This is a genomic window from Dysgonomonas sp. PF1-14, assembly GCF_029892965.1.
In the GTDB taxonomy this organism is placed as follows: Bacteria; Bacteroidota; Bacteroidia; order Bacteroidales; family Dysgonomonadaceae; genus Dysgonomonas.
The window spans coordinates 1-57,671 of the sequence record NZ_JARXWN010000015.1 but is presented as its reverse complement, the minus strand read 5'-3'; the positions used below and the strand labels follow the sequence as shown (position 1 = coordinate 57,671).

52 protein-coding genes and 2 tRNA genes (1 of these 54 running past the window's edge) are annotated in these 57,671 nt (G+C 39.5%); 37 read left to right on the top strand and 17 right to left on the bottom strand.

The genetic code is table 11. The annotated features are described in order from the left end of the window. From M2448_RS16085 to M2448_RS16050, 8 genes are all read right to left on the bottom strand, one after another. On the bottom strand, positions 1-903 hold the 5' portion of the coding sequence (locus M2448_RS16085; protein ID WP_280647238.1) for a glycosyltransferase N-terminal domain-containing protein. Its footprint begins 339 nt before the window's first position; 903 of the gene's 1,242 nt are visible here — the first part of the coding sequence; its start codon is at positions 901-903; its stop codon lies beyond the left edge, outside the window. A 2-nt stretch (positions 904-905) separates the two neighbouring features. Next, positions 906-2,423 carry a glutamate--tRNA ligase gene (gene gltX, locus M2448_RS16080; protein ID WP_280647239.1) on the bottom strand — a complete coding sequence of 506 codons (1,518 nt, stop codon included), beginning with the start codon at positions 2,421-2,423 and terminating at the stop codon, positions 906-908. A 234-nt stretch (positions 2,424-2,657) separates the two neighbouring features. Next, positions 2,658-2,879, bottom strand: a complete 222-nt coding sequence (locus M2448_RS16075; protein ID WP_280647240.1) for a DUF2795 domain-containing protein — start codon at positions 2,877-2,879, stop codon at positions 2,658-2,660. Between the two features lie 66 nt (positions 2,880-2,945). Beyond that, positions 2,946-3,506 (bottom strand): cob(I)yrinic acid a,c-diamide adenosyltransferase, encoded by a 561-nt coding sequence (locus tag M2448_RS16070; RefSeq protein ID WP_280647241.1) that lies wholly within the window; start codon positions 3,504-3,506, stop codon positions 2,946-2,948. Positions 3,507-3,519: 13 nt separating this feature from the next. Continuing rightward, positions 3,520-4,203, bottom strand: a complete 684-nt coding sequence (locus M2448_RS16065; RefSeq protein WP_280647242.1) for a class I SAM-dependent methyltransferase — start codon at positions 4,201-4,203, stop codon at positions 3,520-3,522. 1 nt (position 4,204) lies between these two features. Continuing rightward, entirely contained in the window at positions 4,205-4,915 is a 711-nt protein-coding gene (locus tag M2448_RS16060; protein ID WP_280647243.1) for a porin family protein, read from the bottom strand. Next, the gene (locus M2448_RS16055; protein WP_280647244.1) at positions 4,916-6,676 is read right to left on the bottom strand and encodes a LysM peptidoglycan-binding domain-containing protein; all 1,761 of its coding nucleotides are present in this window, start codon (positions 6,674-6,676) and stop codon (positions 4,916-4,918) included. It abuts the gene before it with no gap. A gap of 83 nt (positions 6,677-6,759) precedes the next feature. Further along, positions 6,760-7,491 carry a lysophospholipid acyltransferase family protein gene (locus tag M2448_RS16050; RefSeq protein WP_280647245.1) on the bottom strand — a complete coding sequence of 244 codons (732 nt, stop codon included), beginning with the start codon at positions 7,489-7,491 and terminating at the stop codon, positions 6,760-6,762. A gap of 563 nt (positions 7,492-8,054) precedes the next feature. Between M2448_RS16050 and M2448_RS16045 the strand changes: the two genes are divergently transcribed. Both M2448_RS16045 and uvrB read left to right on the top strand, forming a co-directional pair. Next, the gene (locus tag M2448_RS16045) at positions 8,055-8,240 is read left to right on the top strand and encodes a hypothetical protein (protein ID WP_280647246.1); all 186 of its coding nucleotides are present in this window, start codon (positions 8,055-8,057) and stop codon (positions 8,238-8,240) included. A gap of 386 nt (positions 8,241-8,626) precedes the next feature. After that, positions 8,627-10,645: an excinuclease ABC subunit UvrB gene (gene uvrB / locus M2448_RS16040; protein ID WP_280647247.1), complete on the top strand. Its 2,019-nt coding sequence runs from the start codon at positions 8,627-8,629 to the stop codon at positions 10,643-10,645. A 17-nt stretch (positions 10,646-10,662) separates the two neighbouring features. Here the strand turns inward: uvrB and M2448_RS16035 are convergent, their stop codons facing one another. The 3 genes from M2448_RS16035 to M2448_RS16025 form a co-directional block, all read right to left on the bottom strand. After that, entirely contained in the window at positions 10,663-11,466 is an 804-nt protein-coding gene (locus M2448_RS16035) for a DUF4249 domain-containing protein (RefSeq protein ID WP_280647248.1), read from the bottom strand. 21 nt (positions 11,467-11,487) lie between these two features. Then, positions 11,488-13,836, bottom strand: coding sequence for a TonB-dependent receptor (locus M2448_RS16030; RefSeq protein ID WP_280647249.1), 2,349 nt, complete (start codon positions 13,834-13,836; stop codon positions 11,488-11,490). Positions 13,837-14,504: 668 nt separating this feature from the next. Continuing rightward, positions 14,505-15,077, bottom strand: a complete 573-nt coding sequence (locus M2448_RS16025) for a phBC6A51 family helix-turn-helix protein (protein ID WP_280647250.1) — start codon at positions 15,075-15,077, stop codon at positions 14,505-14,507. Positions 15,078-15,431: 354 nt separating this feature from the next. On the opposite strand from M2448_RS16025, the gene M2448_RS16020 reads away from it, so the two are divergent. Together M2448_RS16020 and M2448_RS16015 are read left to right on the top strand one after the other, a co-directional pair. Further along, the gene (locus M2448_RS16020; RefSeq protein ID WP_280647251.1) at positions 15,432-17,519 is read left to right on the top strand and encodes an HDIG domain-containing metalloprotein; all 2,088 of its coding nucleotides are present in this window, start codon (positions 15,432-15,434) and stop codon (positions 17,517-17,519) included. A 32-nt stretch (positions 17,520-17,551) separates the two neighbouring features. Continuing rightward, entirely contained in the window at positions 17,552-18,730 is a 1,179-nt protein-coding gene (locus tag M2448_RS16015) for a C1 family peptidase (RefSeq protein WP_280647252.1), read from the top strand. Between the two features lie 317 nt (positions 18,731-19,047). Here the strand turns inward: M2448_RS16015 and M2448_RS16010 are convergent, their stop codons facing one another. Beyond that, on the bottom strand, positions 19,048-19,233 hold the full coding sequence (locus M2448_RS16010; protein WP_280647253.1) for a hypothetical protein: 186 nt from the start codon (positions 19,231-19,233) through the stop codon (positions 19,048-19,050). A gap of 340 nt (positions 19,234-19,573) precedes the next feature. Here M2448_RS16010 and M2448_RS16005 point away from each other — a divergent pair, with 340 nt between their 5' ends. Continuing rightward, the gene (locus tag M2448_RS16005; protein WP_280647254.1) at positions 19,574-20,623 is read left to right on the top strand and encodes a linear amide C-N hydrolase; all 1,050 of its coding nucleotides are present in this window, start codon (positions 19,574-19,576) and stop codon (positions 20,621-20,623) included. Positions 20,624-20,691: 68 nt separating this feature from the next. On the opposite strand, the gene M2448_RS16000 is transcribed toward M2448_RS16005, so the two are convergent. The 4 genes from M2448_RS16000 to M2448_RS15985 all read right to left on the bottom strand — a co-directional run bounded on the left by M2448_RS16000 (position 20,692) and on the right by M2448_RS15985 (position 24,662). Further along, positions 20,692-23,019, bottom strand: a complete 2,328-nt coding sequence (locus M2448_RS16000; protein WP_280647255.1) for a BamA/TamA family outer membrane protein — start codon at positions 23,017-23,019, stop codon at positions 20,692-20,694. A gap of 64 nt (positions 23,020-23,083) precedes the next feature. Then, positions 23,084-23,437, bottom strand: coding sequence for a VOC family protein (locus M2448_RS15995; RefSeq protein ID WP_280647256.1), 354 nt, complete (start codon positions 23,435-23,437; stop codon positions 23,084-23,086). Between the two features lies 1 nt (position 23,438). Beyond that, the gene (locus M2448_RS15990) at positions 23,439-23,837 is read right to left on the bottom strand and encodes a VOC family protein (RefSeq protein ID WP_280647257.1); all 399 of its coding nucleotides are present in this window, start codon (positions 23,835-23,837) and stop codon (positions 23,439-23,441) included. 78 nt (positions 23,838-23,915) lie between these two features. Next, the gene (locus M2448_RS15985) at positions 23,916-24,662 is read right to left on the bottom strand and encodes a helix-turn-helix domain-containing protein (protein WP_280647258.1); all 747 of its coding nucleotides are present in this window, start codon (positions 24,660-24,662) and stop codon (positions 23,916-23,918) included. A gap of 123 nt (positions 24,663-24,785) precedes the next feature. Between M2448_RS15985 and M2448_RS15980 the strand changes: the two genes are divergently transcribed. The 14 genes from M2448_RS15980 (at position 24,786) to M2448_RS15915 (ending at position 37,000) form a co-directional block, all read left to right on the top strand. Next, complete coding sequence (locus tag M2448_RS15980; RefSeq protein ID WP_280647259.1) at positions 24,786-26,609, top strand: YgiQ family radical SAM protein; 1,824 nt, start codon at positions 24,786-24,788, stop codon at positions 26,607-26,609. A gap of 67 nt (positions 26,610-26,676) precedes the next feature. Next, the gene (locus tag M2448_RS15975) at positions 26,677-27,189 is read left to right on the top strand and encodes a TlpA disulfide reductase family protein (protein ID WP_280647260.1); all 513 of its coding nucleotides are present in this window, start codon (positions 26,677-26,679) and stop codon (positions 27,187-27,189) included. Between the two features lie 5 nt (positions 27,190-27,194). Next, positions 27,195-27,932 (top strand): copper homeostasis protein CutC, encoded by a 738-nt coding sequence (locus M2448_RS15970; RefSeq protein WP_280647261.1) that lies wholly within the window; start codon positions 27,195-27,197, stop codon positions 27,930-27,932. A gap of 126 nt (positions 27,933-28,058) precedes the next feature. Next, complete coding sequence (gene mnmG / locus M2448_RS15965; protein ID WP_280647262.1) at positions 28,059-29,933, top strand: tRNA uridine-5-carboxymethylaminomethyl(34) synthesis enzyme MnmG; 1,875 nt, start codon at positions 28,059-28,061, stop codon at positions 29,931-29,933. Positions 29,934-30,021: 88 nt separating this feature from the next. Continuing rightward, positions 30,022-30,573, top strand: a complete 552-nt coding sequence (locus M2448_RS15960; protein WP_280647263.1) for an adenine phosphoribosyltransferase — start codon at positions 30,022-30,024, stop codon at positions 30,571-30,573. 43 nt (positions 30,574-30,616) lie between these two features. Continuing rightward, on the top strand, positions 30,617-32,419 hold the full coding sequence (uvrC, locus tag M2448_RS15955) for an excinuclease ABC subunit UvrC (protein ID WP_280647264.1): 1,803 nt from the start codon (positions 30,617-30,619) through the stop codon (positions 32,417-32,419). 149 nt (positions 32,420-32,568) lie between these two features. Beyond that, complete coding sequence (locus M2448_RS15950; protein ID WP_280647265.1) at positions 32,569-33,639, top strand: acyltransferase family protein; 1,071 nt, start codon at positions 32,569-32,571, stop codon at positions 33,637-33,639. A gap of 50 nt (positions 33,640-33,689) precedes the next feature. Next, entirely contained in the window at positions 33,690-34,277 is a 588-nt protein-coding gene (locus M2448_RS15945) for a DUF308 domain-containing protein (protein ID WP_280647266.1), read from the top strand. Between the two features lie 338 nt (positions 34,278-34,615). Continuing rightward, positions 34,616-35,068, top strand: a complete 453-nt coding sequence (gene dtd, locus M2448_RS15940) for a D-aminoacyl-tRNA deacylase (protein WP_280647267.1) — start codon at positions 34,616-34,618, stop codon at positions 35,066-35,068. A 2-nt stretch (positions 35,069-35,070) separates the two neighbouring features. Further along, a complete protein-coding gene (locus M2448_RS15935; RefSeq protein WP_280647268.1) occupies positions 35,071-35,397 on the top strand; it encodes a nucleotide pyrophosphohydrolase in 327 nt (108 codons plus the stop codon). Positions 35,398-35,399: 2 nt separating this feature from the next. Then, positions 35,400-36,266, top strand: a complete 867-nt coding sequence (gene deoC / locus M2448_RS15930; RefSeq protein ID WP_280647269.1) for a deoxyribose-phosphate aldolase — start codon at positions 35,400-35,402, stop codon at positions 36,264-36,266. Positions 36,267-36,302: 36 nt separating this feature from the next. Then, entirely contained in the window at positions 36,303-36,800 is a 498-nt protein-coding gene (gene ribH, locus M2448_RS15925; protein WP_280647270.1) for a 6,7-dimethyl-8-ribityllumazine synthase, read from the top strand. 35 nt (positions 36,801-36,835) lie between these two features. Continuing rightward, positions 36,836-36,921: transfer RNA gene (locus tag M2448_RS15920), tRNA-Tyr, on the top strand. 6 nt (positions 36,922-36,927) lie between these two features. Next, positions 36,928-37,000: transfer RNA gene (locus tag M2448_RS15915), tRNA-Gly, on the top strand. 120 nt (positions 37,001-37,120) lie between these two features. Here M2448_RS15915 and M2448_RS15910 read toward each other — a convergent pair. Then, positions 37,121-37,501 (bottom strand): tautomerase family protein, encoded by a 381-nt coding sequence (locus M2448_RS15910; RefSeq protein ID WP_280647271.1) that lies wholly within the window; start codon positions 37,499-37,501, stop codon positions 37,121-37,123. A 206-nt stretch (positions 37,502-37,707) separates the two neighbouring features. Here M2448_RS15910 and M2448_RS15905 point away from each other — a divergent pair, with 206 nt between their 5' ends. From M2448_RS15905 to M2448_RS15820, 18 genes are all read left to right on the top strand, one after another. Next, positions 37,708-38,280 (top strand): hypothetical protein, encoded by a 573-nt coding sequence (locus tag M2448_RS15905; protein ID WP_280647272.1) that lies wholly within the window; start codon positions 37,708-37,710, stop codon positions 38,278-38,280. 62 nt (positions 38,281-38,342) lie between these two features. After that, a complete protein-coding gene (locus M2448_RS15900) occupies positions 38,343-39,179 on the top strand; it encodes a hypothetical protein (RefSeq protein ID WP_280647273.1) in 837 nt (278 codons plus the stop codon). A gap of 378 nt (positions 39,180-39,557) precedes the next feature. Further along, positions 39,558-40,370, top strand: a complete 813-nt coding sequence (locus tag M2448_RS15895) for a DUF3108 domain-containing protein (RefSeq protein ID WP_185153874.1) — start codon at positions 39,558-39,560, stop codon at positions 40,368-40,370. An 87-nt stretch (positions 40,371-40,457) separates the two neighbouring features. Beyond that, on the top strand, positions 40,458-40,946 hold the full coding sequence (locus M2448_RS15890; RefSeq protein WP_163320208.1) for a sigma-70 family RNA polymerase sigma factor: 489 nt from the start codon (positions 40,458-40,460) through the stop codon (positions 40,944-40,946). Between the two features lie 12 nt (positions 40,947-40,958). Continuing rightward, entirely contained in the window at positions 40,959-41,741 is a 783-nt protein-coding gene (locus M2448_RS15885; protein ID WP_163320209.1) for a FecR family protein, read from the top strand. Then, complete coding sequence (locus M2448_RS15880) at positions 41,742-44,180, top strand: carboxypeptidase-like regulatory domain-containing protein (RefSeq protein ID WP_163320210.1); 2,439 nt, start codon at positions 41,742-41,744, stop codon at positions 44,178-44,180. A gap of 117 nt (positions 44,181-44,297) precedes the next feature. After that, positions 44,298-44,615, top strand: coding sequence for a hypothetical protein (locus tag M2448_RS15875; protein WP_280647274.1), 318 nt, complete (start codon positions 44,298-44,300; stop codon positions 44,613-44,615). A 120-nt stretch (positions 44,616-44,735) separates the two neighbouring features. Beyond that, the gene (locus M2448_RS15870; RefSeq protein WP_163320212.1) at positions 44,736-45,167 is read left to right on the top strand and encodes a DUF6769 family protein; all 432 of its coding nucleotides are present in this window, start codon (positions 44,736-44,738) and stop codon (positions 45,165-45,167) included. Between the two features lie 103 nt (positions 45,168-45,270). Continuing rightward, on the top strand, positions 45,271-46,077 hold the full coding sequence (locus M2448_RS15865) for a phosphatase PAP2 family protein (RefSeq protein ID WP_255491160.1): 807 nt from the start codon (positions 45,271-45,273) through the stop codon (positions 46,075-46,077). A gap of 64 nt (positions 46,078-46,141) precedes the next feature. Further along, positions 46,142-46,564: a transcriptional repressor gene (locus tag M2448_RS15860; RefSeq protein ID WP_163320213.1), complete on the top strand. Its 423-nt coding sequence runs from the start codon at positions 46,142-46,144 to the stop codon at positions 46,562-46,564. Between the two features lie 442 nt (positions 46,565-47,006). Next, positions 47,007-50,117 (top strand): CusA/CzcA family heavy metal efflux RND transporter, encoded by a 3,111-nt coding sequence (locus M2448_RS15855; RefSeq protein ID WP_185153875.1) that lies wholly within the window; start codon positions 47,007-47,009, stop codon positions 50,115-50,117. An 8-nt stretch (positions 50,118-50,125) separates the two neighbouring features. Next, the gene (locus tag M2448_RS15850; RefSeq protein ID WP_185153876.1) at positions 50,126-51,379 is read left to right on the top strand and encodes a TolC family protein; all 1,254 of its coding nucleotides are present in this window, start codon (positions 50,126-50,128) and stop codon (positions 51,377-51,379) included. Positions 51,380-51,383: 4 nt separating this feature from the next. Beyond that, entirely contained in the window at positions 51,384-52,583 is a 1,200-nt protein-coding gene (locus M2448_RS15845) for an efflux RND transporter periplasmic adaptor subunit (RefSeq protein WP_163320214.1), read from the top strand. A 173-nt stretch (positions 52,584-52,756) separates the two neighbouring features. Continuing rightward, the gene (locus tag M2448_RS15840; RefSeq protein ID WP_255491162.1) at positions 52,757-54,577 is read left to right on the top strand and encodes a heavy metal translocating P-type ATPase; all 1,821 of its coding nucleotides are present in this window, start codon (positions 52,757-52,759) and stop codon (positions 54,575-54,577) included. A 369-nt stretch (positions 54,578-54,946) separates the two neighbouring features. Then, positions 54,947-55,789: an RteC domain-containing protein gene (locus M2448_RS15835; protein WP_163320217.1), complete on the top strand. Its 843-nt coding sequence runs from the start codon at positions 54,947-54,949 to the stop codon at positions 55,787-55,789. 265 nt (positions 55,790-56,054) lie between these two features. Beyond that, positions 56,055-56,591, top strand: coding sequence for a dihydrofolate reductase family protein (locus M2448_RS15830; protein WP_163320218.1), 537 nt, complete (start codon positions 56,055-56,057; stop codon positions 56,589-56,591). Positions 56,592-56,868: 277 nt separating this feature from the next. Next, complete coding sequence (locus tag M2448_RS15825; RefSeq protein WP_163320219.1) at positions 56,869-57,231, top strand: helix-turn-helix domain-containing protein; 363 nt, start codon at positions 56,869-56,871, stop codon at positions 57,229-57,231. A gap of 8 nt (positions 57,232-57,239) precedes the next feature. Continuing rightward, on the top strand, positions 57,240-57,581 hold the full coding sequence (locus M2448_RS15820) for a helix-turn-helix domain-containing protein (protein ID WP_280647275.1): 342 nt from the start codon (positions 57,240-57,242) through the stop codon (positions 57,579-57,581). Positions 57,582-57,671 lie beyond the last annotated feature (90 nt).

The window sequence follows — 57,671 nt, the reverse complement described above, 5'->3', positions numbered from 1 at the left end:
AAGGCAGTCATAATCTGCCATCATTTCGGGTATAGCCTGCGAGTAACGTATATAAGGGCGTTGAAGATTACTTTCTATGTATTTAAGATGTGCTTCGCCTATCTCGTGTGGTGCTATTATCAGTTTCAGATCGGTAGTAATATTGAAATACGGGATAATAACGTCTTCATCCTTAGGCCATGAACTTCCGGCTATAAATATCTTTTCGCCTTCGGCTTCTGCTTTCTTTACCAGCGATTCTACTATAGGTAATTGCTTAGCCTGCTTCTGTATGTCCAGTACCCTGTCGAAGCGGGTATCGCCACAGACTTTGACATTTGTTATGTTTATTGCTTTTAGCAGTGACTCCGAGTTTTCATCCTGTACACAGATACACTTATAGTATTTCAACAGGTTGCGCATAACTCCGCCATACCATTTGAAAAAGACCTGTGACGGACGGAATATAGCCGATACCATATAGATAGGAATATCCCGCTTGTGAAGCTGATTTACAAAGTTGTACCAGAATTCGTATTTGATGAAGATTGCCATCTGTGGCTGTACCAATTTGAGGAACTTCTTTACATTGCGTTTCTTATCGAATGGCAGGTAACATACAATATCCGCTTCAGCATAGTCTTTACGCACCTCGTATCCCGACGGGGAAAAGAATGTAAGCAATATTTTGTATTCGGGATGTTTCTTCTTTATTTCTTCTATTATAGGACGCCCTTGTTCGAATTCACCGAGAGAAGCGGCATGGAACCAGATATATCTGGCGTGCGGGTCAACCTTCTCTCTGAGTATCTTATAGGTTTGCTTATGCCCGACAATCATCTTTCTGGCTTTCTTGTGGAAAGGAGAAATTATGCGTACGATAAAGCCGTACAAGAATATAGCCAGATTATAGAAAAATATCATTACTATAGTTTAATCTCTTTTATTGCTCTTTCGAGACGTGCGATGGTTTCATCTTTACCTATTGCAGCAGTAATATCGAACATATGCGGCCCTTTGGACTCTCCTACTATGGCCAGACGAAAAGCATTCATAATGTTTCCGAGATGATAGCCTTTATTCTCTATCCATCCTTTTACTACTTCTTCCTGATTGTGAGAGGAGAAATCGCCAATACCTTTGATTACATCTATCAACTCGGCTATTTGTGCAGGCGACTCTTCTTTCCAGCGTTTTTTCACCACTTTTTCGTCATAAGAAACAGGAGCGATGAAAAAGAATGAAGACTGATCCCAAAGCTCTTTTACAAAGCTTACACGCTCTTTTACCAATCCTACAACAGTCTCTACATAGCTGAGAGGCATATCGACACCCTTTTCTTCAAGTATAGGATAGAAGATGTTAGCGATCTCGGCATTTGGTCGTAGTTGAATATATTGGTGGTTGAACCACTTTCCTTTTTCGTAGTCGAATTTAGCACCGCTCTTGCTGCATTTCTCCAATGAAAACAGTTCGATAAGTTCGTCCATCGACATTATTTCCTGATCGTTGCCCGGATTCCAGCCTAACAGAGCAAGGAAGTTAATGACAGCTTCGGGCAGATAACCACTTTCGCGATAGCCGGAAGAAATGTCTCCTGTAATAGGGTCTTTCCATTCCAATGGGAAAACAGGAAATCCGAGACGGTCTCCGTCACGCTTGCTTAGTTTACCATTTCCTTCTGGTTTTAGCAGTAGCGGAAGGTGTGCAAATTGCGGCATAGTATCTTCCCATCCGAATGCTCGGTAAAGTAATACATGCAAAGGCGCTGATGGCAGCCATTCTTCGCCACGTATAACATGGGTGATCTCCATCAGGTGATCGTCCACAATGTTGGCAAGGTGGTATGTAGGAAGGCTGTCTACCGATTTGTACAGGACTTTATCGTCGAGTACGGAAGAGTTGTATTTTACTTCGCCACGAATAATATCGTTTACTATAACTTCCTTATCGGCATCTATCTTGAAACGGACAACATACTGCTGTCCTGCGTCTATCAACGAGGTTACTTCTTCGCTGCTCAGCGTAAGTGAATTGCGCATACTGTCGCGGGTAGAAGCATCATACTGAAAGTTGGATACGGCGGCGCGTTTGGCTTCGAGTTCCTGAGGGGTATCGAATGCTATGTATGCCTTTCCGGCATCGAGCAGCTGATCTACATATTTTTTGTATATCTCTTTACGATCCGACTGGCGATAGGGCCCGTAGCTGCCTCCTACATGCGTGCCCTCATCGAACTGAAGTCCGAGCCATGTAAGCGCTTCTATTATGTATTCTTCTGCTCCTGGCACGAAGCGTTGCGAATCGGTATCTTCGATACGAAGGATGAAGTCTCCTTTATGTTTTCTGGCAAACAGATAGTTGTACAATGCTGTACGCACACCTCCTATATGTAATGGCCCTGTGGGACTGGGTGCAAAACGCACCCTTACTTTTCGTGACATAGTTTTCTAACGAATTAAGAGAAACTGCAAAAGTATATAAAATATCGGAAGAAGGAAAGCCATGTAAATATTATTCGGGGTTAAGGTCTGAATTTTAGAGGCTGTTGTATCTTTATCTATATTCAGTTGACAGAAAAAGTAGTCTTTGAATAGACAAAAAAGACCGGAACAACTTTCCATTGTCCCGATCTTTCTAGATATTTTCTGATTGTTAGCCTTTACAACAATTGAGTGTCAATACTCGTCTTCGTTAAAGAAGAAGTCCTCTTTACTCGGATAATCGGGCCATATATCTTCGATGGTATCAAAGATTTCCTCTTCATCCTCTATCTCCTGTAAATTCTCGATTACTTCTAAAGGAGCTCCCGAACGTTGAGCATAGTCTATTAACTCTTCCTTTGTTGCAGGCCATGGTGCATCTTCTAATTTCGATGCAAGTTCTAAAGTCCAATACATAGTATATAAGTTTAATTTATTTGCTTAAGTCTGGTTATATTTTCCGCAAAAATATAACATTATTTCTTATATCAAAGTCTGATTCCAAAATATTTCTTTCCCGTTCTTATTACTCTCTTTCCTAGCCAGTAAGAAAAAGTAGTCTGAGAGCCGATTTACGAACGTTAGCACATGATCGTCGACAGGAAATTCTTCCTTCACCCTGTATATGCAACGCTCAGCTCTGCGGCAAACCGTACGGCAGAGATGTGCCCTTGATGCCGATTCACTTCCTCCGGGCAGTACAAATTGGCGCAAAGGAGGTAGTTCACTATCCATCTTGTCCATTTCATTTTCAAGTAATGCTATATCCTTATCGGTAATAATGCTGGCGGCTTTGGGAGGGATGGCCTCTGTTTCGGTAGCCAGATAGGAGCCGACGGTAAATAGCTTATGCTGAATGTAAGACAAAGTTTCCAGATCGTGTTCATCACTGACCTGTTCTTTCAAAAAGCCGACAAAAGAATTCAGCTCGTCTGTCGTACCATATGCTTCCAGCCTTACGTGAGCTTTGGCTACACGGGTACCACCTACCAACGAAGTAGTTCCTTTATCGCCCGTCTTTGTATATATCAAACTTTTCTTCATTCATTTATACTTTTTAGAAACTGATCTTGTAACTCCACCTATACAACTTAGTATCAAAAAATAAGACACCTATATTGAACAGGTCGAGAGCTGCTGTGCGCCCCTCTATATCCATGATACTTCTCCATAACGCTTGATGGCGTTTATTTGTTCTTATACCCTTCACTATTATGAAGGTTTTCTCATAAGACAAGTTTAAGAGGTATTGGTTTAAATCGACATGAGAAAAATTATAATTATTCATGTCGATAAATATGCAATCCTGCTTCTGTTCCGGTACAGGCAGGTCTTTCCCGGTATGAAGGTTTATGTCTCTGTCCCACCGCTTGTACAATTCTTGAGCTTTCGTATATTTAGAACTGTTCGTTTCTACAGATATACAACTTATGTTGGCCGATGATGCTGTCAGACAAAGCGTATTGACACCGTACCCTGAACCTATTTCGAGTATATTCTTTGCACCGAAATAGTTTACCATCCTGAATAGAAAACGATTGATTTTGTTGAGTCTATAATGCCTGTGTGTACCTTCCAGTGCAAACTTTATATCTTCGTAGGCATGATAGGGCGTCTTCTCTTCTATTACCTTCGTTACCAGATTGTAGACAAAGGGAGAATGGATACCATGTCCTCTGTGATAGCGTACTTTGTATAAAAATTTAAGTCCTGTGCGCGAAAGTTTATATATGCGTGGCATATCAGAATAGCTTAACGTAGTATGTCAATTTTGCAGAAATAACCCTGTTTGCCGAGCGTGAAAAATAGTCGGCCTTACCGTTTCTATATATATCACCCAATCCGAAGGTATAGCGCCCCTCGAGCATAAAACTGCCTATACCCGTTCTGAACTCAAGCCCCATACCGGCCATCAGTCCGTAATCTATCTTTCGTTCTGCCATGCGGTAATACTGATCGGTAACAAGCCTTGCAGGTAAATCGCCACTGGAAAGTCTATCAAGTAATTCCTGGCTCATTTCTTCGCTGTCGCTCAACAGGAAGCCGATTTTGGGTCCCAGATTGAAAACGAAGCGGACTTTTCGTCCGAAATAAATGTGTGTAAGTACCGGTAATTCCAGATAATTCAACTTATGCTTATGCGTAAAACCTGCATATTCAGGGTTGTCTTTCACCCTGAAATCCTGCTCCCATCCTTGCTGACTATAGTTGAGCTCAACTATCAGCCCGAGATTTTTTTCTGAAAGGTATCTGAGTGCAAGTCCTCCGAAAAACTGCTGCGTGGATTTCGTCCGCAGCCTTTCGGGCGATTTGGACACTTCAAAATCGACAGACGAAAATGTAGGACCGAATCCTACTCCTACATTCCATTCGGACTTGAACTTATTATCCTGACCGCTTACAACAAGTGTAAAAAGGATAGAGACCAGAAGCAGAATACTTTTCTTTGCCATTTACTTTGTAATATCAGTTTTTTCGATGCTCGAATTTGTTTTATAATTAACGAAGTAGACTCCTTTATTCACAAAGCCCCCGCCATCATTGATCCGCTGGAAATGAACAGCAGACTGAAGTGTAGCAGATTTTACTTCTGAAATATTATTTTCGATACGGCTACCATATTTATTCATCTCTGTAAGGAAGAAAATTCCTGCATCATAACCCAGATAGCCAAATTTCGGGTACGAATTTATCAGATCTTTATTATACCATTTCTTATACTCTTGCTGAAAATGCTGGACACCCCATTGCTTGTCGTTGAGAAAGAAAATGCTATATATAGAGGCATCATACTTATGCAATTCTGCTGCGCGTTGTGTATATGTCTGCCACTCGGGATAACCGAACAGCGTAACCGATTCGGGAGACAGGGAGCCTATACTTGCCAACACTTTCCGTAGAGTGACGTCGGACGATGAAGTAGGGACAAGTACATTCTTTTTTGAGGCATCCGACTCTTTCTTGATATCGGCGGGCAAATTACTCGAACCCGATATATTCTTAAACTGAACACCCGATTTTGTCAATACCTTTTTCAGTTCACTAACAAAGTCCGACTTATCATTATCAGATCCACTTTCCGACACAAAAATGATATTATATCCATTATACTTTTTCCTGAAAGCATCAGCTATTTCGTAGTACAGCTCGGAATGTGACATTGTCATCTGGAATAAAGTAGGTGTATTCTCTATCTCTTTGGTCGACCCGAAAGGAATGGCATAACGAATCCCTGTTTTTTTAGAAAACTTTGCCAACATATCTATCTGCTGTTTTGATACACCTCCTATAATCAGGTTCATATTATTCATTTCATTCGTACCCAACAGGCTTTCGAGTCTCTTCGTATTCTTCTCTTCACCTGTGTCGAAAGTATATATCTCTGCATTCAGTCCTTTGCCTTTCAGTTCCCTTACTGCAATAAGGAAGCCTTCGTAGTATTCTGCCAGTTTTTCTTTCTGTACACTTCCTTTATCGTCGGTAAAAGGAAACAATATACCTACACGCACGATGTCTTCTGCCGGAGTAAACGATGTCTCGGTTATTCGCACAGGCTCTTGTCTGTTTATTACGCGAACCACCTCATCCTGCTTCGATGGTATCGTTATCGACATCCCTTCTTTCAGTCCACCCCCTCTCAGTGACGGATTTGCACTTAACAAGGCTTCTACCGATGTATCGTTGGCTTTGCCTATGCTATATAGAGTTTCACCTTTCTGAACACGATGTTCTTTTCGGGCAACAGATTGCGTATTTGTACTACTTGCCTGACCATCGAAACGGGGTATCATTATAGTCTTACCTATGCTGAAAGAAGATTCGTCAAGTCCGGGATTCGATCTTTTAAGATCGTCAACCGAAATATGGTACATCCGGGCTACGGAGAACATTGTTTCTTTTGCTTCTATTTGGTGATTGCTGTATCCTGTGGCAACCCTTACTTTTAGTATCTGTAGCTTGTCCCCAGTTCTTATTCCGTTCTCTGCTTTCGGGTTCAGCCTGTATATTTCCGAAACGGTTGTATTATAAGCAGCAGCAATAGAATATACTGTTTCACCTTTTGCCACTGTATGTGTGATTATGCCATCATTTATAGATTCAATCACAGCAGCTTCGGACATATCTTTCATTTCGCTACCCCACACAGCCTGTGACCCGCAAGTAAAGCCTGCGGCGAAAAGAAATGAGAGGAATAATATATTTCTAAACTTCATATGTAAATTGATTGATGTTAAGTAAAGCCACAAAAGTACAAAAAATTGGTATTGTATCTTGCTATGAATTATTTTATTAGTCATTATTTGTATTTATCCCACAAACCGGAATAGACAGTCTCCCTGCAATCGTTTATAAATTCCGGCATATTCTCGTCTGTTACCTCTGCTGTCGAAACCGGCTCATGTACAATCAACTCGAGTGTACACGGATTGATCAGATAGGTCTTCATCTTCATCAGATCGTAAGGGCCGTTCACCGTTACTGGAACAACCGGCAAATTCATTTCTTTAGCTATAATGAAAGCTCCGCGCTTAAACCGTCCCATTTTCCCTGTCTTCGTTCGCGCTCCTTCAGGAAAGATTACCATAGATGCCCCTTCACCCAGTTGTGCCTCAGCTTTTGCAATTGTATCTTTCATCGACTTCAGGTTCGACTGGTCTACAAACACATGGCCGGCAATCTCAGAAGCCTTCCCTACGAAAGGGATTTTACGTAACTCCTGCTTTTGCACCCATTTGATATTCTGATTCAGATACCCGTAAATAAGAAATATATCGTACGCACTCTGGTGATTAGGTACAAATACATAGGACTTGTCAGGATCCAAATTTGCATGACGAACTACCTTTATACGGCAAAGTGCCAGACGACATGCAAGCTTACCCCAGAGACGGGGAGGATAATATCCCCAGAAATTACGATTACCTATCAGGCAGCCTATCATCACAGTGACTGCGGTAATAATAGTCGCCAGAACAAAAATCGGAGCGAAGATAAATAGCTGATATAAAAAGAGAACGACTTTCTTCATAATCATGATATTCGGTTCGATATGCAAAAATACATTTTTTAATTGGAAATCATTTTTCGCAGGTTGGTTAATCAAGATAAACACATGATAATAATATTTCATTTTAACTAAAATCTGACAGAGCTCATAAGTTTACTAGTTTTTTTAGTTTACTAGCTTGCTAGTTTAAATTTGGCTCCGCCGATTACTTTGCAATTCTTTTTTCTAGTAAACTAGAACTCTATAATCTAGTACACTACTTTTTAACTAAAACCTGACAAAGGTGACAGAAATTCCAATCTTTAAACTCTTAAACTTTAAATATACGAATCAGTAGTTGAGATTATATGTTCAATTTCTTTCTGCGCGCAATCACAGATTACTTGCATTCCTTTTGCCCAAAGCCGCAAAAGGAATCAAAAAGTCTTTAGCGCCCCGCTTCATAGAACGACCCGTTAGAGGGCTTAAAGGCTAAACAAAAAAACTCGCTCATGGTTTTTACATAATACGAACCAGCAGCTAAGCTCAAACACGTTTTTGTTTTACGCCTTTCTCACCCTACGGGTACCCCGTCCATAAAGCTAATGGCGCGTGCTGACGCTCGATTGAGTGACGATTATTCTGCCTTGTCGGCGCGTGCGACTCTGTGCATTAGCTCCGCAAGCGGGCACCTGTCCGGTGCAGGCGGCGTGGAAGGTGATGGGGCGATAGCCCGTTCGTCCCTTTCAGCCGCCAAACCGTTGACAGGTCGCAGAGGAGCGAAGCACTAGACTTTTGTTTACTTTTGGGCGATGCAAAAGTAAAAACAAGCACAGGAGTGCGCGTTAGTCATAAGCTAAATCTATTAACTCCAGACTAAGATTGAGGTTATACAAATTGAAGGTTTATTTGATATAACATCAAATACTGATCCGCATTAAATATATAATTTTTCAAAGAACACTTGTATTGTTAACTGCTATATAGATAAACTTATTCATTTCTCATACATTTACACTATCTGTTAATAGTCATATAATTGGAAAAAAAGTGCGTAAATCTTATTATCTTTGACTTTTCATAAAGTATGTGACATACATTTTGAACATCCGATATTAACCCATTGTTATATAATACCTTGCATTTATATAAATCAAATAACGCGTGAACTTTATTAATGGAATTTAAACTTACCTCCAACTATAAACCTACCGGGGACCAACCCACAGCTATCGCAGCATTATCTGAAGGAGTATTAGAACACATCCCTTCTCAAACCTTGCTGGGAGTTACAGGCTCGGGGAAAACCTTTACGGTAGCCAATGTAATACAAAATGTGAACAAGCCCACGCTGGTACTGAGCCATAACAAGACTCTGGCAGCACAGCTATACAGCGAGTTCAAGACCTTCTTCCCCGAAAATGCGGTGGAATACTTTGTCTCGTATTATGACTACTATCAGCCTGAAGCTTATATACCCTCTACCAACACCTACATAGAGAAAGACCTCTCTATAAACGATGAAATAGAAAAGCTGCGTCTGGCAACCACTACATCCCTGCTTTCGGGAAGGCGCGACGTTATCGTTGTGTCCTCTGTTTCGTGCCTCTATGGTATGGGGAATCCCGAAGATTTCGAGAACTCTACCATAAGCCTGCATGTAGGGCAGAAGCTTGTACGCGATGTATTCTTGCGTGCACTGGTTAGCGCACTCTACTCCCGCAATGAAGTGGAGCCAAAAGCCGGAAACTTCAGGGTGAAGGGAGACACGGTAGATGTGTTCCTCGCATATGGTGATCCTATTGTACGCATTGTATTCTGGGGCGACGAAATAGAAAGTATCGAATGCCTCGATCCGCTGAGCGGAGTTAAGATAAGCCAATACAATGATTTCCGTATATATCCGGCAAACTTGTTCGTAACGACTAAAGACCGTATGGTAAGAGCTATTTCCGAGATAGAAATAGACTTGGGACGGCAGGTAGACTTCTTTCAGTCGATAGGAAAACCACTCGAAGCCAAACGGCTCTATGAACGTGTTACTTACGACTTGGAGATGATACGCGAAGTAGGTCACTGTTCGGGTATAGAGAACTATTCGCGCTATTTCGACAACCGCAGACCGGGTACACGCCCCTTCTGCCTGCTCGACTTCTTCCCAGACGACTTTCTGATGGTGATAGACGAAAGCCATGTCACCATACCACAGATACGGGCTATGTACGGAGGCGACCATTCCCGCAAGGAAAACCTTGTGGAATACGGGTTCCGCCTGCCTGCCGCACTCGACAACAGGCCTCTGAAATTCGAGGAGTTCGAATCCCTTGTTCCACAAACCATATATGTGAGCGCTACCCCTGCCGATTATGAACTGATGAAGTCGGAAGGCATTGTAGTGGAGCAGCTTATACGCCCGACAGGCCTACTTGATCCACCAATCGATGTGCGTCCGAGCCTGAACCAGATAGACGACCTGATGGAGGAGATACAGCTGCGGGTGGAAAAAAACGAACGTACCCTCGTTACCACGCTCACCAAACGTATGGCGGAAGAGCTGACCAGTTATCTGCTGAACAACAGTATAAAGTGCAGCTATATACACTCCGACGTGGATACGCTGGACAGGGTACAGATAATGGACGAACTGCGCTCCGGACAATTTGATGTACTGGTAGGTGTAAACCTGCTGCGTGAGGGACTAGACCTGCCCGAAGTGTCACTGGTAGCCATACTGGATGCCGACAAAGAAGGTTTCCTGCGCTCGCACCGGTCACTTACCCAGACTGTGGGAAGGGCTGCCCGTAACGTGAACGGAAAGGTGATCTTCTATGCCGACCGCATAACCGAAAGTATGCAAAAGACTATAGACGAGACTAACCGCCGCAGGGAAATACAGATGGCATACAACAAGGAGCATGGCATTATACCTCAACAGATAAAGAAAGCGCGAATGTCCGTCTTTAGTATGCGTAAAGAGGAACAACTGTCTGTAAAGACTTATCATCAGGAGCTTGCCGACATGGCTATTGCCTCAGAGGATAAGATAGAGTACATGACCAAAGACGAGCTGACCAAAGCTATCGCCAAAGCGAAGAAGCAAATGACCGCAGCGGCTAAGAAACTGGAGTTCTTGGAAGCCGCTCAGTTCCGCGATCAGATATTGAGGCTCGAAGAGGAGTTAAACTTAAAAAAATAAACCCCATTCTCAAGGACCTACCATTTAGCTATAATCTTCATCCGGTCAGATGTACAGGCACTAAAGTAGCCCAAAGCGCCACCCTTGATATTGGTAGTTGGGTTTGCCAGTGAATTTCCTATATCGCCCAGCGTCTTGAAGAACTCATAAGCCCCTTTATCAATACACTGGAACTCTACTTCAATCTCATCATCCGGGTATATAGGATCTACGTCTTCATCATTAGTGAATATAGGCAATATCTCGTGCATCGGGCTTCCGTCCATAAACTCAGCAGAGAAAGCCAGCTCATGCACATCGGGATGCTGCTTACCATTGATAAACACCATAGCCCTGTAGTATTCATTTGCCTTACCCACAGGATCGGTATAATGCACCATTGGCAGAGCATAGTCCATTACCAGTATCTTATACATTGTCAGTGAATCTATAGGCACAAACGGCGGCATAGCCGATGTAGATGTATATTCAGTACCATCGTAAGTGACAGACAGGTTATATGTACGTCCGGCAGCGCCTTTCAGCACATCGGCTACATACCACCCTGTGGCATCCTGCACAAGTGTTTCGGAGTTGCCTGCATCGTCCCATATTTTTACCACAGCGTCTTTCAGCGCAGGGTATCCGCTGTTGTCGCTGAAATCCTTTGTTTCACTGACTCTTACACGCGCCAGCGAGTCTAGTTTTACAATACCTTCTATCACTACTTTAGGTGGAACCGACCGAAGATCGACATCTATTTCTTTCTCGCATGAAGAAAACAGAAGCATTACCACAATTCCCGAAAATATCAGCTTGTATATATTGATTGACTTATTCATAACTATCTTTTGTTTAATATATTAGAATTTGAAATTCCACGAAACGGATGGAACGAATGTAAATAGAGAATACTGGTATGCAGTTGTCTTTTCAGGGTTCTTCGTATTGGTTCGGAACTCTATCATGTACGCATTTTCGCGTCCGTAAGCATTGTACAAGCCAAAAACCAGTTCGGACTGAAATTTCGCTGTCTTTTTCAGCTGGCAGGTAGCCCCCAGATCGAGACGATGGTATGCAGGCATTCTGTATCCGTTACGCTCGGCATAGTACATCACATCCTTTCCGTTTATCTGATATTTGCCACTCGGGTAAGTGATTGCATTCCCTGTATAATAAACCCATGCAGCAGAGAACGACCACTTCTGATTCAACTCGTACATGCCCACGATGGAGAAATCATGCCGCCTGTCCTGAAATGCATTGTACCATCTGCCTTCGTTAATGCCGTCTATCTTCTTTTCCGACTTTGCCAACGTATAGCCTATCCATCCGGTAAAGCGTCCGGTATTCTTTTTCAGGAAAAACTCGATACCATAAGCACGACCTTTACCATACAATAACTCGGACTCGACAACGTCATAACCCATGAAGTCGGCATTGTCCTTAAAGTCTATCTGGTTCTTCATATCCTTATAGTAAGCTTCGACACTGAATTCGAACATATTATCTGCAAAGTTACGGAAGTAACCAAGCGATACCTGATCGGCAATCTGCGGCTTCACATTGTTAGAACTCGATGTCCAGCGGTCGAAAGGAGTTCCCTGAGCCGAATAGGTAAGCAGGTGCATATTTTGCACAGTACGCGCATAGGCAGCTTTCAGCGAAGACACCTTGTTGAGCTTGTAAGCAGCAGATAGTCGCGGTTCCAGATTCCAGTAGGTCTTTACTATCTTACCCGCATTGTACCATGTGGAGTCGAGCACATTGTTATCGGCATCCAGTGTATAATATTCACCCTTCCCCAAAGCCATGAATGCTGACAAACGCAATCCGTATATAACTTCGAGTCTGTCGTTCAGTTTTATCTGGTTAGAGGCGTACAAGCCATTTTCGAGAGAATAGCGGTGATGCAGATTTACGGAGTTCTGTTGTTCCGAGTTCATTTCAAAGTCTCCCGGAGCCAGATCGTGATGGGTAGAGTGCAATCCGAAACGCCATTGGCTATTCTTGGTAGGCTGGAACAGAAATTCGTGCTTGAATCCGATATCGGTAATATCCGATCCTCCTTTCAGATCCATTCCCATTTCCATCTGAGCAAAATAATCGTACTGGTTATAGGATAGCGATGTACGCGATAGCCATTTATTGTTATATGTATGATTCCAGCCCAGCGTCAGGAATTTGTTTCCCCAATTCATTTCGGCGGCATCTTTCAGTACCATCTTATCCTTACCCAGATAACCCGACAACGTAAGCTGGTCTTTATCGGACAAGGCAAAGTTCAGTTTCATATTCAGGTCGTAAAAATACAGGTAGGCATTCTTTGCATCTTCGACTCCCGACAGGCGGGCAATAGCATCGGCATAGGTACGTCGCGCTCCTATCATGAAAGAAGACTTCCCTTTTTGTATAGGGCCTTCGGCACTTACATTAGACGAGATAAGCCCAATACCACCTTCTACATGATATTTCTGATTGTCGCCGTTTCGCTGTTGTACATCGAGAATAGAAGCCAGACGCTCTCCATACTGGGCTGGCATAGCGCCCTTGTAAAGGGTTACATCGCGCAGTACGGCAGAGTTAAACGTGGAAAAGAATCCCATAAGATGCGAGGCATTGTAAAGAGATACGTTATCGAGTAAAATAAGATTCTGATCGACACTACCTCCACGCACGAAGAAACCGGAACTCCCCTCTCCTGCCCCCTGTACACCGGGCATCAGCTGTATAGCCTTTATTATGTCGCGCTCTCCGAGCAGTACCGGCAGCTTGTTTATCTGCTGTATTTCCATTCGCTGTATTCCGGTTTGGGGAGCAGACACATTCGCATCGGGACGCTCTGCCGAAACAACGACTTCGCTCAGCCCGATAGTGGTCTGTGTCAGCTCTATATCCTGTACCATATCTTTAGTCAGCGATATTTTCACCTGTTTCTTTTCAAATCCCATATAGTCTACCGACAGGGTATATTCCCCTTTGGGCAGTGATATACTATACTTTCCGGTTTCGTCTGACGATACTCCGTTAGCTGAACGCTCTTTTATCTGAATTGGAACGCCTACCAGCGTCTCCTTCGTTTTGGCTTCAGTTACTACTCCACTCACTTTGTACGTCTGGGCAAAGGACGAACCTGTGAGTAAAAAAAACCAGAAAAGCCATAGAGGCATCACCCAAGTTCTACTTAGTGAAGGTCTAAAATACAATTTCATTGATTTTGTCAGTTAAAATTTTATTAGTGCTCGTTTCAATTAAAGTATAGAATAACAGGACATGTTTATTCTAAGTTCTTCTGTATTCTCTCTAAATCGCTGTTGTGAAATTATTATTTATCATAGTCGACTGCAATGACAATCCGTTAAACTAACATTATTTTCCGACGAGTTCGCTACTACCGTCTTCCAATTAGTTGCCAAAAAGTATAAAAAGTCACAACAGTTTCTATCTTAACCACGAAAAAGTATTTTTAGTATATCATGATGACATTTATTTAACTAAAATCCGCCTTTTCAGTCAACAGTTAACAATTTGCAGTTTTCTAGTTACAAGTTCACTTCGCCCTGCGGGCAGTTACAAGTATTTTCTTTGCGTCTTTGCGTGATACTTATTTTAACTAAAACCTTACAAAACTCACTCTTTTACCATTTTTTACTCTCTTTTCAAGCCTCTTCAAAGAAGCAGGATTATTAAGTTCTATGAATTGCCACGCCTTTTAAGGCGTGGGTTGGAAGTAATACCTAAAACGACTTTAGTCAAATCTGTTTTGGCTAAAGCCATTTCGTAATGATCTACCTTATTCCTCCACTTAAAAGTGGAGGCAATTGATGAAAAAAAATTAGAACTTAACAAGCCTGCCCTTTGGGGAGGTCGGCAGGGGCTGTTATTCATCCTTCTTATACGCGGTCTCGTCAACCCTTTCTTTATCAGACCAAATGCCGCCGGGAGCATATTTCTCGTCTATCATCTTCTGACGCTTGTCCCAGTAGTCGGGTTCATCCATCGCACGCAACATATCGGCTGTGTGCTGGTCGGGTACATTGATGATCATCGGACGGCGTGAAGGGCTGTTGTCGGCTTCGCGGCGTTTGTCGTTGCGGTCGAGCACGTATTTGATGGCGCGCAGGTCGGGCGGACATTGTTTCTTACGGACGGTACGGGTTTTTAGTATTTGTACTTCCGAGTTGCTTCTGGCGGGTTCATACACGCAGCGCTCTTCGGTGAGTACGCAGCCTTCGAGTTTTTGTTTTAGCGATTTGCGGGCAATGACTACCAGTGCATCGTCGCGGCGGTCTATGGCTTCGTCTATCTTACGGCGAAAGTCGGGTTTGGTGTTTCGCCATTCATAATAAGTGTGTCGGCTGATCTTCAGGGCTTCACATATTTCGGTGATGGTGTAGGTATCTTCTTCTATCAGGCGGATCATCTTTTCAACTAAACGGTCTGAGTATTTCATAACTTTATCTTTTTTATTGGTTTATACTTTTGGGGTATAGATAAAGTTCCGGGAAAGTGATAAAAAGGAAAATAAAACCATAGAGTAGCACCGGGCGAATACAAGGATTGCAGAGGAAGAGAAAGATTTTATGACTGGCACTGTTTTGTCACGCTTCCCGAACAGGCCTGCTTCGCAGCATTTATATCAGGATCGGACAGATGATGAAACTCCAGTCGCCATCTGTTGAGGTAAACATATAAGATGAGAAGTGCTGCCTGTATTTCTATACAGTAGCAGATTACTCCTTTTGCACCTCTATTTTTCTTCTAATAAAAAATAATCTTGTAGATTTGTATTCTAAACCATAGCTTTATGGCACAAATAAATAAGATATTTAATGGGAGTATCAAAATTCCCACCCCCGTATTCTTTATAGCTACTATTTTGGTTATTATGTATTTTTTACCTCGCGAGGGTAAATACAAATACACCTATACCGAAAACAGGCCATGGCAATACGGACTGCTTACAGCACCTTTCAATTTCTACATACACAAGTCTGCCGAACAGATACAGCAGGAAAAAGACAGTGTTCTCAGATCGTACCAGCCTTATTACGAAAATAAGCTGTCGGTAGCAAAAGATGTTGTATCGCAGTTTGAACAGAATGCCAGAGTAAAAAACATACCAGCCGAATATATCAGCTATGTGAGCCGTAAACTCAGCGAGATCTACAAAGGCGGTATTATATCTGTCGAAGACTATGATAAGGTACAAAACCTGAATAAAAAACAGCTTCAGTTGCGGAACGAGAGCGAGATTATCTTTTCTACGCGGCATCTGGCGTCCTTTTATACTCCGCGACAGGCTTACGACAAGATATTGGGTGATGCGCCTAAAAGCCTCGATCCAGATATACTGAAAGCTCTTGATTTCAAACTGGATGTGAGTATTTTGTTTGATGAAAAGAAGTCGAATGACCTGAAAAAGCAAATGCAGGATCAGGTTGCCCTCTATCAGGGAGAGATACAATCCGGCGAAAAAATTATCGATCGGGGCGAAATAGTAGATGCCCGTACCAAGAATATTCTCGATTCTTATAACAGTGAAGTCGTCAACAAGGTAGGTACAAAGTCAAAACCCGGATGGCTGATATTTGGTGAATTGGTAATGATCACCTTGTTCATCATGTCGCTGATGGTTTATCTCAAGTTCTACCGGCTACATGAGTACAACAATCGGAAGAATGTAATATTTATGTTGATCATGGTAGTGATATTTCCGGTTATAACGGGACTAATGGCCGATACTAAAATGTTCAGCCTGATGTATCTTGTACCTTTTGCCATACCGACTATCCTTATCCGTACATTTATAGATTCGCGTACGGCGATGACTACACATATGCTCACTGTGATGATATGTGTCCTGATGCTCCCGTTGGCGCAGATGGCGCAGTTTATTGTCATTCAGATACTTGTGGGCTATATGTGTATATTCAGCCTTCGCAACCTGTCGGAACGTTCGCAGCTGATATATTGCTCACTGCTGATCCTGCTCACTTATATAGTGACCTATACCGGATGGATATTGTGTACTGAAGGAGATATCTCACTGATTAAGGAAAACGGAAGGATGTATATCTATTTCTGTATCAATTTTGTATTCGTTTCGTTTGCTTACCTGTTAGTCTATGTCTGCGAGCGGGTTTTCGGATTTATGTCGGAAGTGAGTATGATCGAGCTGTCCAATACAAACCGTCCATTGTTGCAGCAACTGTCGGAAGTAGCACCGGGAACATTCCAGCACTCTATGCAGGTATCTACCCTTGTGGTTTCGGCAGCGCACCGCATCGGGGCGAATGCCACCCTTGTGCGTACAGGAGCTTTATATCATGATATAGGCAAGATGGTGAATCCGATATTCTTTACCGAAAATCAGTCGGAGGGAATGAATCCGCATGCCGGGCTTACCGAGAAAGAAAGCGCGCGCATCATCATAGACCATGTGGCAGAAGGCGTAAAGATTGCTAAAAAGAATAAGCTGCCCCAACAAATCATCGACTTCATTGAAACACATCATGGTGCGGGTAAGGCAAAATATTTCTATAATTCGTATGTAAACAGCCATCCCGATGAGGAAGTCGATAAAGCTGATTTTACCTATCCGGGCCCTAATCCGTTTACGCGTGAAACGGCTATACTGATGATGGCCGATACGGTGGAAGCGGCATCGCGCAGCCTGAAAGACAACTCGAAAGAAGCGATTATCGAATTGGTGAACAGACTGATAGATACGCAGGTGAGTGACGGGCTGATGAAGAATGCTCCCATTACATTCAAAGACATAGAAGATGTGAAAGAAGTATTTTCCGAAAAGCTGATCAGTATGCGCCATCTGCGTGTAGCTTACCCTGAGCTGAAACGCAAAGAGGGTGGCGAGGAAGAAGTTAGCATTTAAAATACCATAACAACATAAAAAGAGTAAGTGATATGAAAAAATTATTTTTAACGGCATTCGTCCTGTTAAGCATTGGCATGTATAGCCAGTCATCAGGATACCGGTTTACAGTGGTAAAAGAAAATCCTATAACATCTATCAAAAATCAGGGAAACAGCGGAACGTGCTGGAGTTTTTCCGGCATAGCCTTTCTTGAGTCTGAACTTATCCGTACCGGAAAGGGCGAATATGACCTGTCGGAAATGTACATCGTGCGTCGCAATTATGCCGATAAAGCCGATAAATATGTCAGAGTAGGCGGAAACCTTAACTTTGCACAGGGTGGTTCGTTTGCCGATGTAGTGGAAACACTCGACACATACGGCGTATTGCCTAACGAAGCTTATACAGGTCTTAATTATGGCGAAACCACTCATAAGCATGGAGAAGTAGAAGCCGGACTATCGGGATATGTAAAAGGAGTAACCGAGAATAAGAACAGGCGAATTTCGCCGGTATGGGCAACCGGATTCAACGGTATATTGGACGCCTATTTCGGAACGATACCTCAAAACTTCCAGTATCAGGGAAAATCATATACTCCGAAATCTTTTGCTCAGTCTTTAGGATTGGAGAGCGGTAATTATATTTCCCTTACATCGTTCAACCATCATCCGTTTTATGCACCATTTGCATTGGAAATACCGGACAACTGGCGCTGGGCACTTTCTTACAATCTGCCGATAGACGAGTTTATGCAGGTATTTGATTATGCCGTCAACAATGGATATACTGTTGCCTGGGCAACCGATGTAAGCGAGATCGGCTTTATCCGCAATGGCGTAGCTGTAGTCCCAGACGAGGAAGCTCCTGAAAATGTAGGTTCCGATCAGGCACATTGGCTGGGCTTATCTCAGAATGAGAGAAACAGCCGTATCAGAACGAAGATCGAGCAAGGCCCTGTAAAAGAGAAAACCATTACACAGGAAATGCGTCAGATAGCATTCGACAATCAGGAAACCACAGACGATCATGGTATGCAGATATATGGTATTGCTAAAGATCAGAACGGTTCGAAATATTACATGGTAAAAAACTCGTGGGGTGAAACCGGAGCTTATAAAGGGCTGTGGTATGCATCTGAGACTTTCGTAAAATATAAGACTACAAATATTGTGATCAATAAGGCTGCATTGCCTGATGCTATTGCAAAAAAACTGGGATTGAAATAAAATTCCGATATAAATATGAAGAGGCTGTTCCTTGTACTTTTGGAACAGCCTCTTTTGTTTTATGGTAAACAATGATGTAATAAAGAACCGGAAGTTTTATCTATATATCAGTTAGCAGTGATCAGTCAACAGTTAACAATACAAGTGATCTTTGAAAAATTATATATTTTATGCGAATCAGTATTTGATGTTATATCAAATAAACCTTCAATTTGTATAACCTCAATCTTAGTCTGGAGTTAATAGATTTAGCTTATGACTAACGCGCACTCCTGTGCTTGTTTTTACTTTTGCATCGCCCAAAAGTAAACAAAAGTCTAGTGCTTCGCTCCTCTGCGACCTGTCAACGGTTTGGCGGCTGAAAGGGACAAACGGGCTATCGCCCCATCCCTTTCCACGCCGCCTGCACCGGACAGGTGCCCGCTTGCGGAGCTAATGCACAGAGTCGCACGCGCCGACAAGGCAGAATAATCGTCACTCAATCGAGCGTCAGCACGCGCCATTAGCTTTATGGACGGGGTACCCGTAGGGTGAGAAAGGCGTAAAACAAAAACGTGTTTGAGCTTAGCTGCTGGTTCGTATATTTAAAGTTTAAGAGTTTAAAGATTGGAATTTCTGTCACCTTTGTCAGGTTTTAGTTAAAAAGTAGTGCACTAGATTATAGAGTTCCAGTTTACTAGAAAAAAGAATTGTAAAGTAATCGGCGGAGCCAAATTTAAACTAGCAAGCTAGTAAACTAAAAAACTAGTAAACTTATGAGCTCTGTCAGCTTTTAGTTAAAACTTATTTGAACATAAATAAATCAGAACTGTTCTTAATAAAATAACAAACTAAAATGCGGATATGATAATGATTAAAAGACTAAGCCTTATCGTGTTTGCCGTTGTTGCAGCGGCACAGTTGAACAACATGGAAGCCTGTACCCGGATTGTCTATCAGGGACCGAACAACACCATCCTCACAGCACGTTCTATGGACTGGAAAGAAGATACCCACAGCAACCTGTGGATATTTCCGAGAGGAATGCAGCGAAACGGTGAAATAGGCAAAAACCCGTTTAAGTGGACTTCAAAGTATGGTAGTGTCATAGCATCGGCATACGATATTTCGAGTACCGATGGAATGAACGAAAAAGGGCTTGTAGCAAACCTTCTCTGGCTGGCCGAATCGGCTTACCCCGAATGGGACGGTAAAAAGCCGGGACTATCTATTGCAGCATGGGTACAATATATGCTCGATAGCTTTGCTACTGTAGATGAAGCCGTTGCAGAAGTACAAAAAGGAACATTCGAAGTGGTATCGGATATGATGCCCGACGGCTCACGAATGGCTACCCTGCACCTGTCTATCTCGGATGCGACAGGCGACAATGCCATTTTCGAATACATCGACGGTAAACTGGTTATCCATCATGACAGATCTTATCAGGTGATGACAAACTCACCGATCTTCGATCAGCAGCTTGCCCTTAACAATTACTGGAAGAATATAGGCGGACTTACATTCCTGCCGGGTACCAATCGTGCAGCAGACCGTTTTGTAAGGGCATCGTACTATATCAACGTCATACCGAAGGTGGAAGACACACGCGTTGCTGTATCAAGTGTTTTCAGCGTCATACGCAACACATCTGTTCCATATGGTATAAGTACACCCAGCGAGCCTAATATCTCGTCTACAAGGTGGAGAACAGTCTCAGATCAGAAGGACAAGGTTTACTACTTCGAATCGACATTATATCCGAATGTGGTATGGGTAGACTTTAAGGACATCGACTTTTCGGAAAAAGCTCCGGTGAAAATGCTTAATCTGGTAGCAGGAAACAATTTTGCAGGAAATACCGCAAAAGATTTTGTAGAAGCAAAACCCTTTGTATTTCAGGGAATGCACTAATAAAGTGGAATCAGAAAAAGAAAAGCAGGTTCTCTTTAGGGAGAACCTGCTTTGTTATATGCTTTAGATCAGAACGGATAACCTATACCAAAATGAAATGCCATCTTATTGAGTGTAGGCTTAAACAGCACGAACTTCTTCTCGCGCCCCGGATCGTATGCCTTCATACCGGCATCGAAGCGGAGGACAAGGAAAGTCAGGTCGAAGCGAAGCCCTAAACCGTACGAAGCAGCAATCTCTTTATAGAAACTGTTGAACCTGAACTGCCCGCCCGGCTGGCTCTCATAGTTTTTGAGCGTCCATATATTTCCGGCATCTATAAACTGGGCGAATTCGATCAGGGAAGTCACCTTCATCCTGTTTTCAATACTTAGTTCGAGTTTCATATCTCCGGTCTGGTTCACAAAGTCTGCTTTCGGATATTCTATCTCGCCATTCTCATTCACCGTTCCCTTCGACCGGTACGAACCGGGACCAAGCGTGCGGGTGCTCCACCCCCTGATACTGTTGGCTCCTCCACCGAAAAACCGCCGTTCGAAAGGCAATACATCCGAGTTTCCGAACGGATGAGCAAGACCCAGACTGGCACGATATGCGACAGAGTGCTTTTTGGAGAAGTAGAGTGTCCGCGAATATTCCATTGTTCCCTTTATATATTCGGCGTATGCCACTCCCAGAATCTTCTTCTGTCCGTATTCATCTTCTTTAGCTCTGCTAAGGGAGGTTACCAATCGTGGCAATGGGCCTGCAAGCTCGATGGAACCGCGAATATTATAGGTTGGCGACAGCGGGCTGAGACGCCTTTTGTTCGTATAGTTTACCGTATATGAGGTAAGAGCGACAAGCTGGTCTCTGTAACTCTCACGCAATAAGGGGTTATCAGGATTTTTCAGATACACACTGTCGAACTCATGCGACACCCACGGCATACGTATATAGTTTACGCTCAACAGATCGAGCCCGTGTCGCAATCTGTTCCTGTTTGTAGCCCAACTATAATTCACGCCCATATTGAAGAACTGACGAGTATATTGCGCACGATGCTGATTAGTCAGCCCCACTGTAAATTTGGTCGCAGCCAGAGGTTGCTCTCTCCAGCTTTTCTTCAGCCAGGGGAAAAGGAACATCGGGAATGTAAGGCTGGTTTCAATACCATACTCGTAGTAGTTCTCGTTCAGTATGTTCTTCTTCTTATCTCCGGGAACAAATTCATAAGCACCTTTCAGCTTTATACTGAACTGTTCGCCTCCGTTGAAAAGGTTCTGATGGCTATATGAAACACTCGGAGCAACCCCCAAGTCACCCGCAGAGTTAGTCCCGTCAAGCGCTGCCTGAAACCAGTGTGCGTTAGCCGGTAATAGTATTACGGTAGCATCGAGCAATGTGCTGTCTTTTGCCGACGGTGTAGTCGTTATATTTACCTGTTTTATAGCCCCCATCTTACGATATGCCTGATCGGTGAAATCGAGTGCAAGATCGGAGTAATAAGACCCTTTACGCAGGAAGTTGTTCCTGAAGATAGTAGACGAGCGCAGGAATTTGTTTCGACCGCGTATGATCTTAATTCCCTTGTATTCGGTAGTATCTGCATTACGAAAACGCCGGTTTCCGGTAGCGATCTGCCCGTCAGAACGCCTTCTCAGTTCGGGATTAATCCCTGATACGATGGTCACATCATTTATCTTGTAACGTGGATAAGGCAGACTGTCTTTTGCCGGATATACATCCAGATACAGATTCACCTCGTGCGAATTGAGCGTGGTATCGGCTTTGAAGTAGACAAACTCTTTAGAAAAGCCGTAATAACCGACATTCCTCATAATGCTGTTTACCCGCAAGCGTTCTTCTTCCATCATATCCACATCGAAGAAGTCACCCTTAGTTAGCAAAGGAGCAGCAGGAATCCGTCTCATGATACGCGCAATCGTAGTATCACTGATATCATATACATAGTCGCGTATGCGATATGGCTCTCCACCTTTGAGATGGTAGGTAACAGCTATTTTCTTATCTTTTACCTTCAGCGTAGTGTCCACTTCAGCATTCAGGTAGCCCTGATTGTTAAGTTGTTTGAGTAGCTGATTTTTCGATTGATTGGTTAATGATCCGCTGTAAATAACCGGAGCCTGCCCTATCTTCTGTATGGTACGGGTCATCCATTTACTGGTATCTTCGCCCGCCATGTTGTAAATCCCCAAACGTACTTTACCCAACAAGGGAAGGCTTGAATTAGGTAGCTGGCGGACATAGTCTTCGAGATCGGAAGTAGCATTCTTTGTATCGTGCTTAATACTGATCTCATCTAACAGGTATTGCCCTTCGGGAATGTTCTTTGTAGTATCACACGCCGCAAAGAGTATAGTAAAAACGAATAAAATTAGGGGCCGTTTCCTCATATTATACAGTAAACATCATACAAATATACAATGTTTATTAACTTTCTTCAAAAAACGGCAAATATTATTCTTTATTGTAATCGGTGATACCTAATCGGTTTCCCGAAGGGTCAGAGAATTCTACAGCCCATCCGGTTTTTATTCTGAAAGGCTCGGAAAAAAACACTACACCCTTTGCTTTCAGGTCTCTATAAGTATCAGATACATTATCTACCTCGAACCAGATAGTCGGCTTAAAATCGGGGAAACGGGAAACATCTTTCAGGATTATAGCAGGTTCCTCCTGCCCTACCTTATAAGCAACCATCCCCATATCGGAGAAGTCGAATTTGAGATTCAACCCCAATATCTTTTCATAGAAGTCGCAGCTCTCTTCCAGATTGCCGGAAGGGAGGAAAAAGTTATCATAATTCTTCATATCATTGCTTGTTATCCTGAGAGAAAGTGAGTATATAACCGTTGCAGTCTTCGATTGCAAAATCGGTGGAACCATAAAATGTATCGTGCATCTCTTTGGCAATAGTCGTTTTTCCTTTCAGCTTATCATAGAGTGCCTGGATGTCGGATACATGTATGTAAAATGTAAGTCCTCCACCCTGTGGAAATTTCACCAGTTGCGGATACTCTTCTTTTATACTGGCTTCTTGCTGAAACATAAACATCACATTACCGGAACGTACCATAGCAAACACAAGCTCTTCACTTTCAGGCAGAGGAACTGAACCTACAAGGTCGAATCCCAGAATAGAAGTATAGAACCCGACCGTTTGTTTTACATTCTTCACCATGAGGTTGGGTGTAGCATCTTTTAAGATCATCTTTGATATATTTAAATTGTTAGACACATCAAAAGTAAGTAATGCGACAAGCTTATCTTGTGTAAAAAAGCGACATAATCAGAATCTGGAAGGTGAATCTCCGGAGAGCCGCTTAAATTCTTTTATCAGATGAGCATGATCATAATATCCACAATCGACAGCTGTTTCAAAGAGGCTTTGCTTCGGCTTCAATTTCAGAAAGTTGTATGTAGACTGGAATTTAGTGATACGGCTGAATGCTTTGGGTGAAATACCTATTTCAGATAAAAAACGCCGTTCAAACTGGCGTCCGCTCAGACAAGCTTTGGACGCAACAACGGATACGGGAATATTTCCTTTTTCGTGCCGGAACAACGAAATGGCGTACCAGATACGTTCATCGGGTACAAACAAACGTGGAAGTCTCTCAAGCAAATAATTATCGACATAAGATATCAGGTCGTTGATACTCATATCTCCCGATATATCTGCACAAAAAGAATTGTCGAATACTGATTCTACCGAATTGAGTTCTATACGCATATCCGTAAACTCATTTACGGGAACACGGGTAAAAGCAGTTATGCCTCCCGGTCTGAAGCGAATACCTACGACTTTGACAACACCCAGGTAGGCTATCTCCGAAAAGGTAGTCATTGTACCTATAATGTGCGGACAACAGGGTTTTAGTCCTCCCTGCTTCGTATCGTACAGGAAGAAAAGGATATCCACACAGCCATCGGGCAGAATGCGGCTTTTCTTCTCGTATTCTACAAATCCGTTAGTCGACCAATAAGTCTCAACATAAGACATCAATGCAGGATGGGGACTATGTTCTGTGTACACTGTTGGTTCTCGTCAATGGTGAACAACAAAGATAAAATGAAATGTTTATCTATAAGCAAAAAAGTTAAGAATACTCATATTTAGATATTTAATCTGGAAAAAGCGATAACTTTGCGCCTGATTATGAAAGAATACCGACTGACAGACTGGTTGCCGACCACAAAAAAAGAAATGGAAATAAGAGGATGGGATGAACTTGACGTTATCCTGTTCTCGGGAGATGCGTATATAGATCATCCTGCATTCGGTGCAGCTGTTATAGGACGCTTACTCGAAGCTGAAGGACTGAAAGTCGCTATTGTACCGCAACCCAACTGGCGTGACGACCTGCGCGATTTCAAAAAACTAGGAAAACCACGCTTATTTTTTGGTGTAACAGCGGGAGCGATGGATTCGATGATAAATCATTATACCGCTAACAAACGCCTGCGCTCTGATGATGCTTACACTCCTGATGGACGCGCAGACATGCGCCCCGACAGAACATCGGTAGTATATACCAACATTCTGAAAAATCTTTTTCCCGATGTACCTGTATTACTGGGAGGCATCGAGGCTTCTTTGCGCAGGGTTACACATTACGACTACTGGGACGATAAGCTGCATAAGTCCATTCTTATAGATTCCCGGGCAGACCTGCTTGTTTACGGTATGGGAGAAAGTCCGTTGAAAGCAATCATTTCCCACCTGAAAGAAGGTGATTCCTTCGATAAATTGACAGATATTCCCCAAACAGCATACTTAGTGAATAGGGGCGAAATAAAGGTAAATGAGGACGAAAAGGACATCTACCTTCATTCACACGAAGAATGTGCCTCAGATAAGCTAAAACAGGCAAAAAACTTTAAAATAGTAGAAGAGCAGTCGAACATGATGAACGCATCGCGTATCATACAACTATACGATGAAAAGGCTGTTGTTATCAATCCGCCCTACCCTCCAATGAGCGAAACGGAGATAGATGCATCGTTCGATCTACCGTACACCCGCCTGCCCCACCCTAAATATAAGGGGAAGACAATACCGGCATTCGAAATGATAAAATTTTCGGTAAATATGCACAGGGGGTGCTTCGGGGGCTGTGCTTTCTGTACTATTTCTGCACATCAGGGGAAGTTTATCGCTTCGCGATCGAAAAATTCGATATTGAAAGAGGTGAAGCAGATCACAGAAATGCCCGATTTCAAGGGGTATTTGAGCGACTTGGGAGGTCCTTCCGCTAATATGTACAAAATGAAAGGAAAAGATGAAGGCATTTGCGCCAAATGCAGGCGCCCGTCTTGTATCCACCCTAAAATATGTAAGAATCTGAATGTCGACCATTCCCATCTTTTAGATATATACAAGGCTGTAGATTCACTGCCTAAGATCAAAAAGTCGTTTGTCGGTAGCGGTGTTCGCTATGATATGCTCCTGCACAGAAATGAGGATAACCGTTTGAATAAAATATCCGATGAATACACGAAGGAACTGATACTGAACCATGTATCAGGGCGATTGAAAGTAGCACCAGAGCACACCTCTGACAAAGTATTGAGCTATATGCGCAAGCCGAGCTTCCAGCAGTTTCATACATTCCGGAAAATATTTGATAAGATCAATACTGAAAACGGATTGAAACAACAGCTTATCCCCTATTTCATCTCATCGCATCCGGGTTGTACCGAATTGGACATGGCTGAACTGGCAGTAGAGACAAAACCATTGGGATTCAAACTCGAACAGATACAGGATTTTACGCCATCACCAATGACTGTGGCAACCGAAATATATTATACAGGTTATCACCCCTATACATTGGAGAAAGTATATACAGCACGCACAAAAGAACAGAAACTGGCTCAGCGTCAATACTTTTTTTGGTATGACAAAAACTATCGTCCGCAAATTGCCAAATCGTTGAAAAGGCTAAAAAGGGAAGATTTATTGAAAAAATTGTATTTTTGATATTTACGTTAAATAAAAAGCATTATAAAACACATTAACAACCTTATAACTAATAAATTACCGAATAATGAAACGAATTTTTACTCTTCTTGCTATTATTAGTTGTACTTTGCTCTTGTCAGCACAGGAAGCATCGGACGACATTGTAAAAGTTGGCGATAAAATGCCCGATTTTTCTCTTTCATCAGAAAAATACGGAGTCATAAAATCTGGGGAATTCAAAAATAAAGTGCTGTTAATCAACATATTTGCCACATGGTGCGGACCTTGTCAGCTCGAACTGGCTGAGGTTAAGAAAGAACTGTGGCCGAAGTATAAGGATAATCCTGATTTCGTTATGCTAACTGTTGGTCGTGAACATACCGACGAAGAACTAACTAAATATAATGAGAAAAAGAAATTTAGCTTCCCACTATATCCGGATCCAAAACGCGGATTCACTTCAAAGTTTGCTGTAAAACAGATTCCACGCACATATCTTGTCGACAGAAATGGTATAATAGTCTACATGTCTGTCGGTTACAAGAAAGAGGCCTTTAAAGATCTATTGAAAAAGATCGAAGACGAATTAGATAAATAAGCCTTATGATAACACTGGAAGTATGTGCAAATTCTGTACAATCGGCAATCGAAGCTCAAAAAGGCGGAGCCATAAGGGTTGAATTATGCGATAATATGAGCGAAGGAGGGACTACCCCTGCCCTATCGCAAATAGAAGAATCAAAACAACTAATTGATATACAGCTAAATACAATGATAAGACCACGAGGTGGCGACTTTTTATATAGCGATTTTGAGTTCAAGATGATGAAACAAGACATACACCATTGCGGGCAAGCAAAATGCGATGGCGTTGTCTTTGGAATATTGAATATAGACGGTTCCATCGACAAAAATAGGAATAAAGAGTTATTGGATATTGCTAAGAAATATGACATGTCTGCTACTTTTCATCGTGCTTTCGATCGCAGTGCTAATCTTCACGAATCGCTCGAAGACATTATCAATATAGGGTTCGACCGCATACTCACATCGGGAGGAAAAAAGACTGCACCAGAAGGAGCAGACGTATTAAAAAAATTAATAGAACAAGCTGGTGACAGAATCATTATTATGCCGGGTGCAGGAATTACAGAAAATAACATTGCAGGCTTAGTCAGAAATACAGGGCTGAAAGAATTTCATGGAACATTTTACAGCTTATACAGAGGAGCAATGAAATATATTGCTCCCGAATTTGATGATATAAAAGAGGAATATTCCATCATGCAAACCGATGCAGTCAGAGTTAAACAGGCAATAGAAAATGCCAATAATGCTTAAAAAGAAATAACAATTCACTATTTCCGCTTGTTATAATTATTCGCCGGATATATATTATAAAAAAGAACAACAATAAAATATTAACTTTGTATCCGGAAATAAATTTTTATCCAACTAAAAAATAAGATGAATTTCAAATATGACGTAATCGTTGTCGGAGCAGGTCATGCCGGTTGTGAAGCAGCAGCAGCGGCAGCCAACATGGGGTCGAAAACCCTGCTGATAACAATGGACATGAACAAGATAGCCCAGATGAGTTGCAATCCGGCAGTTGGCGGAATAGCAAAGGGGCAAATCGTACGCGAGATAGATGCACTTGGCGGACAGATGGGGATTGTCACAGACAAGACTTCTATCCAGTTCCGCATGCTTAACAAATCGAAAGGGCCTGCCATGTGGAGCCCAAGAGCCCAAAGCGACAGGGCACAATTTATACTGAAATGGCGCGAAATAATTGACAGCACCGACAACCTGTTTGTCTGGCAAGACACTGTAACCTCACTTGTGATAGAGAACAAAATAGTGACAGGTGTAAGGACTGCAATGGGTGTAAATTTCTCGGCAAAATCGGTGATATTGACAAACGGCACTTTCCTGAACGGACTAATGCACATCGGTAAAACCCAACTCGGAGGAGGACGCGTTTCAGAGCCTGCATCATTCGGATTGACAGAACAACTTAAAGAAGCAGGATTTACAACTGACCGAATGAAAACAGGAACTCCCGCAAGAGTAGACGGAAGAAGCATTGACTTCAGCATAATGGAAGAGCAAAAGGGAGACACAGATTTCCATAAGTTTTCATATCTTGATTTCGCACCACATACACTGAAACAATTAAGCTGCTGGATCACCTATACCAATGAAGAAGTACATGACGTCCTCCGCAGCGGATTGGACGATTCTCCCCTATACAACGGACAAATTAAAAGCATAGGCCCGAGATATTGCCCGAGTGTGGAAACAAAGATTGTAACATTTGCAGAAAAGACATCACACCAATTATTCCTTGAACCGGAAGGGGAGAACACACAAGAATATTACCTGAATGGATTTTCATCCTCCCTCCCACTCCATATACAAATAGAGGCATTGCAAAAAGTTCCGGCATTCCGCAATATACACATATATCGTCCGGGCTATGCCATCGAGTACGACTTCTTCGATCCCACTCAACTAAATCATACGTTGGAAACGAAGTTAATAAAGAATCTGTTTTTCGCAGGACAAATAAACGGAACTACCGGATATGAGGAAGCCGGAGGACAAGGACTGATTGCCGGAATAAATGCACACATTGCCACACACGGTGGAAACGAGTTTATACTAAAAAGAGACGAAGCATACATCGGTGTACTTATCGACGATCTAGTAACTAAGGGCGTGGATGAACCATACCGCATGTTTACATCGAGAGCCGAGCACAGAATCCTTCTTCGCCAAGATGACGCCGACATGAGGCTAACTGGAAAGGGACACGCAATCGGATTAGCTAAACAAGAGCGAATTGATCTACTCAATCAGAAAAAAGACGAAATTGACAGAATCATCGATTTCACCGCTAGCTATTCCCTGAAGCCGGAATATATAAATGCAGGACTTGAAGAATTGGGCACAAGTCCATTAAAACAAGGCATGAGATTAAAAGATGTAATCACACGCCCACAAGTTTCCATCGAGAAAATAGCAAAATACGTCCCTGCATTTGAAGCCGAGCTCGACAAACTCCCAAACAGAAAAGAAGAAATAATGGAAGCAACAGAAATCATCATCAAGTATGATGGATATATAAAGAGAGAACAACTGATAGCAGACAAAATAACAAGACTCGAAAATATTCGAATAAAAGGGAAGTTCAGCTACGAAAACATAGCATCACTCTCAACAGAAGCAAGACAAAAACTAGCAAAAGTAGATCCGGAAACAATCGCTCAGGCAAGCAGAATTCCGGGCGTTTCACCAAACGACATATCAATATTATTAGTACTTTTAGGTAGATAAAACAAGTTTGTTCCACGTGGAACATAGAATTAAAACTATAAAAATCACAATTGTTCCACGTGGAACACATAAATGAAAAAAACATAAAATGAAAGAACTAACACGCGACGAGAAACTAGTTATCCTAAAAAACAACGTTCGCAACATTCCAGACTTCCCCATACCAGGAATACAATTTAAGGATGTCACGACATTGTTTGACACAAAAGAATCCTTATCTATGCTATCGAAAGTCCTGCTTGAAGAATACAAAAATAAAGGCATCACAAAAGTAGTAGGCATAGAATCGCGAGGCTTTATAATGGGACCAATCATGGCGCTCCAGCTAGGAGCGGGATTCGTCCCTATCAGAAAACCCGGCAAACTCCCGGCAGAAGTATTCGAAGAAGAATACGAAAAAGAATACGGAATAGATAAAATCCAGATTCACAAAGACGCGCTATCGCCCGATGACATTGTATTAATACACGACGATTTGCTTGCAACCGGAGGCACAATGCTCGCTGCTTACAATCTAGTAAAAAAAATGGGAGTACGCAATATATATGTAAATTTTATAATAGAGCTACAAGAGTTAAATGGCAGGCGCCTATTCCCAGAAGATGTAGACCTTAAAGCACTGATAAAGTTTGACATTTAAAAAATAAAAAGTTTTAGCTTTACAAACAAAGGACAACAATATAATGAGTGAATATCTAAGAAACATAATACAGAATATTCCCGAGAAGCCCGGATGCTATCAGTACTTCGACGAGAAAGGTGTAATCATATATGTAGGTAAAGCTAAAAATTTAAAGAAAAGAGTCTCTTCGTATTTTTCAAAAAAGCACGAGGATAGTCCAAAAACAAGAATCCTGGTAAGCAAAATACGTGATATAAAATATATCATTGTAGAGACCGAGTCTGACACACTCTTATTGGAGAATAGTCTTATCAAAGAATTTCAGCCGCGATACAATGTGATGCTCAAAGATGACAAGACCTATCCGTCCATCGTTATCAGAAATGAATTCTATCCAAGAGTAGAGCTCACACGAAAAATAATGAAAGATGGTTCCCTCTACTTTGGTCCTTATTCAAATGTGCCGAGCGTGAAAACACTTCTGGAATTTATACACAAATTGTACCCCATACGTACATGCGCTCTGAATCTGACTCCTGAGAAAATAGCAGAAGGAAAATATAAAGTTTGTCTCGAATACCATATAAAAAGATGTCTTGGCCCATGCATCGGATTACAAACCTATGACAACTACAATAAAAATATAGAATCGATAAAAGAAATACTAAAGGGAAACACCAATGTAGTAAGCGATGAAATTTATGCCCGAATGCAGGAAGAAGCAGAAAAGCATGAATTTGAAGAAGCAAATAAACTGAAAGAAAAATATCTGCTTGTAGAAAACTTCAAAAACAAATCGACTGTTGTCAGCAGTATAAAATACAATATAGATGTCTATAGCTACGACGAAGATGAGAGTGCAGCATATATAAATTATCTGAATGTACACAATGGTGCTATTATTCAGGCATATACATTCGAATACAGAAAGCGATTGGATGAAGCCAAAGAAGAACTGCTCGGACTGGGAATTCTGGAAGTAAGAGAGCGGTTTGGGTCAAAAGCAAAAGAAATTGTAGTTCCATTTCTTCCCGACATTACACTCGACGATGTAGAATATGTGATTCCTCAACGTGGCGACAAGAAAAAACTGTTGCTTCTTTCGACACAAAATGTAAGGCAGTATAAATTCGACAAGCTGAAAAAAGCAGAAAGCCTTAACCCTGAACAACGCAGCGTAAGGATTCTGAAAGAGATACAGAGAGATTTGAATCTCAAAGACTTACCTACACACATCGAATGTTTCGATAACTCCAATATACAGGGAACAAATCCTGTTTCGGCATGTGTAGTTTTCAAAATGGGGAAACCATCGAAAAGAGATTACAGGCATTTCAATGTAAAAACTGTAGTAGGCCCTGACGATTTCTCCACTATGCGCGAAGTCGTATATCGCCGTTATCACAGATTGCTAGAAGAAGAAACTCCCCTACCCCAACTCATTGTAATAGATGGTGGTAAAGGACAACTTAGTGCAGCTTGCGAATCCTTGAAGGCACTCGGCATTTACGGAAAAGTTGCGATAGTAGGTATCGCTAAAAGACTGGAAGAAATTTATTATCCGGAAGACTCAATTCCGTTGTACCTCGACAAAAATTCGGAGTCGTTAAAAGTGTTGCAACACCTGAGAGATGAAGCACACCGATTTGGTATCACTTTTCACCGAAATCAGAGAAGCAAACATCAGATAAAGTCGGAACTTGACAACATAAAAGGCATTGGCGATGAAGCTAAAAGACTGTTATTCAAAGAGTTTAGAAGCGTAAAAAGAATAAAAGCAGCTGAAGATAAGGAGCTTCATAAAATAATAGGCAAACACAAGACCGCACTGATAAGAAAGTATTTTGAAGATAAGAACGCATAAATATTTTTTTAACTTTGCCTTTAGTATAATTTTTAAAAACAAAAGTGTTCATTAATATACTTGAATGTAGGGCGAAAAATCTTTCACCCGCAAAATAAAACGGCGAAAGATTTTTCGCCCCTACTTATCACTATAATTGAAAATGAAACATGCTTGAGAAGAAAGAAAAAAGCAGAATACTGTACGCCGATGTTCTGAGGATAGTAACAATATTTGCTGTAGTAGTCTTTCATGTAACTACCAACAGATGGTTCAGTGCATTCGATTCGCCTTCCGAATGGCATGTGATAAATATTTTTGTTGCCGGATTGCGCTGGTGCGTACCTGTATTTTTCATGCTCAGCGGGATGATTTTCCTCGATCCGAATTATAATATCACTGTCAAAAAATTATATACAAGGACTATCCCCCGTATGCTTTGCGCACTGATAGTATGGAGCGTAGCATATCGCACACTATCTCCGCTTACTGCTGCATTTCTTGATATTAAAGAATTGGATATCAATGATTTTCATCGGATATACAGTGAAATATTCTTAGGTACACCCTGGCATCACCTTTGGTTTATATATCCGTTGATCGCCATGTACATGCTCACTCCCCTACTCCGCCTCTTTACGGCTCATGCCGAGAAAAAGCATTACATATACTTCCTCATTCTGTACTTCATATTCGGATCGGTGATACCTACCATCAATGCAAGATTGGGTATTCATATCAGCTTTGCTATACCCGAATTGTTTACATATACAGGCTATTTTATAGCCGGATACTTCTTTGCCAAATACGATCTTACCAAATTTGAAAGAAACATTGTATATACACTGGGAATAGCCTCGCTTGTAGTTACATATATACTATCTACTGCCACAGCAATGGAAGGTGGACACCCAATGACACAGTTTTTTGACCGGACAGGCCCGAATACCATGCTATCGGCCTTCTTTGTATTTGTATTGGTGAAAAACCTTGTAAACAACAGCCCGAAATTGCTTAGTTACGAGAATAATAAACATATAACAAATCTTGCGAACTGCGGATTCGGGATATATCTGGTACACGACTTTTTTAATATCATTCTCAACATTCTCAACATTCACACAGGAACGTTTCCTGCCCTGCTCTCCGTACCTGTGCTAAGCCTGCTTGTATACGCTGCTTCACTATTGGTAGTGCTGCTTATAAAAAAGATACCTGTGCTAAACAAATGGATTATATAGATTGTTTAATATATAGTAAGCACACTTACTATTATTAAAGTAACACTATTATGAAAAATGATCTGTTTTATTCGACAAAACAAGCAGTAAAGTATTGGTGGATATCACTACTTATCGGGTTACTCGCTGTTGGTTTAGGTATTTGGTGTATGGCAACGCCATTAAGCACTCTGGTTGCTCTGGTACTGGTATTTGCAGTCACATTTTTTGTGAGCGGACTCTTTGAAATAGCATTTGCCATATCTAATCGCAAACTTCTCCGGAATTGGGGATGGACACTGGCAAGCGGTATTCTCGACCTCGCATTCGGTATTATACTCATTGCTATGCCACCGGAAGTAATAGCTTTGGTAATGGCCTATTTTGTAGGTTTCTGGGTGATGTTTCAGTCGGTATGGGGCATCGGTACAGCAGCAGAATTACAACGCAACGGAGTGAAAGGGTGGGGCTGGTTGATGGCTCTGGCTATATCGGGTGTCCTCATGGCATTCATATTCATCGTATCTCCGGCATTTACTACAACATTTATAATTGCCCTCGTTAGCATCTCGTTCATATTCTATGGAATATTCCGTATATATTATGCTTTCCGGCTCAGGTCGCTCCATAAAGAACTGGACGAACTGGACAAAAGCTGATCTTTTTAATCTATAATTTAACATCGAAGGCCGTATATTCGCAGGGATATACGGCTTTTATGAATAATGGGAATCTTTATCTATAAGTGTATATTCAGTTAACAGTGATCAGTCAACAGTCAACAGTCAACAGTTAACAGTTAACAAGGAATAGAGGACTGTAAAAAAATGATGAAAGTTGTGAGTTTTGTCAGGTTTTAGTTAAAATGGAATATGTTGATTCATTATATTGTTAACCGATAACTGTTGATTGTTAACTGCAAAAGTTATTACCTTTGTTGTCCTGCTAAAACTGCTATTTTTGTAAGGTTTTAGTTAAAAACAGGTTTAGAACTAATATGAGAGTACTTATACAACGCGTAAAACGGGCATCGGTTACGATTGATGGCAATATAAAATCAGCAATATCGAATGGTTTGCTTATATTTGTAGGAGTAGAAAACGAAGATAATGCCAACGATATAGAATGGCTCTGTAACAAGGTCACCAATCTGCGTATCTTCAATGACGAACAAGGGGTTATGAATAAGTCGTTAGTCGATGTAGATGGGGAAATTCTCGTAGTTTCGCAGTTTACCCTACATGCGTCTACCAAGAAAGGAAACCGTCCGTCGTACATCAAAGCAGCTAAACCTGATATATCGGTTCCGCTGTATGAGAGGTTTTGTGCTGTTCTGAGTAATCTGACAGGCAAAGAGGTACAGACAGGGGAGTTTGGGGCAGACATGCAGGTAGAATTGATAAATGACGGCCCTGTAACCATCTGGATAGATTCTAAAACAAAAGAATGACCATGACTATAGAAGAAGCTCAAAAAGAGGTTGATAACTGGATAAAGACAATCGGGGTGCGTTATTTCAGCGAACTTACCAATATGACTATTCTTACTGAAGAGGTCGGCGAGCTTGCTCGGATTATGGCGCGTACATACGGAGATCAGTCGTTTAAAAAATCCGATCTGGAAAAGAATCTGGGAGATGAAATGGCCGATGTACTATGGGTGCTTCTATGCCTTGCCAATCAGACAGGAATAGACCTCACAGAAGCCTTTCGTAAGAATCTGGAGAAGAAAACCAACAGAGATAAAGACAGACATATAAATAACGATAAATTAAAATAAACATGGAAGAAACGAATAAATACACCGACACGCTGAAGAAATATAATACTGCGTTAAATGATGCCGATATTACAAAGAAGGTAAACGAGATAGTAGCCAAGAAGTTTAATGAAAACAATACAAAAGAAGTATATAAAAAGCTATACTCATGCATTGACCTCACCTCACTGAATACAACAGATACACGCGAAGATATATGGAAATTCACTGAGAGAGTCAATGATTTTGAAGGCTCATCCGACCTCGAAAATGTAGCAGCCATATGCGTTTACCCCAACTTCGTGGAAACAGTAAAAGAAGCGCTGACAGCTGATGTTAAGATTGCCGCAGTATCAGGAGGTTTTCCTTCATCACAGACATTCACAGAAATAAAGATCGCCGAAACAGCTCTCGCTGTAGCAAACGGAGCAGATGAAATAGACATCGTTCTCAATCTGGGACACTTCCTAGAGGAAAACTACGAAGAACTATGCGAAGAGATAGATGAAATAAAGCACGCCTGTAGAGACTCGCACCTGAAAGTGATACTGGAAACAGGAGCGCTAAAATCTGCATCGAACATCATGAAAGCCTCTATCCTATCGCTATACTCGGGAGCCGACTTCCTGAAGACATCCACAGGTAAGGTCTACGAGGGTGCTTCACTGGAGGCTGCATACGTCATGTGTACAGCTATAAAGGAATACGAAGCGCAAACGGGCCGAAAAGCAGGTTTTAAAGCCTCTGGCGGCATTTCTACCACCGAAGATGCTGTTAGATACTACACAGTAGTAAAAGAGGCCTTAGGTGAAGAATATATGACCAACAAGTTTTTCCGCATAGGAGCAAGCCGATTGGCGAATAATCTGCTCGACAGTATCAATTCATAATAATACATTATAACTTATAATCCATAACTAAATAACATGGCAACAGCTTATCATAACTTATCGTCTTACAACCCTGCAACTGTTCCTAATGGAGCAGACATGAAAATAGGTATCATAGTATCAGAGTGGAACGAGAATATTACCAAAGCGCTACTCGAAGGAGCTTACAACACCCTCATCAAAAACGGAGTGAAGGATGAAAATATCCTCATCGACTATGTACCGGGAAGCTTTGAGCTTATCTTCGGCACAAAACATATGGTAGAGAATAAGGAGGTCGACGCCGTCATAGCACTCGGCTGTGTAGTAAGAGGCGATACACCTCACTTCGACTATGTGTGCAGTGGAGTGACACAAGGAATCGCCGATATGAATATCCGCTACGATATTCCTTTCATCTTCGGCTTATTGACTACCGATACCATGATGCAGGCAGAAGAACGTGCCGGAGGACGACATGGTAACAAAGGTGACGAATGCGCTATTACAGCGATAAAAATGATCGATTTTTATCGTAGAAATTTGGCAGAATAAAAAAAAGTGTTACTTTTGCATTCGCAATTATGCAAGGGCAGTTACCAAAGTGGCCAACTGGGGCTGACTGTAACTCAGCTGTCTTTCGACTTCGGAGGTTCGAATCCTTCACTGCCCACCATACTTTGCGGAAGTAGCTCAGTTGATAGAGCATTAGCCTTCCAAGCTGAGGGTCGCGGGTTTGAGCCCCGTCTTCCGCTCTGATGAAGAGACACTTACAGAAATGTAGGTGTCTTTTTTTGTTATGGTTTTAGCTAGGTTTACAGTGGTGAGGTAAACCAAGTAGTAAACCAGCAATAAATGATAGCCACCTCTTGCGATCAAACATCTACTTTAAACCCTAAATCGACTTCATCAGCAGGAAGACCTCCGCGTACGCCCCAATTTTCCGCAGGTTGTTCGTTTAGAAAAATCATAATTTTCTCCTTCTCTATATTTATAGTATCAAGTCCGTCTACAATATTTTTATATAACTTCTTCTTTGTAGCCTTTGTTCTTCCTTTAAACAATGAGATCTCTATCAGAATTTCACAAGGGGCTTTCATTTGAAAGAATTCAGGTTTATATTCAATTATCCTGATATTTCTATCGTCATCCGGTAATTGTAATGATTCAACAACAGCGTCCGTTACCGCATCTCTCAACTTAAGCAAAGTCTCTATACTCCTACCCTCTCTCAATTCTACTTTTACAGTTGGCATAATTATCTTTATTTTAATTATTTAAATAACTATCAAATATAGACAAAAAATAATATCTAAATTCTACTATCAATTTATACATCATCTCTTAATCCACAATTCAATGCTTTTACCGTATAGATAATTTAATTAGAATTTCATAACGCTTTAGAGGAAATTATATCAGTTAAAAGAGTATATTTAACATTTAATTAAAACTCTAATATATGAAAGACCAATCAAAAAAAGACCTCATTATTGAGATTCTGATTGCCATAATACCATTCGGTATTGGCGGACTCTTAATTTATCGGTCTATATATCTGATCTATGGATACCATTTCACAAACTCATTATGGTTTGTAATGCTACCTATGACAACTTTGGTATTAGGGTTTATCTTGGGGACTTTACTAGTAATATCTGCAATTTTGATATTTGTAAATAAGCCAAAAGGCGCATTTCTTTATAGGTTATCAGGGTTGTTCATCATCCTATATCCTATAAATATTAATATAATAGATTTCTTGAAAGGCTATCAGGATAACTTAGATTCATGGTGGATTACAATACTAATTCCTATCGGTCTATTAGTATTCTTATTCTTTAATCAAAAAAAATATGTACAGACTAGTAAGTCTTATAAAAAAGAGATATTACTTATAGTATTATTTATCTTCTTATTGACAGATATTGCATTTTATAATTGGAATTATTCGGAATATAGAAGAAAAGAGCTAGCCAAAACTAACAAGCTTTTGCTTCACGGTGTCAACAACTATTCCCAAACCAAATTCTAGAGGATTCGATTAAGTTATATAAATTAAAGAAGTATATTTAAATCTAATATTCAAAGGATACTATGAAAAAAATACTATTTCTATTACTCTTGATACCTGCATTTATCAATGCCCAAGACCATTTTGCAAAAGAATATAATACTGCAGATAGTTTACTACAGAATTATGAAATAGAAAAAGCATATTTCAAATTTAAGGAACTCGAAAAACAACTATCTAAATCAGATTCTCTGTATGCTAAGGTTATATGGTATCAAGTTCAGATTACAACTATTCTGGAACAGGAAAGCAGAATGGCTCAGGATTTTGAAAAGTCATTGCAATATGGTATGGAATCTTTGGAACTGATACAAAATGGAAAAGAGTTTTTTGATATAGATTTTGCACACAGAGAGCCCTTTATGATTAAGAACATTATTGTTTCAAATATCGGATTAGGAAAATATAGCGTTGCAAAAGAATATAAAGACTTATTATATAAATCATATAGAGAAAAGATGCTACCTCAGGGAATTGATGAACATTTTAATTTTGACTATTTCAAATGGGAAGACAAGAATATTTGGGGCTATGAATGGTATGCAGAATTACCAAAAGATAGATTTTCTTCAAGTTTTACAAAGGTTGTTTACTATGTATATAGTACCAATCCTGATGGAAGCGATAAAGACCAATTATATCGGTTACATGTGTTAATGTTTCATTCCAGCAATTCTTCCTTCGACTATGTCTTGACAAAATACGTAAATACGACTCAGGGCGAACAAAGAGGAACCCTTTATGCGTATACTTACAAAGAAGTTATTGACTTCGAAAAATTACATAATGATGTAATAAGAGTCTTAGAAGGAAAAGCTGAATCAGATTTGGAGATAATGCTCAATAAGAAGGAAAAATAAATCCGTTTCTGTTCTATTCTGTACTAAAACAACAAAAGGTTGCCAAAACTGACAACCTTTGCTTTCCAGTGATCCGAGCGGGAACACTTTTTTTATCTCGTAATAGATATAATAATCAATCGTTTAAGTTTTTCAAAAGGCTAGTCCGTAACGAATTCGTAACGATTAAAATGATGCCTTTTTGTCTTGTTTTGGCAGACCGCTGTACGCCTAACTTCTAACCTCAAAGATAGAAAAAATTTCTTGTAAATTCATAGTTTTAAGTCCAAAATAAATACTTTAAAATAATGGTCATTAGAAAAGATTTTCAAGAAGATATATTGTATTAGTAGGGTATTTTGATTCTCATACGGTATATTATAAATAATAGATTCAGATATGAGAATCATAATAAAAATTTCTATAATAATTTTAGCCCTTTTAATAGGCTTACAGCTTAAAGGACAATGTGGCATAACAAATAATACATTCCAATCAGGGGAAGAACTGACGTATGATGTATATTTTAAATACGGTCTTTTACATAAAAAAGCAGGCACTTCTACTCTAAGAACAAAAGATGATAGGTATAAAGGACAAGATGCTTATAAAATGACTATGATTGCCAATTCCACAGGTTTGGCAAAAAAAGTTTTTACACTTTCCGATACGATGTATTGTTATATGAGCAAAACTCTTGAACCTCTTTCCTATACAAAATATGCACATGAAGGAAGCGACTATACACAAGAATACATCACCTATAATTATTCTTCGGGTAACGTCGATGTACATACAAAACTGACCCGTAGTAATAAACTTCGTCATGATACTATTATTACTTCTGAAAAATGCATCTATGATATGATGACCGTAGTTTACTATGCACGTACTCTAGACTATAAGCAGATGAAGACGGGAGAATCAAAGAATAGTTTGCTCATATCCGGTAAAACAAAAGTAGATATAAAAATCAAATACAATGGCACAGAGAAAATAGATGCAAATGATGGTAAGAATTATGACTGTATTGTTCTGACTTTGGTAATAAGCGATAAAGCATTCGAAGATAAAAAGGAAGCTATGAAAATTTATATAACAAACGACCAAAACCGTATTCCCGTACGAATTAATTCCAAACTTAAAGTAGGTTCTAGCTATGTCCTTTTAAAAAAGATTTTAGGGAATAAGTATCCACTAAAAAACAACTGATATAGATAACATAACTCATAAAAAACGAATACCTTGGTAGGGTAATTCCTTTTTCAAACGGTATAGGAATAAAAAGATATCATTGAAGTGATAAGTAAAATAGAATTTAAAGAACTGTTCGACAAATATTTCGATACAATCAGAAGCTTTGTCTATTACAGGTGCGGGGATACAGAAACCGCATCTGATATAACACAGGAGGTTTTCATGAAGATTTGGGAGAAACGTGAGCAGTTTAAGGTAAGTGATATTAAAAGCCTGCTTTATAAGATGGCGAATGATATGGTTATATCGGATTACCGTAAGGGGCAAACCCAGCTTAATTTTGAACAGAGCATGACTATAGGGCAGGATTATCATGCGTCTCCCGAAGAAATAGTGCAGTTTGAAGAGCTGAAAACTACTTATTCAAAGGCCTTAGCTGATATGCCAGAGAATCAGCGGATAACATTCCTGATGAATCGTAATGAAGGCTTAAAGTATCATGAGATTGCAGAAAACTTAAACATTAGTATTAAAGCTGTAGAGAAGCGTATCAGTACAGCTTTAGCTTATCTGAAAAAAGAATTACTCTAAAAAGTATACACTATGAATACTGACAAAATAAAAATAGAACCCCAGTGGAAAAAGAGCAAAGATGAAATCTGGAATGAAACCTTTGCAGATTTAACAGAAGAAACCACTACACAAGGGAAAGAACCGAAACGAAAATCACTTTGGTTTTACGCTGCTGCTTCAGTGGCTGCCATTATCATACTACTGCCTAATATAGCTTTTATCTATACTAAAAATGAGGTTGCGGGAAGAGGTAATCATTTAGCTGTTGTATTACCTGACGGTTCCAAAGTCGATCTGAATGCAGAAAGTGAAATCAGTTATAAACCTCTATGGTGGTATGTTTCACGGAATGTGAAGCTAAAAGGAGAAGCTTATTTTGAAGTTGAGAAAGGAAGCACGTTTAATGTTCACTCGAATCAATATATGGTAAGTGTGCTGGGAACAAGTTTCAATGTATTTTCTCGTGCAGATAAATTTACTGTTACCTGTCTTACCGGAAAAGTGAATGTATCGGATAAAACGGAATCCGTAATTCTTACTCCAAATATGCAAGCTTTATGGAATAATAAGCTAATTGTAAAAGATATAGAAAATGTAAAAGAAACAATTGACTGGAAAGAAGGAAAATTTGTTTTTGTCAGTGTACCACTCAAAGAAGTTATTCAGGAAATCGAAAGACAATACGACATTGAAGTACAGCCAAGTTCAAATTTAGACTATCTTTACTCAGGTAATTTTACAAAAGCACAAAATCCGAATGATGTACTTAAGATAGTAGGCAAACCCTTCGGTATTGAATTTAAAATCAAATAATTGAATAAATTACTTTTCATACTTGTTATAATTCTTACGAATACTATTGCAGCTTTTTCACAAGAGTTGCATTTAGTGGTTAAAGACAAGCCTTTGAATGAAGTATTGAGAAGCCTGCCTGTTGAAATCTCTTTTGATGATAATGCCCTTGCAAAATACAAGGTTACCGTAAACCAAAAATTTGATAGTCCTGAAATAGCACTTAAATTCCTTTTCAAAGAAAAGCCATTTCGCTTTGAAAATATAAACGGAGTGTATGTTATCAGTCGTTCTACAGAAAAGAAAGAGCAGCCTGTTAATATCCAGCCAAAGAAGTATTATACCTATTCGGGAACGATAAAAGATGCTGAAAGCGGAGAAAATCTTCCCTATGCTTATATTACTACTTCTGAAGGAGTGGTTCCTACAGATGAAACAGGATATTTTACCTTTAAAACTGAAAGAAAAGGAAAACTACCTGTACTGGCTCAATATCTGGGTTATGAGAAGCAAGATACAACTTTATCCAGCGGATTTAATACAATCAATTTATCTCCCGTTATATATACAATGGATGAAATCGTTGTCAGTTCATCACCCTCAACAATACTTATCCAATCGGGAGGTAGTCCCGGTGAAATTCGTATCAACCATCAGGTAGCAAAATATATTCCCGGAAGTATTGATAATTCTGTTTTCAACCTGATGCGTATGATGCCGGGTGTAAGGGTATCTGGTGAACCATCGGAAGACCTGATTGTGTGGGGAAGCAATGCAGGTGACAGTAAAATAACTTACGACGGATATACCTTATTCGGTATAAAGAACTACAACGACCATATCGGTTCAGTCAATCCATATATGGTAAAAGATATTCGCATCATGAAAGGTGGATATAGTGCCAATCAGGGTGGACGGATCGGAGCAATCTCTGAAATAACGGGTATAGACGGTGATTTTAATTCACCTTCTGTAAAAGCAACCATAAGTAATTACACCGCAAATCTTTTTGCTTCGGCTCCGTTATCAAAGAACCTCAATGTTTCAGCCGCATATCGCCAGACCTTTTATAATCTGTATAATAGTGGAAATGTCGAGTTACCTAAAAATGGTAGTGATAACGGTAATAATTCGCAAATATTTTCAGATATATACATTAAACCAAAGTATAATTTCAGGGATGCCAATTTCAAATTATCTGGAAAAGCTTTTAGCGAAGATTCTTATTATATCAGTATATACGGAGCAGATGATCGCTTTAAATTCTCAGTGAAACAACCAGATGAATATGACATCAATGCTGCAGAAAAGAATAGGCAGTACGGTGGGGCAACATCTTACAAGCGTGTCTGGAGTAATGGCTCAAGTACTAAACTACTTGCAACCTTTTCGCGACTTACTTCTTTGCTCGATAATCTGGCAATTGTCGGTAACCGTAAGCCGACACCTATGGATGTTAATCATCTGGATAATGTCGTTCAAGAATTTTCCATAAAACTGAATCACGATTTTTTTGTTGGGAAGCGTAATAAAATACAGATTGGCGGAGAATGGCAACAATACAAGGTAAGCCTGAATGATTTATGTGGAGAACTGGATAAGCCTACATTTTACATAACAGATAATCTATTATTGGGCAAATTGTCTCTAAATACAGGTATTAGAGTAGATATGCCAATCAATAAAAAGGCATATGTACAGCCTCGTATTTCTGGAAGATATAAAATATCGGAGCAGGTAACAGCAACCGCCTCATGGGGCTTATACAACCAATTTCTTACACGTACTGCTTACAAGTATGATGAATCAGGTATTCAGACTGTATGGAGTATGGCAGACAGTACTTTTACAAAGGCAATGCATACTACTGTTGGTATTGCATATAGTAAAGATGGCTTTTTAATCAGCCTCGAAGGATATCATAAAAAGACAAAGAACGGACAGTATTTCCTTGATAACACTGTCTATAATATAGATAATACTATCTTAGGGGCGGACCTGTTTGCCAAAAAACAACTGAATAACCATACTATCTACAGTTCATATTCTATCAATAATATCAAAAGACCACAAAACGAACTTTCGCATGAAATTAAGGTCGGAGGTATCGGAGCATTTGACCCTTTCTATTTTTCTTTGAGTTACGTATATGGAACCGGATTTGCTTACATCTCTACAGGAGGACACGGACATGGGCAAGGAAACGAAGAAGGTGAACATGAAGCCAGTCACGAACATACAGATTCTTCCGATGAAACATACAGCCGTTTTGATATCGGAGCTACATACAGGACACAAATAAAGAAAGTGAAACTACAAGCAGGTGTATCACTATTGAATGTTTTTGGTACTAAAAACGTAAAATATAATTATCAGGTCTCGGGGCAAGCTAATGCTACAAACATCTTTACAAAGGCCACCCCATTCACTCCAACAGTTTTTTTTGAATTAATTTTTTGATTTGAGGTAGGGTAAGATCTACTTTGTGCGGTACATATATGAAAGCGTTTCGGGAACGAACAGTTTAATTAATTCAAAATAAAAAAGAAAATGAAAAAGTTATTTTATTCCTTAGCATTGGTTTTATTTGCAGTAACATTTATTGCTTGTAGCAACGATGATCATGATGATTTTGGTACAACTTCACAGCAGGATATTGAGGTCAGAGCAGCAGCTTTAGGTTTTGATGATGTTGCAGCGTACAAAGCTAATGTTGCAGAACAATGTGTAGCTGGCAACCACGAAAACTGTGATATCTACAACGATGGAACTCATCAGGCATGTGCTTATTCAGATCATTCGGGACAAAACCATGACGGTACGCATCACAACGGATCGGATCATGGCACACATGATAAGAATGGACACTCTCATGGGAACAGTAATCACCACTAATTTTCCAAATGTAAATTGAGATTAGATAAGGGGACATCTCTCTTTATCTAATCTTTAAAACAAGCTGATTTCTTATTATATTTATAATAAATATACATTTCACCAGTTATTATACAAGATTTGAAAAGAAAATTTCTCATATCATTTTTTGCTTTCTCAACAATAATATTGTTGATTCTTGCGATTGCTCCCCATCATCACCATGCAGGAATAGCATGTCTTATTATCGAAGTTTGTGAAGAAGATAGAACAATAAACGATAAGCATACACATCACAATGAATCATCTGATAATAGTAATCATGACCAATCTTGTATCACTGAATTTGAGTTTACTATTACACAAATCAATGATGAAGTAAATATTAAATCATTTTCCAATAATAATTATAAAGATTTATTCCCTTTATTTTTTATCACAGCAGATTCATTGAATCTTGTTACAACAGCATCTTTTTCTAAAATAGATTACGAAAAATATACCTTAAATTATAATTCTGTAAAATCAAACCGTATTCATGGTTTACGTGCACCTCCCATTACATTCTTATAACTAATCTTTTGACTTCGAGTAGTCTTAATAATTATTGTATTCGTATCCATACGACTGCATAAGGCGATATTATATCCAAATAATCACAATTAATAAAATAAGAATGATGTTTTTTAAATCAAAAAAAGCATTGAGGATTATTGCACTAATATATTCGGTCTTACTTTGTGTAAACAGCATTTATGCCGATGAGAATGATGAATTATCTTCAAGTAATGACAGTATTCAAATAAAGAGTGCAGACAAATTCTCATACAAACAACTGATTGTTCCCGGAACATTAATGTTGTATGGAACTATTGAAGCAACTCTCGCCCCTAAAAACCGATTGTTAAACTATGCTATAGGACATGAAGTGATAACGCATAAACCCGAAAGGTTTCAAATAGATGATATTACGCAATATGTACCTGCTGCCAGTGTTTATGCTCTGAACTTAGTAGGGATAAAAGGTAAGCATAACTTTAAAGACAGGACGATTATTTTGGGTATGTCTACATTGTTTATGGCTGCCTCCGTCAATACAATTAAATACACAGCAAAAGTGGAAAGACCCGACAAGTCCAACCGTAATTCTTTTCCCTCCGGACATACAGCTGTAGCTTTCATGGGAGCCGAATTTTTATGGCAGGAATATAAAGATGTTTCAATCTGGTATGGTATTGCAGGATATACTATTGCTGCCGGAACCGGAGCATTCAGGATATATAATAATAAGCATTGGGTTGGTGATGTAGCTTTCGGAGCAGGGTTAGGCATTCTGAGTACAAAGCTTGCTTATTGGTTATATCCTACTGTTGAAAATAAGTTATTTAATGGAGGTCAGGATAAAAAGAATAAAAACAATATAGCTTTTTCTCCATTTTACAATGGACAGCAAGGAGGGCTGGCTTTTTCGATGCAGTTTTAAAAAATATGAAATTAATGGATTCTAATTTGTTATATAGTAAATTTGTATTTAATAACTATCAATTATGAATGAGAATATTATAAAATTATTAGAAGGTCGGAATATAAAACCGACATCCACCCGCATATTGGTTCTAAAAGCAATGATCGATTTCGACAGGGCTTTTAACTTATCTGATTTGGAGACAAAGCTTGAAACTGTGGATAAGTCAACTATATCACGCACGATACACCTATTCCACGAAAATCAATTGATACATAGCTTTGATGACGGCTCGGGTTCTATAAAATATTCGGTTTGCAACAGTGACTGCAACTGTGATATAAACGATCTGCATGCCCATTTCTATTGCAACTATTGTAAGAAGGCCTTCTGTTTGGAAAATGTATCCATACCTAATTTCGAATTGTCTCCGATCATGCAGGCAGAAAGTGTAAACTTGGTCATTAAAGGGTATTGTGGTAAGTGTAATAAGTTTGCAACTTAGTTGCATGTTTTTTGTTATACATTTGCACATAGAAATAAGAAAAAAATGAAATCATCTGTATTCATAATAGGTATTTACTTTCTGATCCTTGCAGTGCTACCATGCCACTGCGATGTTCCGATAGCAAATACTTTTGGACAAAATACAGAGCAGGTTTCTACGGCAGATACAGAACATGATGATTCAGGAAATGAGTTCTGCACACCATTTTGTTCATGTACCAGTCATCATAATCCAAACATTACTACAAACTATCAGATAATTCTCCGTAATACCAGTTTAAATGTCAAACATATGGCAGTATATACTGATAAGGAGATTCCTTCATTTCTTTCTACTCTCTGGCGACCTCCGCAAGCTTAAAATATAACATCTGATTAAGTCTTGATGTACCCGATCGGTATGTCTTAAAAGCTAATTGTTATATTTTAATTCCAAAATTATGTTTCAAAAACTGATTAAGTTCTCAATAGAGAATAAATTGGTGATTGGAGTTATGACTGTAGCCCTTATAATCTGGGGAGGCTATTCGTTGTCACAATTACCATTCGACTCAACACCTGATATAACCAATAATCAGGTACAAGTAATAACACAAGCTCCATCATTGGGAGCACAGGAGGTAGAGCAATTTATAACTACTCCTTTGGAAATGGCCTTAGCCAATATTCCTAAAGTTGTAGAAAGAAGAAGTATCAGCCGTAGTGGGCTTTCGGTTATTACTATAGTTTTTAAAGAAAATGCCGATATCTACTGGGCACGTCAACAGGTAAGCCAACAGTTGAAAGAAGCCGAAGAAGTTATACCCCAAGGTTTGGGGAAAATCAGTCTGGCTCCGATATCTACTGGGTTAGGAGAAATATACCACTATACAATCCGGGCAAAAGAAGGATACGAAGATAAATACAGTATTACCGATTTACGTACCATGCAGGACTGGATTGTTAGGAAACAGCTTTCCGGCACGGAAGGAGTTGCCGAAGTGAGTGGTTGGGGAGGCTTCGTAAAACAATATGAAATAGCCATCAATGCTGATAAACTGAATGCCGTAGGCATAACTATTCCTGAAATGTACACAGCCCTTGAAAATAATAACGAGAACACAGGCGGTAGTTATATAGAGCAATATAGTAACCAGTATTTCATACGTGGCATTGGTCTGGTAGGATCATTGGAAGATATAGAGAAAATTCCTGTAAAAACTGTAAACGGTACTCCTATACTGGTAAGGGATGTTGCTAAAGTGCAATTTGGCAGTTCGATGAGATACGGTGCTGTTACCCGTAATGGCGAAGGCGAAGTTGTAGCGGGTATTACCCTGATGCTAAAAGGAGAAAACTTTCAGGATGTTATTAAAAATGTAAAAGTACGGATGGAGCAAGTCCAGAAAAGCCTGCCCGAAGGAGTTATCATAGAGCCGTTTATTGACCGCACACAACTGGTTGACAGGGTTACCAATACCATTGCCAAGAATCTGGTAGAAGGAGGATTGATTGTGATATTTATCCTTGTTCTGTTTTTGGGAAATTACAGAGCAGGTTTGGTCGTAGCTTCCGTTATTCCGCTTTCCATGTTATTTGCATTCGGTATGATGCGGCTCTTTGGAGTCAGTGGTAACCTGATGAGCCTCGGTGCGATTGACTTCGGGTTGATTGTGGATGGGGCGGTGATTATTGTCGAGGCAGTATGCCACCATATAAGCGTGATGAAAGACAAGTATAAAGGAGCACTCCTGACACAGAAGCAAATGGATACGGAAGTATTTGACTCCGCTTCTAAAATAAGGAACAGTGCGGCATTCGGTGAAATAATCATTATGATTGTTTATATACCTCTTTTCACATTAGTTGGTATCGAAGGTAAGATGTTCAAGCCAATGGCTATGACCGTATTCTTTGCGATACTTGGAGCATTCATATTATCCCTGACTTATGTACCGATGGCAAGTGCATTGTTTTTAAGCAAGAAAACAGAACACAAACGGAATTTCTCGGATAAAATGATGGATAAGATAAGCGGATTCTATCGTCCTATTATAACCAAAAGCCTTAACTGGAGCAAGACATTAATAATAAGCATGATTGCTCTATTTGCTGTAAGCCTTTTTGTTTTCAATAAGATGGGTGGTGAATTTATTCCAAACCTTGAAGAAGGGGACTTCGCAGCAGAGATTAGTATGGCACAGGGAACCTCTTTGTCACAAATGGTAAAGAGTACAACACAAGCCGAAAAGATACTCAAAGAGAAGTTTCCTGAAGTCAAACAGGCAGTATCACGTATCGGAAGTGCTGAAATTCCGACAGACCCTATGCCTATTGAAAGGGCGGATATGATGATTGCTCTAATTCCGAAAAAAGATTGGACTTCCGCTAGGACAAAAGAAGAACTGATGGAAAAGATGGAAGAGGCGGTCAGTGTTATTCCCGGTATGGAAATAGAAATGACACAGCCTATCCAGATGCGTACCAATGAATTGATTACAGGTATTAAACAGGATGTGGCCATTAAAATATACGGTAATGACCTTGATGTCCTTACATCATCAGCTAATAAAGTTGCTTCGCTTATTAAGAGTGTGGAAGGCGTTACCGATCCTTTTGTCGAAAAGGTAACAGGATTACCGCAGATACAGGTGGTTTATAACCGTGACCAGTTAGCCAAATACGGTATTTCCATTAAAGATGCCAACATGGTATTAAAGACAGCTTTCGCAGGCAATGAAGCAGGTTATGTATTTGAAGAAGATCGTCGTTTCGACCTCGTATTACGGATGGAAAAAGATTTAAGGAACGATATCAGTTCATTGGAGAATCTATATCTACCTCTTCAATCAGGCGGTTCTATCCCTCTCTCACAGGTAGCTGAAATAAAATACCAAGATGCACCTGCACAGGTAACCCGTGAAGATGCAGAAAGGCGTATTTACGTTGGTTTTAATGTGAGAGGACGTGATGTGCAGAATACCGTGTATGATATTCAGAAAATACTTGATAAGGAGTTTAAATTACCTGCCGGATATTATTATACCTACGGAGGACAGTTCCAGAACCTGAAAGAAGCAAAAGACAGGCTGATGGTAGCCGTACCATTGGCATTGCTACTGATATTATTCCTTTTGTATGCCACATTGAGAAGTGTTAAGGAATCATTGTTCGTATTCACAGCCATACCTTTATCTGCAATAGGTGGTATTTTCGCCTTATGGCTAAGAGGAATGCCTTTCAGCATTTCGGCGGGCGTCGGCTTTATAGCCCTCTTTGGTGTTGCCGTATTGAATGGTATTGTACTTATCGGGCAGTTTAACTTATTTGAAAAGGAAGGTATTAAGGATATAAAGGAAAGGATTGTCAAAGGATGTATGTTACGCCTTCGCCCTGTAATCATGACAGCTCTTGTAGCGTCTCTTGGATTTCTTCCGATGGCTCTATCTACAAGTGATGGAGCTGAAGTGCAAAGACCACTGGCAACTGTCGTTATAGGAGGATTGCTGACTGCCACGATACTTACACTGGTTGTCCTGCCTTCGATTTATAAAACATTCACGAAAAAATAGAAGGAGTTATGAAAACAAAAATAAGAATATCAATACTTACATTTCTTGTGATACTGCTTGCTGTACCATCAGGTGTTTCAGCACAGGAAAGTGTAAATACGCTGGATGAATGTATCCGTCTGGCAATGGATAATAACCTGACCATGAAATCAGGTAGGATATCTATTGAAAGGGCAAAAGATTTACAAGGTACAGCATTCAATATTGAAAAGACGGGCTTCTCTTTGAGTCAAGACCCGACATCGGGAGGCAGCCCTGATAATAGTATATCATTAAGCCAGAGTTTCGATTTTCCAACTGTTTATACTACACGTAGTAAATTGCTTAAAGCGGAAACGAATCTTGAACGCAGTAATCTGGAAGTAACTCGTAATGAACTTGTAAAAGAAATTACTGCGACGTATTATCAGTTACTGTATGCAAAGGAGAATATTAAAATCCTCCAAGAACAGGATAGCATATATTCAAAATTCCTGTTTCTGGCTTCTACTAAATTTAAAGCGGGTGAAACAAGTCGTTTGGAACAGATGAATGCTGAGAGGTTGTATAATGAGAATAAAATAGAACTGCAAAAAGCTGAAAAGGATTATCAAAATATACAGCTTATCTTACAAAGATGGATGAATGCCGAAATATCGGTAAATCCTCTTGAAGCCGAATTGCCTGTAATGGCAGCGAATTACCCTTTCAATAATTTCAGTGCAGAGCAAACACCTATGGGAAGGGTATTGCAAAGCCAGAAAGAGGTTCGTGAAAAGAATCTGAGCGTAGTTAAGCAGGGATATCTTCCGAGTTTCAACTTTGCACTAAAAAACCAGTTCCTTATAAAAGGGTTCAATCCTTATGATGTGGAAAGAGAACGATTTAATAAGGGAAACTTTATGGGATTTGAAGTGGGTGTCAGCGTTCCGTTATTCTTTGGAGAACAAAGGGCAAAGACCAAAGCAGCCAAAAGGGAAGTTGAAATGGCAAGGGTACAGCAGGAAGAAGTGGTACAGACTATGCAGAAACAGTATCAGACATATATCAACGACTTTTATAAGGCAAAAAACAGTCTGGATTATTATACTTCTCAGGGAATCACTCAGGCGGATGATATTACCCGCATATCACAAATTTCCTACGAAAAAGGAGAAATAGGTTATGTTGAGTATATCCAGAACCTGAAAACAGCCGTTGAAATCCATTTGCAACGCACAAACGCAGTAAATGACTACAATCAGACTATCATTATGTTAAACTATATACAAGGAAACAAATAAGATTATGAAAGCAATATATATATCGTTAATAAGCCTGTCTTTGATATTACTGGTATCATGCGGACAGAATACAAAGCCCGAAAACGCTGAAAATCCAGCAGTAAATACCGAACAGGCTCATGAAGGTGAATCGGGAGAAATTGAAGTATCCGAAGCACAGATGAATGCTGTAGGTATTCAGATGGGTAAAATAGAACAACGTGAATTAAACAGTGTAATTCGGGTAAACGGAGAGATGGACCTCGATCCACAGAAAAAAGCGGAAGTAACATCCCTTGTCGGCGGAATAATAAAACAAGTACTTGTAATAGAAGGGAAACGTGTTTCGGCAGGTCAAGCTGTTGCTTATCTCGAAAACACAGAAATAGTTGAACTTCAGAAAAATTACCTGACATTAAGGAAAGAAGCACTAACTGCAGAACAAGAATATAACAGGCAGAAAGAGTTATCTTCTCAGGGTGCAGGTGTCGAAAAAACATTTCAACAGGCTACAGCTGCTTATGAAATAGCAAAGGCACAGCTCACCGGACTTGAAAAACAATTGCGTCAACTATCTATTAGTCCCGAACAGGTTTCGGCAGGTAATATGGTTACCCAGATTCCTATTAAATCCCCTATTTCGGGTACGGTGAGGAAGATAAATATTAGTACAGGAAGCTATGCAGATTCACAAATTTCATTGATGAGTATTTCTGATAATTCGGCAGTACACTGTGATATGAAAGTTTTTGAGAAAGATATAAACGCAGTAAAGATTGGTCAGGAAGTGGATATTCTGCTAACTAATCAACCCGGAGTGAACCTGAAAGGTGAAATTTACGAGATAAATAAGTCTTTCGAGGGTGATACAAAAGCCATATTAGTACATATCCGTATTAAGAATCAGGGAAATATTGAGTTGATACCGGGAATGTATGCTACAGGGTTAATCAATGTCGGGAAACAAAAAACACCAGCGGTTCCTAATGATGCGGTTATAAGCAGTGAAGGGAAAAAATACATATTTGTACTCGAAGACGAAGAAAACGGACAGGAAGGTAAAAGTTACCATTTCAAACGGGAAGAAGTTATAACAGGAATCAGTGAGTTGGGATTTACACAGATTACCCCAGTCAATCAATTGGAAGATGATGCAACTATTGTTATAGCCAACGCTTTTTATATCGCCTCAATGGCGAGTGATCACGGTGAACACGGACATTAATTTGCAAAGATAAGTTTGCAACTTGGTTGCAGCTTTTACTACTTATTTTTGTAATAAATAATATGGTTATGGATAATAATAAACAATATAAATGTACATCATGCGATTCGGATGAATCGCATGATAATTCACAAAGCTGGAAAAGCTATGTTCCTGTTGCAATAAGTTTATTTATGCTTTTAGCAGGAATTACCTTGGATAATTTCTTCGAACAGTTTTTTAATTCTTATATACGGATTGGATGGTATATACTGGCTTATATTCCTGTAGCCTATCCTGTGTTAAAAGAAGCTATTGAAACAATACGGCAAAAGGATTTTTTTACTGAATTTACCCTGATGCTTGTAGCGACATTAGGAGCGTTCTTTATTGGCGAATATCCCGAAGGCGTGGCTGTAATGCTGTTTTATGCTGTTGGTGAATTATTTCAAAGCTCTGCGGTAAATAAAGCCAAAAGAAATATAAAAGCACTTCTTGATGTACGTCCTGATACAGCTGTAGTGGAAAGGAACGGAAGTCACGAAACAGTATCACCGGAGAATGTTGAAATCGGCGAAATAATACAGGTGAAAGCTGGAGAAAAAGTTCCGTTAGATGGTACAATGATTTCTCCTTCAAGTAGCTTTAATACATCTGCTTTGACAGGTGAGAGTAAACCAAAAACAATATCAGAAGGGGAGACAGTTCTTGCGGGTATGCTCAATATTGATAAGGTAATCACCATTAAGGTAGCCAAAAAATACGAAGACAGTTCTCTGGCCCGTATTCTGGAAATGGTGCAGGATGCCACTTCAAGAAAAGCAAAAACCGAACTTCTAATCAGAAGGTTTGCCAAGATATATACTCCGATAGTATTTGCACTGGCAGTTTTAATTACTGTTATACCTTATTTTATAATCAGTGATTATATATTTCAGGATTGGTTATATCGTGCCTTAGTATTTCTGGTAATATCCTGCCCTTGTGCGTTGGTTATCTCTATTCCATTGGGGTATTTCGGTGGAATCGGTGCGGCTTCAAAAGCAGGTGTCTTATTTAAGGGAGCCAATTACCTTGACCTGATGACCAAAGTAAATACTGTGGTAATGGATAAAACAGGTACTTTGACAAAAGGCGTTTTTGATGTTCAGGAGGTTGTTGCAGTCGAAAATATTGATAAAGATGAATTGACAGGAGTAGTTGCTGCAATGGAGAAATTCTCTAATCACCCTATTGCCAAGGCTATTGTTGCTTTTACAGGGAATAAAGCAGATAAATATAATGCAACCGATATCGAAGAAATATCCGGACACGGGCTGAAAGGTAAGGTTAATGGTAAGGAAGTACTGATCGGTAATAATAAACTGATGAAAAAATTCGGTATTGATTATGATATCAGGGTGGATTTCATTGTTGAAACGATTGTGATTGCGGCTATTGACGGTAAATATGCCGGATATATTACCATTGCGGATGAAGTGAAGGAAGATGCCGCTGAAGCTATAAAGAATATGCATACAAATGGCATCGGAAAAATTGTGATGCTAAGCGGAGATAAAGCCTCAATAACAGAAAAAGTTGCATCTGTTCTCGGAATAGACAATGCTTATGGAGACTTATTACCTGAAGATAAAGTGAAACATCTTGAACAACTGAAAGCAGATAAGAATAATGTAATTGCTTTTGTCGGTGATGGTATAAACGATGCTCCTTCTCTTGCACTGAGTGATGTTGGAATTGCTATGGGAGGAATGGGAAGCGATGCTGCTATTGAAGTTGCAGATGTAATCATTCAGACAGACCAACCATCCAAGATTGCTACCGCCATAAAGATTGCTAAATCTACCAGACAGGTAGTTATGCAAAATATAATCTTAGCATTTACTGTTAAGGCTATTGTTCTTATACTTGGAGGTTTCGGTGTCGCAACTATGTGGGAAGCTGTCTTTGCCGATGTAGGGGTATCGTTACTGGCTATACTGAATGCAGTCAGGATTTTGAGAATGAAATTCTGACAGGCTATATAGCTAATAATTGCAGCCATCATGAGCAAGCGAAGACGTACGAAACGTTTAGCTGCAAGAAAGGAATTGATAAATGCTCAAAAAAATAGCTTTTTCAAAAAATACTTATCTGTAATCAGCATCTCTATAGGTTCTGCTATCGGTCTAATCTTATGGTTACTTATCTTCAGATGTAAAGATGTACATTGTGTCAATTCCTTTTTCCCCATACCTCACATGGGTTTTGCAGGATTTAATGCGTGGGTAATAGCAAATTATTTCTTTAGAGAATAATATTATTAACCCTTGGTTGAAATAATTATTTCAGCCAAGGGTTTTTCGTTCTTAATTATACAAAACCATGACTAACTATTAAAAATAATGAAACAATATACATATGAACTGAGCTTTAAAATAAATCAAGAATTAAAAGAAATAGAATGTGAAGAAGAGAATATATTTAACAAGGCACCTAAAATAATATCGTTATTAGAAAATACATTTATCGAACTCAAAGAATTTATTTGCACATATAAATTCAAAAATATTGAGGAAGAAATACATTTCTTCAAAGAAATTAAACCTCAGCTATTTAGTAAGTTAATATATAATCGAAAAATTTATTGCATAGAAACGATGATACCCAATGGTAGTATAGAATCACAAAATGCATATTTACGAAGTGAACAAGACCATTTAAAAATATTTTTTGATAGGAACCTTGATTTTTATAAATACTACCGAACAGGTTGTACTCATCTCGATAGGTATTATTTTGTAAGAGGAAAACCTGATATTCAATTGAACTTAGATACTTTTTATTTCGAAAGAGATCCAAAATTCTCAACTAGTTTTGACTTTAAAGTATCTAAAATTATAGCAAATGAGATGCTTGCAATTTACTTAAATGAGAAATTAAAGGCATTAAACAATTCCCCTAATTCTTCAAATTTCAGCTCTGTTAAAAAGAAACTGACATGGACAGCTAAAAAGACAGAATTAGTAGAACAAATATACGCTTGGGAAAGAGCTGAATGTTTTGATTATGGTAATACAAATATAAAGGAGATCGCTGAATATGTAGAAGAGGTTTTTAATATTGACTTGGGAGATTTTTATCATGCTTTCTTAGAAATAAGAGAACGTAAAGGAAGTCGCACGATATTCTTGGATAAACTGATAAAGTTTTTGAATGAACGTATGGACGAATTAGACAATAAATAATGAATTTATAATATCTTTGCATGAATAAAGAAACAGTATGGAGGTATGTTCCTCCGTAGGTTATAACATAACATTCGCTATACGTCTTGATATAGAAAACTGGTAATTTTTTAGAAGAATAAGACGAACTGTGCAATGTTCATGCTATACGAAAGTATAGTGTGGACTTGCTTGTTTCGTTCTTCGGGTATACCAGTGCCTCTATATCGATACAAAGCAGGCTCCACACTTCTTTTTGTATATTGCATCCCAAAACATTGAAAATATGAAAAAAATAAAATTATATATTGCCTCCTCAATAGATGGGTATATTGCTCGTCCAGATGGAGATTTAGATTGGCTTTCTAATTACCCCATTACACATACAATGAACTATGGATATGATGAATTCTTTGAATCTGTAGATATTGTTATTATGGGTGGAAGAACTTATCGGGATATTTTAAACATGGATGTAGTTTATCCATACGAAAGTAAAATATCATATGTTATAACAAGAAATCAAATAAACAGTACGAAAGAAAACATTCATTTTGTTACAAATAATATAATTGAGATTATTTCGAGTTTAAAAGAAGAACAAGGTAGAGACATTTGGCTTGTTGGAGGTGGAGAATTAATATCAATGTTCTTAAATTATGATTTGATTGATGAAATGATAATTACATATATTCCCATACTACTTGGAGATGGCATTCCTCTATTTCCCAAGTCTGAGAAAGAGTCTAAATGGCATCTGCTTAATAGAAAATCTTATAACAATGGTGTGTTGTCTATTGAATATCAGAGAATAAAAGAATAAGATAACACTAATTAAAACATGATAAACTCCCAAGCTATACCCAAGTTTGGGAGTTCTTTTTTATACTTTATTTCAAATTAAATCCCTCGAAAAAGACAGTTTAAATGCCTTATTGTATTAAAAAAGAAAACTCCACAGATTGATTTACTTTTCAGATTAAAGCTATCTCTCATATTCGCTAAATATAAGATAATTACGATATTATTTAAAAATACTTATCCCAATATGGGAATTTAACATATCAGAATATCAGACCTTTGTATCAAACAAAATTGATATGGAAGTCATTACAATTGATTCAAAAGCATACAAAGAACTAATCGAAAAGATAGATTTAATTGCTGATTATATTAGGAATAAGAATACCCAAGACATTTCAGAAGAATTAGATGAAGTGTGGGTCGATAGCTACGAAGTATGTACTTTCCTTCGAATAAGTGAACGTACTCTACAACGTTTACGCACCAATAATCTTATATCCTACTCAATACTATCAGGTAAGACGTATTATAGCATCAGCGAAATTAAGCGAGTCTTAGCAGAGCGATTAGTCAGATCAGGCGATGAAGCTTTGACAGACTTGATTAAAAATCATCAGGAATACATTGAGACAAGGAAAAAGAATAAACCAAAGAAATAATTGTTGATATGAGAATAGATGATGACATATTTGAATCCAACATTAGAGGCTTGGCAAGGTTGCTGAAGAATCTTGATGCCAAGATAGACAAATTATTGGTTGCTGATAGTTCTGTAATGGACGAACGGTTATTTGATAATCAAGATTTATGTCTTTTTCTGAAAGTTACCCCTCGTACTCTGCAACGATATAGAAATCAAGGCTTAATTCCTTTCAAGACTATCTGTAAGCGGAACTATTACAAAGAATCTGATGTCAATATCTTCGTAAATAAATACTTTGGAGGAAAAACTCAACCGACTGACAAAGATAAGTATAAGAGAAAAAACAAACGTTGTGATGACGTGTAAAAGTTTAGACTAGATCTGACAGTTGGGTATTTTTTCAAGGTTGTATATTTGGGTTTTCTAAGCCATAATTTCTTGGAATAGGGATATAGT

Coding starts and splice junctions, on each gene's coding strand:
- gltX (WP_280647239.1), bottom strand. CDS start 2,423: ATGTCACGAAAAGTAAGGGTGCGTTTTGCACCCAGTCCCACAGGGCCA.
- M2448_RS16075 (WP_280647240.1), bottom strand. CDS start 2,879: ATGTATTGGACTTTAGAACTTGCATCGAAATTAGAAGATGCACCATGG.
- M2448_RS16070 (WP_280647241.1), bottom strand. CDS start 3,506: ATGAAGAAAAGTTTGATATATACAAAGACGGGCGATAAAGGAACTACT.
- M2448_RS16065 (WP_280647242.1), bottom strand. CDS start 4,203: ATGCCACGCATATATAAACTTTCGCGCACAGGACTTAAATTTTTATAC.
- M2448_RS16060 (WP_280647243.1), bottom strand. CDS start 4,915: ATGGCAAAGAAAAGTATTCTGCTTCTGGTCTCTATCCTTTTTACACTT.
- M2448_RS16055 (WP_280647244.1), bottom strand. CDS start 6,676: ATGAAGTTTAGAAATATATTATTCCTCTCATTTCTTTTCGCCGCAGGC.
- M2448_RS16050 (WP_280647245.1), bottom strand. CDS start 7,491: ATGAAGAAAGTCGTTCTCTTTTTATATCAGCTATTTATCTTCGCTCCG.
- M2448_RS16045 (WP_280647246.1), top strand. CDS start 8,055: ATGGCGCGTGCTGACGCTCGATTGAGTGACGATTATTCTGCCTTGTCG.
- uvrB (WP_280647247.1), top strand. CDS start 8,627: ATGGAATTTAAACTTACCTCCAACTATAAACCTACCGGGGACCAACCC.
- M2448_RS16035 (WP_280647248.1), bottom strand. CDS start 11,466: ATGAATAAGTCAATCAATATATACAAGCTGATATTTTCGGGAATTGTG.
- M2448_RS16030 (WP_280647249.1), bottom strand. CDS start 13,836: ATGAAATTGTATTTTAGACCTTCACTAAGTAGAACTTGGGTGATGCCT.
- M2448_RS16025 (WP_280647250.1), bottom strand. CDS start 15,077: ATGAAATACTCAGACCGTTTAGTTGAAAAGATGATCCGCCTGATAGAA.
- M2448_RS16020 (WP_280647251.1), top strand. CDS start 15,432: ATGGCACAAATAAATAAGATATTTAATGGGAGTATCAAAATTCCCACC.
- M2448_RS16015 (WP_280647252.1), top strand. CDS start 17,552: ATGAAAAAATTATTTTTAACGGCATTCGTCCTGTTAAGCATTGGCATG.
- M2448_RS16010 (WP_280647253.1), bottom strand. CDS start 19,233: ATGGCGCGTGCTGACGCTCGATTGAGTGACGATTATTCTGCCTTGTCG.
- M2448_RS16005 (WP_280647254.1), top strand. CDS start 19,574: ATGATAATGATTAAAAGACTAAGCCTTATCGTGTTTGCCGTTGTTGCA.
- M2448_RS16000 (WP_280647255.1), bottom strand. CDS start 23,019: ATGAGGAAACGGCCCCTAATTTTATTCGTTTTTACTATACTCTTTGCG.
- M2448_RS15995 (WP_280647256.1), bottom strand. CDS start 23,437: ATGAAGAATTATGATAACTTTTTCCTCCCTTCCGGCAATCTGGAAGAG.
- M2448_RS15990 (WP_280647257.1), bottom strand. CDS start 23,837: ATGATCTTAAAAGATGCTACACCCAACCTCATGGTGAAGAATGTAAAA.
- M2448_RS15980 (WP_280647259.1), top strand. CDS start 24,786: ATGAAAGAATACCGACTGACAGACTGGTTGCCGACCACAAAAAAAGAA.
- M2448_RS15975 (WP_280647260.1), top strand. CDS start 26,677: ATGAAACGAATTTTTACTCTTCTTGCTATTATTAGTTGTACTTTGCTC.
- M2448_RS15970 (WP_280647261.1), top strand. CDS start 27,195: ATGATAACACTGGAAGTATGTGCAAATTCTGTACAATCGGCAATCGAA.
- mnmG (WP_280647262.1), top strand. CDS start 28,059: ATGAATTTCAAATATGACGTAATCGTTGTCGGAGCAGGTCATGCCGGT.
- M2448_RS15960 (WP_280647263.1), top strand. CDS start 30,022: ATGAAAGAACTAACACGCGACGAGAAACTAGTTATCCTAAAAAACAAC.
- uvrC (WP_280647264.1), top strand. CDS start 30,617: ATGAGTGAATATCTAAGAAACATAATACAGAATATTCCCGAGAAGCCC.
- M2448_RS15950 (WP_280647265.1), top strand. CDS start 32,569: ATGCTTGAGAAGAAAGAAAAAAGCAGAATACTGTACGCCGATGTTCTG.
- M2448_RS15945 (WP_280647266.1), top strand. CDS start 33,690: ATGAAAAATGATCTGTTTTATTCGACAAAACAAGCAGTAAAGTATTGG.
- dtd (WP_280647267.1), top strand. CDS start 34,616: ATGAGAGTACTTATACAACGCGTAAAACGGGCATCGGTTACGATTGAT.
- M2448_RS15935 (WP_280647268.1), top strand. CDS start 35,071: ATGACTATAGAAGAAGCTCAAAAAGAGGTTGATAACTGGATAAAGACA.
- deoC (WP_280647269.1), top strand. CDS start 35,400: ATGGAAGAAACGAATAAATACACCGACACGCTGAAGAAATATAATACT.
- ribH (WP_280647270.1), top strand. CDS start 36,303: ATGGCAACAGCTTATCATAACTTATCGTCTTACAACCCTGCAACTGTT.
- M2448_RS15910 (WP_280647271.1), bottom strand. CDS start 37,501: ATGCCAACTGTAAAAGTAGAATTGAGAGAGGGTAGGAGTATAGAGACT.
- M2448_RS15905 (WP_280647272.1), top strand. CDS start 37,708: ATGAAAGACCAATCAAAAAAAGACCTCATTATTGAGATTCTGATTGCC.
- M2448_RS15900 (WP_280647273.1), top strand. CDS start 38,343: ATGAAAAAAATACTATTTCTATTACTCTTGATACCTGCATTTATCAAT.
- M2448_RS15895 (WP_185153874.1), top strand. CDS start 39,558: ATGAGAATCATAATAAAAATTTCTATAATAATTTTAGCCCTTTTAATA.
- M2448_RS15885 (WP_163320209.1), top strand. CDS start 40,959: ATGAATACTGACAAAATAAAAATAGAACCCCAGTGGAAAAAGAGCAAA.
- M2448_RS15865 (WP_255491160.1), top strand. CDS start 45,271: ATGATGTTTTTTAAATCAAAAAAAGCATTGAGGATTATTGCACTAATA.
- M2448_RS15860 (WP_163320213.1), top strand. CDS start 46,142: ATGAATGAGAATATTATAAAATTATTAGAAGGTCGGAATATAAAACCG.
- M2448_RS15855 (WP_185153875.1), top strand. CDS start 47,007: ATGTTTCAAAAACTGATTAAGTTCTCAATAGAGAATAAATTGGTGATT.
- M2448_RS15850 (WP_185153876.1), top strand. CDS start 50,126: ATGAAAACAAAAATAAGAATATCAATACTTACATTTCTTGTGATACTG.
- M2448_RS15845 (WP_163320214.1), top strand. CDS start 51,384: ATGAAAGCAATATATATATCGTTAATAAGCCTGTCTTTGATATTACTG.
- M2448_RS15840 (WP_255491162.1), top strand. CDS start 52,757: ATGCTTTTAGCAGGAATTACCTTGGATAATTTCTTCGAACAGTTTTTT.
- M2448_RS15835 (WP_163320217.1), top strand. CDS start 54,947: ATGAAACAATATACATATGAACTGAGCTTTAAAATAAATCAAGAATTA.
- M2448_RS15830 (WP_163320218.1), top strand. CDS start 56,055: ATGAAAAAAATAAAATTATATATTGCCTCCTCAATAGATGGGTATATT.
- M2448_RS15825 (WP_163320219.1), top strand. CDS start 56,869: ATGGAAGTCATTACAATTGATTCAAAAGCATACAAAGAACTAATCGAA.
- M2448_RS15820 (WP_280647275.1), top strand. CDS start 57,240: ATGAGAATAGATGATGACATATTTGAATCCAACATTAGAGGCTTGGCA.